56 protein-coding genes and 1 riboswitch (2 of these 57 only partly in view) are annotated in these 56,083 nt (G+C 62.7%); of the genes, 25 read left to right on the top strand and 31 right to left on the bottom strand.

Going from position 1 to position 56,083, the window contains the following annotated elements:
* Together ffh and ASE60_RS28275 are read right to left on the bottom strand one after the other, a co-directional pair.
* A protein-coding gene (ffh, locus tag ASE60_RS28280; protein WP_057255093.1) for a signal recognition particle protein crosses the window boundary here: on the bottom strand, positions 1-475 show its start. Its footprint begins 1,091 nt before the window's first position; the window shows 475 of its 1,566 coding nt (coding positions 1-475); its start codon is at positions 473-475; its stop codon lies beyond the left edge, outside the window.
* Between the two features lie 256 nt (positions 476-731).
* Positions 732-1,121 carry a MarR family transcriptional regulator gene (locus ASE60_RS28275; RefSeq protein ID WP_244495722.1) on the bottom strand — a complete coding sequence of 130 codons (390 nt, stop codon included), beginning with the start codon at positions 1,119-1,121 and terminating at the stop codon, positions 732-734.
* Positions 1,122-1,329: 208 nt separating this feature from the next.
* Here ASE60_RS28275 and ASE60_RS28270 point away from each other — a divergent pair, with 208 nt between their 5' ends.
* The 6 genes from ASE60_RS28270 to ASE60_RS28245 all read left to right on the top strand — a co-directional run bounded on the left by ASE60_RS28270 (position 1,330) and on the right by ASE60_RS28245 (position 7,740).
* Positions 1,330-2,346 carry an MBL fold metallo-hydrolase gene (locus ASE60_RS28270; RefSeq protein WP_057254919.1) on the top strand — a complete coding sequence of 339 codons (1,017 nt, stop codon included), beginning with the start codon at positions 1,330-1,332 and terminating at the stop codon, positions 2,344-2,346.
* Between the two features lie 92 nt (positions 2,347-2,438).
* On the top strand, positions 2,439-3,344 hold the full coding sequence (gene dapF / locus ASE60_RS28265; protein WP_057255092.1) for a diaminopimelate epimerase: 906 nt from the start codon (positions 2,439-2,441) through the stop codon (positions 3,342-3,344).
* A complete protein-coding gene (gene mtaB, locus ASE60_RS28260) occupies positions 3,341-4,615 on the top strand; it encodes a tRNA (N(6)-L-threonylcarbamoyladenosine(37)-C(2))-methylthiotransferase MtaB (protein ID WP_057254918.1) in 1,275 nt (424 codons plus the stop codon). Before dapF ends, mtaB begins: the two co-directional genes overlap by 4 nt.
* Positions 4,616-4,633: 18 nt before the next feature.
* Positions 4,634-6,409, top strand: a complete 1,776-nt coding sequence (gene ftsY, locus ASE60_RS28255; protein ID WP_057254917.1) for a signal recognition particle-docking protein FtsY — start codon at positions 4,634-4,636, stop codon at positions 6,407-6,409.
* 108 nt (positions 6,410-6,517) lie between these two features.
* Positions 6,518-7,150, top strand: coding sequence for a septation protein A (locus ASE60_RS28250; protein WP_093233170.1), 633 nt, complete (start codon positions 6,518-6,520; stop codon positions 7,148-7,150).
* Positions 7,147-7,740 carry a DUF2585 domain-containing protein gene (locus ASE60_RS28245; RefSeq protein WP_057254915.1) on the top strand — a complete coding sequence of 198 codons (594 nt, stop codon included), beginning with the start codon at positions 7,147-7,149 and terminating at the stop codon, positions 7,738-7,740. Before ASE60_RS28250 ends, ASE60_RS28245 begins: the two co-directional genes overlap by 4 nt.
* A gap of 358 nt (positions 7,741-8,098) precedes the next feature.
* Here the strand turns inward: ASE60_RS28245 and ASE60_RS28240 are convergent, their stop codons facing one another.
* The 5 genes from ASE60_RS28240 to ccmA all read right to left on the bottom strand — a co-directional run bounded on the left by ASE60_RS28240 (position 8,099) and on the right by ccmA (position 11,158).
* The gene (locus ASE60_RS28240) at positions 8,099-8,707 is read right to left on the bottom strand and encodes a DsbE family thiol:disulfide interchange protein (protein ID WP_057254914.1); all 609 of its coding nucleotides are present in this window, start codon (positions 8,705-8,707) and stop codon (positions 8,099-8,101) included.
* A complete protein-coding gene (gene ccmD / locus ASE60_RS34190) occupies positions 8,704-8,880 on the bottom strand; it encodes a heme exporter protein CcmD (protein WP_082616171.1) in 177 nt (58 codons plus the stop codon). The genes ASE60_RS28240 and ccmD overlap by 4 nt, the downstream gene beginning before the upstream one ends.
* The gene (locus ASE60_RS28235) at positions 8,877-9,647 is read right to left on the bottom strand and encodes a heme ABC transporter permease (RefSeq protein WP_057254913.1); all 771 of its coding nucleotides are present in this window, start codon (positions 9,645-9,647) and stop codon (positions 8,877-8,879) included. The genes ccmD and ASE60_RS28235 overlap by 4 nt, the downstream gene beginning before the upstream one ends.
* Before the next feature lie 164 nt (positions 9,648-9,811).
* Positions 9,812-10,471, bottom strand: a complete 660-nt coding sequence (ccmB, locus tag ASE60_RS28230; protein ID WP_034802831.1) for a heme exporter protein CcmB — start codon at positions 10,469-10,471, stop codon at positions 9,812-9,814.
* A gap of 36 nt (positions 10,472-10,507) precedes the next feature.
* Positions 10,508-11,158 (bottom strand): heme ABC exporter ATP-binding protein CcmA, encoded by a 651-nt coding sequence (ccmA, locus tag ASE60_RS28225; RefSeq protein ID WP_057254912.1) that lies wholly within the window; start codon positions 11,156-11,158, stop codon positions 10,508-10,510.
* Positions 11,159-11,426: 268 nt separating this feature from the next.
* Here ccmA and acnA point away from each other — a divergent pair, with 268 nt between their 5' ends.
* The 3 genes from acnA (at position 11,427) to ASE60_RS28210 (ending at position 15,815) form a co-directional block, all read left to right on the top strand.
* Positions 11,427-14,117 (top strand): aconitate hydratase AcnA, encoded by a 2,691-nt coding sequence (acnA, locus tag ASE60_RS28220; protein WP_057254911.1) that lies wholly within the window; start codon positions 11,427-11,429, stop codon positions 14,115-14,117.
* Positions 14,118-14,323: 206 nt separating this feature from the next.
* Positions 14,324-15,097 (top strand): thioredoxin family protein, encoded by a 774-nt coding sequence (locus ASE60_RS28215; protein WP_082616169.1) that lies wholly within the window; start codon positions 14,324-14,326, stop codon positions 15,095-15,097.
* Positions 15,098-15,410: 313 nt separating this feature from the next.
* On the top strand, positions 15,411-15,815 hold the full coding sequence (locus ASE60_RS28210; protein ID WP_057254910.1) for a DUF2794 domain-containing protein: 405 nt from the start codon (positions 15,411-15,413) through the stop codon (positions 15,813-15,815).
* Positions 15,816-16,039: 224 nt separating this feature from the next.
* Here ASE60_RS28210 and ASE60_RS28205 read toward each other — a convergent pair whose 3' ends face one another.
* The 4 genes from ASE60_RS28205 to ASE60_RS28190 form a co-directional block, all read right to left on the bottom strand.
* Positions 16,040-16,597 (bottom strand): GNAT family N-acetyltransferase, encoded by a 558-nt coding sequence (locus tag ASE60_RS28205; RefSeq protein ID WP_057255090.1) that lies wholly within the window; start codon positions 16,595-16,597, stop codon positions 16,040-16,042.
* A gap of 122 nt (positions 16,598-16,719) precedes the next feature.
* A complete protein-coding gene (locus ASE60_RS28200; RefSeq protein WP_057254909.1) occupies positions 16,720-17,457 on the bottom strand; it encodes a Bax inhibitor-1/YccA family protein in 738 nt (245 codons plus the stop codon).
* Positions 17,458-17,680: 223 nt separating this feature from the next.
* Entirely contained in the window at positions 17,681-20,233 is a 2,553-nt protein-coding gene (locus ASE60_RS28195) for an ABC transporter permease (RefSeq protein ID WP_057254908.1), read from the bottom strand.
* Entirely contained in the window at positions 20,230-20,955 is a 726-nt protein-coding gene (locus ASE60_RS28190) for an ABC transporter ATP-binding protein (RefSeq protein ID WP_057255089.1), read from the bottom strand. The genes ASE60_RS28195 and ASE60_RS28190 overlap by 4 nt, the downstream gene beginning before the upstream one ends.
* A gap of 65 nt (positions 20,956-21,020) precedes the next feature.
* On the opposite strand from ASE60_RS28190, the gene ASE60_RS28185 reads away from it, so the two are divergent.
* On the top strand, positions 21,021-21,662 hold the full coding sequence (locus ASE60_RS28185; RefSeq protein WP_057254907.1) for an arylesterase: 642 nt from the start codon (positions 21,021-21,023) through the stop codon (positions 21,660-21,662).
* 114 nt (positions 21,663-21,776) lie between these two features.
* On the top strand, positions 21,777-22,367 hold the full coding sequence (gene thpR, locus ASE60_RS28180) for an RNA 2',3'-cyclic phosphodiesterase (RefSeq protein ID WP_057254906.1): 591 nt from the start codon (positions 21,777-21,779) through the stop codon (positions 22,365-22,367).
* Here thpR and ASE60_RS28175 read toward each other — a convergent pair.
* Positions 22,304-22,780 (bottom strand): low molecular weight protein-tyrosine-phosphatase, encoded by a 477-nt coding sequence (locus ASE60_RS28175; RefSeq protein ID WP_057254905.1) that lies wholly within the window; start codon positions 22,778-22,780, stop codon positions 22,304-22,306. The genes thpR and ASE60_RS28175 overlap by 64 nt on opposite strands.
* A gap of 89 nt (positions 22,781-22,869) precedes the next feature.
* Between ASE60_RS28175 and ASE60_RS28170 the strand changes: the two genes are divergently transcribed.
* The 7 genes from ASE60_RS28170 (at position 22,870) to ASE60_RS28140 (ending at position 29,075) form a co-directional block, all read left to right on the top strand.
* Positions 22,870-23,187 (top strand): 4a-hydroxytetrahydrobiopterin dehydratase, encoded by a 318-nt coding sequence (locus tag ASE60_RS28170; protein WP_057254904.1) that lies wholly within the window; start codon positions 22,870-22,872, stop codon positions 23,185-23,187.
* A gap of 104 nt (positions 23,188-23,291) precedes the next feature.
* The gene (locus tag ASE60_RS28165; protein ID WP_057254903.1) at positions 23,292-23,669 is read left to right on the top strand and encodes a YkvA family protein; all 378 of its coding nucleotides are present in this window, start codon (positions 23,292-23,294) and stop codon (positions 23,667-23,669) included.
* 397 nt (positions 23,670-24,066) lie between these two features.
* Positions 24,067-24,570 (top strand): invasion associated locus B family protein, encoded by a 504-nt coding sequence (locus ASE60_RS28160; protein ID WP_057255088.1) that lies wholly within the window; start codon positions 24,067-24,069, stop codon positions 24,568-24,570.
* A gap of 283 nt (positions 24,571-24,853) precedes the next feature.
* Complete coding sequence (rlmN, locus tag ASE60_RS28155) at positions 24,854-26,089, top strand: 23S rRNA (adenine(2503)-C(2))-methyltransferase RlmN (protein ID WP_057254902.1); 1,236 nt, start codon at positions 24,854-24,856, stop codon at positions 26,087-26,089.
* A gap of 143 nt (positions 26,090-26,232) precedes the next feature.
* A complete protein-coding gene (locus ASE60_RS28150; RefSeq protein WP_057254901.1) occupies positions 26,233-27,186 on the top strand; it encodes an ABC transporter substrate-binding protein in 954 nt (317 codons plus the stop codon).
* Between the two features lie 219 nt (positions 27,187-27,405).
* Complete coding sequence (locus ASE60_RS28145; protein ID WP_057254900.1) at positions 27,406-28,284, top strand: ABC transporter permease; 879 nt, start codon at positions 27,406-27,408, stop codon at positions 28,282-28,284.
* Positions 28,281-29,075: an ABC transporter ATP-binding protein gene (locus ASE60_RS28140; protein ID WP_057254899.1), complete on the top strand. Its 795-nt coding sequence runs from the start codon at positions 28,281-28,283 to the stop codon at positions 29,073-29,075. Before ASE60_RS28145 ends, ASE60_RS28140 begins: the two co-directional genes overlap by 4 nt.
* Positions 29,076-29,294: 219 nt before the next feature.
* On the opposite strand, the gene ASE60_RS28135 is transcribed toward ASE60_RS28140, so the two are convergent.
* Positions 29,295-29,936 (bottom strand): LysE family translocator, encoded by a 642-nt coding sequence (locus ASE60_RS28135; RefSeq protein ID WP_057254898.1) that lies wholly within the window; start codon positions 29,934-29,936, stop codon positions 29,295-29,297.
* 171 nt (positions 29,937-30,107) lie between these two features.
* On the opposite strand from ASE60_RS28135, the gene ASE60_RS28130 reads away from it, so the two are divergent.
* Positions 30,108-31,325 (top strand): argininosuccinate synthase, encoded by a 1,218-nt coding sequence (locus tag ASE60_RS28130; protein ID WP_057254897.1) that lies wholly within the window; start codon positions 30,108-30,110, stop codon positions 31,323-31,325.
* A gap of 59 nt (positions 31,326-31,384) precedes the next feature.
* Here the strand turns inward: ASE60_RS28130 and ASE60_RS28125 are convergent, their stop codons facing one another.
* The 5 genes from ASE60_RS28125 to ASE60_RS28105 form a co-directional block, all read right to left on the bottom strand.
* The gene (locus ASE60_RS28125) at positions 31,385-32,623 is read right to left on the bottom strand and encodes a multidrug effflux MFS transporter (RefSeq protein ID WP_057254896.1); all 1,239 of its coding nucleotides are present in this window, start codon (positions 32,621-32,623) and stop codon (positions 31,385-31,387) included.
* Positions 32,620-33,123, bottom strand: a complete 504-nt coding sequence (locus ASE60_RS28120; RefSeq protein WP_057254895.1) for a MarR family transcriptional regulator — start codon at positions 33,121-33,123, stop codon at positions 32,620-32,622. Before ASE60_RS28120 ends, ASE60_RS28125 begins: the two co-directional genes overlap by 4 nt.
* Positions 33,124-33,200: 77 nt before the next feature.
* On the bottom strand, positions 33,201-35,027 hold the full coding sequence (locus ASE60_RS28115; protein WP_057254894.1) for an ABC-F family ATP-binding cassette domain-containing protein: 1,827 nt from the start codon (positions 35,025-35,027) through the stop codon (positions 33,201-33,203).
* Between the two features lie 3 nt (positions 35,028-35,030).
* Positions 35,031-35,681: a thiamine diphosphokinase gene (locus ASE60_RS28110; RefSeq protein WP_057255087.1), complete on the bottom strand. Its 651-nt coding sequence runs from the start codon at positions 35,679-35,681 to the stop codon at positions 35,031-35,033.
* A gap of 84 nt (positions 35,682-35,765) precedes the next feature.
* The gene (locus tag ASE60_RS28105) at positions 35,766-36,251 is read right to left on the bottom strand and encodes a GNAT family N-acetyltransferase (RefSeq protein WP_057254893.1); all 486 of its coding nucleotides are present in this window, start codon (positions 36,249-36,251) and stop codon (positions 35,766-35,768) included.
* Between the two features lie 145 nt (positions 36,252-36,396).
* A riboswitch (TPP riboswitch) is annotated at positions 36,397-36,515 on the top strand.
* 49 nt (positions 36,516-36,564) lie between these two features.
* Between ASE60_RS28105 and thiB the strand changes: the two genes are divergently transcribed.
* The 4 genes from thiB (at position 36,565) to ASE60_RS28085 (ending at position 41,760) form a co-directional block, all read left to right on the top strand.
* Positions 36,565-37,593 carry a thiamine ABC transporter substrate binding subunit gene (thiB, locus tag ASE60_RS28100; protein ID WP_057254892.1) on the top strand — a complete coding sequence of 343 codons (1,029 nt, stop codon included), beginning with the start codon at positions 36,565-36,567 and terminating at the stop codon, positions 37,591-37,593.
* A gap of 7 nt (positions 37,594-37,600) precedes the next feature.
* Positions 37,601-39,229, top strand: coding sequence for a thiamine/thiamine pyrophosphate ABC transporter permease ThiP (thiP, locus tag ASE60_RS28095; protein ID WP_256436665.1), 1,629 nt, complete (start codon positions 37,601-37,603; stop codon positions 39,227-39,229).
* Entirely contained in the window at positions 39,226-39,945 is a 720-nt protein-coding gene (thiQ, locus tag ASE60_RS28090) for a thiamine ABC transporter ATP-binding protein (RefSeq protein WP_057254891.1), read from the top strand. The genes thiP and thiQ overlap by 4 nt, the downstream gene beginning before the upstream one ends.
* Positions 39,946-40,248: 303 nt before the next feature.
* Entirely contained in the window at positions 40,249-41,760 is a 1,512-nt protein-coding gene (locus tag ASE60_RS28085) for a M48 family metalloprotease (protein ID WP_057254890.1), read from the top strand.
* Between the two features lie 429 nt (positions 41,761-42,189).
* Here ASE60_RS28085 and ASE60_RS28080 read toward each other — a convergent pair whose 3' ends face one another.
* From ASE60_RS28080 to ASE60_RS28045, 8 genes are all read right to left on the bottom strand, one after another.
* Entirely contained in the window at positions 42,190-43,056 is an 867-nt protein-coding gene (locus ASE60_RS28080; RefSeq protein ID WP_057254889.1) for an RNA polymerase factor sigma-32, read from the bottom strand.
* Positions 43,057-43,471: 415 nt separating this feature from the next.
* On the bottom strand, positions 43,472-44,041 hold the full coding sequence (locus ASE60_RS28075; protein ID WP_034802893.1) for a CarD family transcriptional regulator: 570 nt from the start codon (positions 44,039-44,041) through the stop codon (positions 43,472-43,474).
* Between the two features lie 411 nt (positions 44,042-44,452).
* The gene (gene fdxA, locus ASE60_RS28070; protein ID WP_057254888.1) at positions 44,453-44,791 is read right to left on the bottom strand and encodes a ferredoxin FdxA; all 339 of its coding nucleotides are present in this window, start codon (positions 44,789-44,791) and stop codon (positions 44,453-44,455) included.
* Between the two features lie 203 nt (positions 44,792-44,994).
* Positions 44,995-45,408 (bottom strand): RNA-binding S4 domain-containing protein, encoded by a 414-nt coding sequence (locus tag ASE60_RS28065; protein ID WP_057254887.1) that lies wholly within the window; start codon positions 45,406-45,408, stop codon positions 44,995-44,997.
* A gap of 8 nt (positions 45,409-45,416) precedes the next feature.
* Complete coding sequence (locus ASE60_RS28060) at positions 45,417-48,455, bottom strand: helicase-related protein (protein WP_057255085.1); 3,039 nt, start codon at positions 48,453-48,455, stop codon at positions 45,417-45,419.
* A 663-nt stretch (positions 48,456-49,118) separates the two neighbouring features.
* Positions 49,119-49,844 carry a beta-ketoacyl-ACP reductase gene (locus tag ASE60_RS28055; protein WP_057254886.1) on the bottom strand — a complete coding sequence of 242 codons (726 nt, stop codon included), beginning with the start codon at positions 49,842-49,844 and terminating at the stop codon, positions 49,119-49,121.
* A gap of 17 nt (positions 49,845-49,861) precedes the next feature.
* A complete protein-coding gene (locus ASE60_RS28050; RefSeq protein ID WP_057254885.1) occupies positions 49,862-50,221 on the bottom strand; it encodes a hypothetical protein in 360 nt (119 codons plus the stop codon).
* 13 nt (positions 50,222-50,234) lie between these two features.
* Entirely contained in the window at positions 50,235-51,416 is a 1,182-nt protein-coding gene (locus tag ASE60_RS28045; protein ID WP_057254884.1) for an acetyl-CoA C-acetyltransferase, read from the bottom strand.
* Positions 51,417-51,640: 224 nt separating this feature from the next.
* Here ASE60_RS28045 and phaR point away from each other — a divergent pair, with 224 nt between their 5' ends.
* The gene (gene phaR / locus ASE60_RS28040; RefSeq protein WP_057254883.1) at positions 51,641-52,219 is read left to right on the top strand and encodes a polyhydroxyalkanoate synthesis repressor PhaR; all 579 of its coding nucleotides are present in this window, start codon (positions 51,641-51,643) and stop codon (positions 52,217-52,219) included.
* Positions 52,220-52,422: 203 nt separating this feature from the next.
* Here phaR and ASE60_RS28035 read toward each other — a convergent pair whose 3' ends face one another.
* The 5 genes from ASE60_RS28035 to mtgA form a co-directional block, all read right to left on the bottom strand.
* Positions 52,423-52,824 (bottom strand): hypothetical protein, encoded by a 402-nt coding sequence (locus tag ASE60_RS28035; RefSeq protein ID WP_057254882.1) that lies wholly within the window; start codon positions 52,822-52,824, stop codon positions 52,423-52,425.
* 350 nt (positions 52,825-53,174) lie between these two features.
* Complete coding sequence (gene rpmF / locus ASE60_RS28030) at positions 53,175-53,360, bottom strand: 50S ribosomal protein L32 (protein ID WP_057254881.1); 186 nt, start codon at positions 53,358-53,360, stop codon at positions 53,175-53,177.
* A 157-nt stretch (positions 53,361-53,517) separates the two neighbouring features.
* Entirely contained in the window at positions 53,518-54,165 is a 648-nt protein-coding gene (locus ASE60_RS28025; RefSeq protein WP_057254880.1) for a glutathione S-transferase family protein, read from the bottom strand.
* A gap of 21 nt (positions 54,166-54,186) precedes the next feature.
* The gene (locus ASE60_RS28020) at positions 54,187-54,921 is read right to left on the bottom strand and encodes a DUF1868 domain-containing protein (RefSeq protein ID WP_057254879.1); all 735 of its coding nucleotides are present in this window, start codon (positions 54,919-54,921) and stop codon (positions 54,187-54,189) included.
* A 104-nt stretch (positions 54,922-55,025) separates the two neighbouring features.
* Positions 55,026-55,772: a monofunctional biosynthetic peptidoglycan transglycosylase gene (mtgA, locus tag ASE60_RS28015; RefSeq protein WP_192495172.1), complete on the bottom strand. Its 747-nt coding sequence runs from the start codon at positions 55,770-55,772 to the stop codon at positions 55,026-55,028.
* Between the two features lie 172 nt (positions 55,773-55,944).
* Here mtgA and ASE60_RS28010 point away from each other — a divergent pair, with 172 nt between their 5' ends.
* Positions 55,945-56,083 carry the start of a polyprenyl synthetase family protein gene (locus ASE60_RS28010; RefSeq protein ID WP_057254878.1) on the top strand. It continues 776 nt past the right edge of the window, so the window shows 139 of its 915 coding nt (coding positions 1-139); the start codon lies at positions 55,945-55,947; its stop codon lies off the right edge, out of view.

The raw sequence follows: 56,083 nt of genomic DNA, 5'->3' as shown, positions 1-56,083 counted from the left end.
TATCGACGCCGGTCTGCACGCCGAGCTGACGCAGCTGCTCCTGGGCAGCCGGGCGGCGCGTGTCGAGCGAAGCCATCAGGACCTTTTTCTTGTCCCTGGTCTTCATCCGGCTGGCGATCTTGCCGGTGGTGGTCGTCTTACCCGAGCCCTGCAGACCGACCATCATGATGACAACAGGCGCCGGAGCGTTGAGGTCGATGGTGACTCCCTCGGAGCCGAGCATCTCGATCAGCTGATCATGGACGATCTTGACGACCATCTGGCCAGGCTTGATCGATTTCAGGATCTCGGCGCCGACGGCCTTTTCGCGAACCTTTTCAGTGAAGGAGCGCACGACATCGAGCGCGACGTCGGCTTCGAGCAGCGCACGGCGAACCTCGCGAAGCGCAGCGGAAACATCGGCTTCCGACAATGCGCCGCGGCCGGTCAGTCCATTCAATATGGAACCAAGGCGGTCCTGGAGGCTCTCGAACATTCTCACTTCCTTCTGGTTTCCGGTGGCGATCAACTCGCCGGAAACGTGGGTTCCTTCGCGCAGAAAACAAGGCGCAAAGCCAAAAACCACCCGAGGGCGCAACGCGCTGTCGGATGTTGACCTCCGGGTTCTCTTTACACCTTTACGGGACCCGGTCGGCGGCTTCGAAGACTTGAGCTTGCGAAGGAATTGCGGCGGATAAACAGGAAAGCGCGGCAAAAGTCAAGGACGGCAGGGCAATGACGGCTTTTTTGGCTCAGAGCGCCTCGCCCTCGACGGCTGCATCCAGTTCGCCCGCCAGATGCTCAAAGGCCGTCGCCACCCGCGTCATCACCCGGAGCGTAGCCACCACTTCGGTCTGATTGATATCGCCGAGCAAGGCGTGCAGCATCTCGACTTCACGGCGATGGATTTCCTCGAACAGATCGCGTCCGGCGGCGGTCGGGACGCAAAGATAGGCGCGTCGGTGCTCTGGATTCGGCTGCCGTTCCAGCAATTGCTTGTCCATCAGCCCGGTGACGATGCGCAGCACGAACTGCCGTTTCATCGACAGGCGTCGCGCCGCTTCCGGCACAGTCAGCTGCACTTCGTAAAAAAGTTCGAGAACCGCGCGCTCCGCCACGGATATACCCGCGCCATCGAGCATATGCTCCGACGCTCGTTGCATATTGAGGTGGACGGAGCGGACCAGCCGAAGGGTCTTGTAGAGGCGTTCATGCGGGTCGAATCGAACGAGCATGAAAGCACGATAGCAATCCAGTTGCTGTTTTCAAGAATTTATTAAAGCCCGATCTTCCATCGGATGCGCCGGCGCACCATCTCATGCAATCACAAGACATGCCGAAAGGCTCGGGATGAAGAAATCGCAGAATCCATACTATCGAGGCCCCGTCTCCGACCATTTCGACGGGACGCGCTTCTTCAATCCCGGCGGCAGGCCGCCCAAGGGCATGGCTGATTTGCTGCGCTGGCAGCTCGGCGGCGGCAAGATCCGCTGGCCGGCGCACAATCCAAGCCCATTTGCACAGACCAAGCCTGAACTGGCCGTCGAAGGCGAACGCCTGCGCGTGACGATGATCGGCCACGCGACGCTGCTCATCCAGGTGCACGGCGTGAACATTCTCACCGACCCCGTCTGGGCGCGTCGCGCCAGCCCCTTCGCCTTTGCCGGACCGCAGCGCTACAACGCCCCCGGCATCGAGCTCGACGATCTGCCGCCGATCGACATCGTGCTCGTCACCCACAACCACTACGACCATCTCGATATCGAAACGCTGGCCGCACTGCACGAGGAGCACGCCCCCCGGATCATCACCCCGCTCGGCAACGACACGATCATCCGCCACGCCGTTCCCGATGCCGAGATAACGGTGGTCGACTGGAACGACCAGGTCGATTGCGGTGATGACATCGTGATCCACGCGGAGCCCTGCCATCACTGGTCGGCCCGCGGCTCGCGCGACCGCCGCATGGCGCTCTGGGCCGCCTTCGTTCTGGAGACTCCGGCAGGCAAGATCTACCATGTCGGCGACACGGGCTTTCACGACGGCATAAACTATCGGGCCGCCCGCGAAAAACACGGGCCGTTCCGCCTCGCCAACCTGCCGTTCGGTTCCTACGAACCGCGCTGGTTTATGCAGGACCAGCACCAGAATCCGGAAGAGGCAGTGCGCGGGATGATCGATTGCGCCGCCACCCATGTCGCCGGCCACCACTGGGGCACGTTCCGCCTGACCGACGAGGGCGTCGACGAGCCGCGGCTGGCGCTGGAACGGGCGCTTGATGCGGCCGGTATCGCCCGCGCCCGCTTCCGGCCGCTGCGCCCCGGCGAGGTCTTCGACGTGCCTGCCGCTGCATCCGCCGCGGAATGAAGGCGGCACTGGTAATTTCCGGGCTTTTCCGCCATATACAGCCCGAATGAAGGGTGCCCTGCTTGACGCGGGCCAGTTTGGACCATCGCTACATGACCGACAACGTGCAATTCGCCAGAATGAACGGGCTTGGAAACAAGATCCTTGTCGTCGACATGCGCGGTCGGAAAGATCGAGTGACGCCGGCGGCCGCGATCGCGCTCAATGCCGACCCGGCAACTGCCTTCGACCAGATCATGGCGATCCACGACCCGAAGGCCGCCGGCACCGATGCCTGGATCGACATCGTCAATTCCGATGGCTCCATGGCCCAGGCCTGTGGCAACGGCACCCGCTGCGTCGTCCAGGCGCTCGCCGCCGAAACCGGCAAGAAGGCCTTCCTATTCCATACGGTCGCCGGCCTGCTCGAAGCCAAGGAACACGACGACGGCACCATATCCGTCGACATGGGAACCCCGCGCTTTGCCTGGAACGAAATCCCGCTCTCCGAAGAGTTTCACGACACGCGCCGCATCGAGTTGCAGATCGGCCCGATCGACAATCCCGTGCTGCATTCGCCCTCGGTCGCCTCCATGGGCAATCCGCACGCGATCTTCTGGGTCGACAACGACGTCTGGTCCTACGATCTCGAGCGCTTCGGCCCGTTGCTCGAAAACCATCCGATCTTCCCCGAGCGCGCCAACATCTCGATTGCCCGCGTGCTTTCGCGCGGCGAACTGGATCTTCGGACCTGGGAGCGCGGCGCCGGGCTGACGCTCGCCTGCGGCTCGGCCGCCTGCGCCGCCGCCGTCAGTGCCGCCCGCACCGAGCGCACCGACCGCAATGTCATCGTCAACGTGCCCGGCGGGCCGCTGACGATCGAATGGCGCGAGCGCGATGATCACGTGATCATGACCGGCCCGGCCGAATGGGAATGGTCCGGCACACTGAACCCGACCACCGGCACCTGGCAGCGCGACGAGGCGGAGAGCGCGGGCAGCGGAGCGCGGGCGCTTTGAGCGGCGTCGAGGTCATAACCTTCGGCTGCCGTCTCAATACCTACGAATCCGAAGTGATGCGGGCCGAAGCCGAGAAAGCAGGGCTGAACAACGCCATCCTCGTCAACACCTGCGCCGTCACCGGCGAGGCGGTGCGCCAGGCGCGCCAGGCAATCCGTCGTGCCCGTCGCGACAATCCGCATGCGCGTATCATCGTCACCGGCTGCGCCGCGCAGACCGAAAAAGAGACCTTTGCCGAAATGGCCGAGGTCGACGCCGTGCTCGGCAACGAGGAAAAGCTGAAGAGCGCCTCCTATCGCTCGCTGCCCGATTTCGGCGTTTCGGCGGAAGAGAAGCTGCGCGTCAACGACATCATGAGCGTGCGTGCGACGGCGCCGCAGATGGTCAAGCACATCGACGGCCACGTGCGCGCCTTCATCCAGGTGCAGAACGGCTGCGATCATCGCTGCACCTTCTGCATCATTCCCTATGGCCGCGGCAATTCCCGCTCCGTGCCGATGGGTGCTGTCGTCGACCAGGCCCGCAAGCTCGTTGAAACAGGCTATTGCGAGATCGTGCTCACCGGCGTCGACGCCACCAGCTACGGCGCCGACCTACCGGGTGCCCCGACGCTCGGCCTGCTTGCCAAGACGCTTTTGAAGCAGGTGCCGGAGATCCGCCGCCTGCGCCTTTCCTCGATCGACGGCATCGAGGCCGACAAACACCTCTTCGACCTGATCGCCGATGAAGCGCGCTTCATGCCGCATCTGCACCTGTCGCTGCAGCACGGCGACGACCTGATCCTGAAGCGCATGAAACGCCGCCACTTGAGCGCCGACGCCCGCGCCTTCGCCGATGAAGTCCGGCGGCTGCGGCCCGAGATCAGTCTTGGCGCCGACATGATCGCCGGTTTCCCGACGGAGACCGAGGAGATGTTCGAGAATGCCGCGAAGCTCGCCGAGGATTGCGGCATCGCCCTTCTGCACGTCTTTCCCTATAGCCCGCGTCCCGGCACGCCGGCGGCGCGCATGCCGCAGCTCGACCGGGCGCTCGTCAAGGATCGCGCCGCGCGTCTGCGCGCGGTTGGCACGACGCTCTACGCCCGCCACCTCGAAGGCATGGTCGGCAGCGAGCAGACGATCCTGGTCGAGAACAACGGGCTCGCCCACACACAAAACTTCACGCTCGTCGATGCCGCCGGCCTGAAAGCCCGCGCGCTTGTCCCGGTCTTAATCACCGGCCACAATGGCAAGCATCTGACGATGCAGGTAAAACAGATGGCTGCGGCCTGATTTATGCGGAATTCCTGAATGGCAATGGGTTTCATCAAGAGGATCTTCACCTTCGGCAAGGGCGCGGTGGAGGAGACGAAGCCGCCGGAAGGTGTGCCCGAGGAGACGATTGTCTCTTCGCCCGAGGCGGAGCCAAGTGCCGAGGCGGTGGAACCGTCTGCGCCTGTCGCCGCGGCTGAAATTGCCGAAGAGACCCCGGACGCCGCCTTCGAGCCGCCTGTCGATATCGAGACGCTGCCGCTCTCCGAGGACGATCCGGTGCTCGAAGCCGAGATCGAGACTGCGGGCGGTCCGGCTTCCGACGATGCCGAAGAGCTGACGCGTGACGAGGCCGGAGCCACACCGTTTGAGGACAGCGTTGCGATACCCCCTTCTGTCCCTTCGGGACATCTGCCCCAAAAGGAGGGAGATCAGACGGAGACCAAGGCAGCCATCGACGATGCGTCTCTAACCACCGAGACCGCGGAAGCTGTTGCCGACGAGAAGCCAGCGGATTCCATTGAGATCATCGTAACCTCCCACGTGGCCGAGACCATCGAGGGCACCGCAGAAGCCTTGCCAACTGCGGACGATGCCGAAGCGGAACTACGCGACATCACGACAGCCGAAACGCCCGTAGCTGACGCCGTGGGCGAGCCCAGCGCAATCTCCCCCCCTGTGGGGGAGATGCCCGGCAAGGCAGAGAGGGGTGAAGCCGCAGCCCTCCCCAAAAGCTTCGAAACCACAGAGAGCGACGCGGCAGAAGCAGTGGCCGAAGTCGCGCCGACCGAGGCCGGCGAAGCAGAGGTAGCCGCCGCAGCCCCTGCCCTTCCCAAGGGCTTCGCGACCACCGACAACAAGCCCAAGGACGAGCCCTTCGCCGCGCCGAAGGAAAAGCTCACCTGGTACCAGCGCCTGCGCCGCGGCCTTGCCCGGACCTCGTCGCAGCTCACCGGCCAGATCGCCAGCCTCTTCACCAAGCGCAAGCTCGATGAAGCAACGCTGCAGGACCTTGAAGACCTGCTGATCCAGGCCGACCTCGGCGTCGAGACGGCAATGCGCATCACCGATACGCTCGCCTCCGAGCGCTATGGCAAGGATGTCTCGGGCGAGGACGTCTCGCGCATCATGGCCGGCGAGATCACCAAGGTGCTCGCTCCCGTCGCCAAGCCGCTGGAGCTCGACCTCAGCCACAAGCCGCATGTCATTCTGGTGGTCGGCGTCAACGGCACCGGCAAGACCACGACGATCGGCAAGCTCGCCGCCAAGCTTTCGGGCGCGGGCCTCAAGGTCATGCTTGCCGCCGGCGACACCTTCCGCGCCGCGGCGATCGAGCAGCTGAAGATCTGGGCGGAGCGCACCAAGTCCGACATCGTTTCCTCCAAGCTTGGCGCCGATGCCGCCGGTCTCGCCTATGAAGCGTTCCAGCAGGCGCGCGAGAAGAAGTCCGACGTGCTGATCATCGACACCGCCGGCCGCCTGCAGAACAAGGCGGAGCTGATGGCCGAACTTGAGAAGATCGTGCGCGTGCTCGGCAAGCTCGATCCGGATGCGCCGCACACGGTGCTGCAGACGCTTGATGCCACGACGGGACAGAACGCGTTGCAGCAGGTCGAGATCTTCCGCAATATCGCCGGCGTCAGCGGTCTGATCATGACCAAGCTCGACGGCACGGCGCGCGGCGGCATCCTCGTTGCCATCTCCGCCAAGCACAAGCTGCCAGTCTATTTTATCGGCGTCGGTGAAGGCATCGACGATCTGGAGCCTTTCGAGGCCAAGGATTTCGCCGAAGCGATCGCCGGCGTTGCCGCCTGACGAGGCCGTTCTGCGCCCGCGCATTTGCGCGGGGCCGTTGCCTTGATATGGTTTTGCCGCAAAGCTGGTGTTATGAGCAGCAGGCACATGCAGAAACAGGACCCGGAAATGTCGTCGATCGAGGCTACCAAGCCGCAGAAGGAAGTCAGCCCCTTGCTCAAGATGGTGCTGGAGCTTGGACCGCTGATGGTCTTCTTCTTCGCCAATTCGCGCGGCGAATGGCTGGCCGGGCATTTCCCGGCGCTCGCCGAGCTCGGCGGTCCGATCTTCATCGCCACCGGCCTGTTCATGGCCGCGACCGCGATCGCGCTCGCCGTCTCCTGGATGCTGACCCGCACCCTGCCGATGATGCCGCTGATCTCAGGCATCGTCGTCTTCGTCTTCGGTGCGCTGACGCTGTGGCTGCAGAACGACACCTTCATCAAGATGAAGCCGACGATCGTCAACACGCTGTTCGGCGCGATCCTGCTCGGCGGTCTTCTCTTCGGTAAGTCGCTGCTCGGCTACGTCTTTCACTCCGCCTTCAAGCTCGACGAGGACGGCTGGCGCAAGCTCACGCTGCGCTGGGGCCTGTTCTTCCTGTTCCTGGCCGTGCTCAACGAAGTGGTCTGGCGTTCGTTCTCGACCGATTTCTGGGTCGCCTTCAAGGTCTGGGGCACGATGCCGATCACCATCCTCTTCACGCTCGCCCAGATGCCCTTGATCATGAAACATTCGCTTGACCAGGAGAACGCCGAGTGAGCACCGCGCTTGAGGAGAATGACAGCCGCAACCGGCACGCACTCCTCTGGCTCGCCGCCTGTTTCGCGGTTCTGCTGATACAGATCGTCACCCAGCATCTGATGGGTCGCATCTGGATCTGCGACTGCGGCTACGTCAAACTCTTCGAACCCGTCGTCAAATCCAGCGGCAACTCGCAGCACATCGCCGACTGGTACACACCCTCCCACATCATCCACGGCTTCCTGTTCTACGGCCTCGGCCACCTGCTTTTGCGCCGCAAGCCGCTGACGGCAAAGCTCTTCCTGGCGATGGCGATCGAATCCGCCTGGGAAATCGCCGAAAACACCCCCATGGTGATCAACCGCTACCGATCGGCGACGATCTCGCTCGACTATTTCGGCGACAGCATCCTGAATTCGACCATGGACACCCTGGCGATGGTCGCGGGCTTTATGTTCGCGGCCCGCATGCCCGTCTGGCTGACGGTCACGATCGCCATCGTCTTCGAGCTTTTCACTGGTTGGCTGATCCGCGACAACCTCACTTTGAACGTGCTGATGCTGGTCTGGCCGCTCGATGCCGTCAGGGATTGGCAGGCGGGGATTTAGTCGGGCTCGGCGTATAGGCCAACCTTTCACATCCAGATATCTATCGGAAGCGAACCGTTCCCTCAGCCTCCCTCATCCCTGTGCTTGTCACAGGGATCCAGCAGCGCCGCGTCCGCGGCGCTGGGGAGCTCTGTTCCGACTGGAAAGTTCCGGCCGGAAGCGAACTTTTCAGAAATGTGCCGCTAGGCGAGCTGTGGCTGCTTCTGGTCGGGATGTCATTCACGGTGCAGACGCACCGTGGCTGGATCCCTGTGACAAGCACAGGGATGAGGTGGGTGAAGTAGCCCCCGGCGAAAAACTGCCCCGGTTCTCGGTCAGGTTTTACAGCCCCAACTGCTCTCGAAATGGCCCGAACCACTCACGAGCCGGCGGTAGCCTTCTCGATGGCCGGCAGCAGTCCATTCTTGACGCTGTTCTCGTCGAACGGGCCGACACGCTTGTAGAGGATCGTGCCATCGGCGCCGACCAGATAGGATTCCGGAATACCGTAGACACCCCAATCGATCGCCGCCTTGCCGCGGGGATCGACGCCGACGGCGGAAAATGGATTGCCGAGCTCGCCGAGGAAACGCAGCGCGTTTTCGTTCTGGTCCTTGTAATTGATGCCGACGACGGTGAGCCGCGGGTCCTTCGACAGTTCCAGAATGAAGGGATGCTCCTGACGGCAGGGCACGCACCAGGAGGCCCAGACGTTGACGAGCGTCAGCTTGCCTTTGATCGCCACGTCGGTCAGCGCCGGCATCGGCTGGCCATCGCGGGTCGCCCCTTCGAGTGCAGGAAGGTCGAGTTTCGGCGCCTTCGTGCCGATCAGTGCGGACGGGATCTCGCTCACGTCCTTGCCGGAATTGAGTTGGCTCCAGAAGATCGCCGCAAGCCCGGCGAAAATGATGAGCGGCAGTGCCGCGAGCACGAAACGCATCGGCCCCGGTTTGCGCTCGTCGCTGCCGGGCGCAGGAGTGCTGGTCATCGTGTCTCTCCCGACGCCGGTTCGGCCGAGCGCCTGCGGATGCCGGATGCTTCGAGCTCGGCAAGTTCGCGCCGGCGCGCGCGCCCATCCAGAACCACCCAGCCGATCAGGCCGAGGACGGTCAGCGTCGCTATTCCATAACTCGTGAAGACGTAAGCGGCGTGGCTCATCATTTCGTGCGCGCTCCCCGGCCAGCGCTGCGCGCCGCCAGACGGCGCAGCGCAGTGACCCGCCGGCGCAGGATTTCGTTGCGCATGGCGGCGATGTGCAGCGTGAAGAACAGAAGCGTGAAGGCAACCGCCATCACGATCAGCGGCCACAGGAACTCGGGATCGATCGTCGGCCCGTCGAGCCGCATGACGCTCGCCGGTTGATGCAGCGTGTTCCACCATTCGACCGAGAACTTGATGATCGGGATATTGACGAAACCGACCAGCACCAGCACTGCGGAAACCTTGGAAGACCGTGCGGGGTCGTCGATCGCGCGGTTGAGCGCCATCAGTCCCAGATACATGAGGAACAGCACAAAGACCGACGTCAGCCGCGCGTCCCAGACCCACCAGGTGCCCCACATCGGCTTGCCCCAAAGCGAGCCGGTGACGAGCGCCAGGAAAGTGAAACAGGCGCCGATCGGCGCGGCCGCGCGCGAAGAAACATCTGCCAGCGGATGGCGCCAAACGAGCGTGCCAAGCGCTGCCAGCGCCATCACCGAATAACACATCATCGACAGCCAGGCAGCGGGCACGTGCACATACATGATGCGCACCGTCTCGCCCTGCTGGTAGTCGCCTTCTGTGGCGAAGGACAGCCAGAGGCCGACGACGAAGAACACCGCGGTCAGGCCGGCTAGCCACGGCAGCAGACGGTCGGCCAGCGCCAGGAACCGTGTCGGGTTGGCGAGATCGCTGAATTTGCGGATGGCCAGGCTGTTTTCGCTCATGATCGCTCTTTAGCGCTTAAGTCCCCCTGCTGCAATTGATCCGCGTCAATCGACCGATCACGATCAGTTGGGGCCTTCAATCATAAACGTGATCGATCTGAAGGACTTAGCGACGGCTGCGACGGAAAACCGCAAACTGTTTCAGCCGTTCCGCTCCTATTGCGTCAATCGGACGCGTGCCGAAGTGCTGCGGCGGCGGCAACCGGCCCGATGACGGCAAAGAACAGGGTGATCGCCGCGAGGATCATCAGGGGCGGCAGGAACGGCGCCGGGTCCTCGATCGCCGCATAGACGGCGCTGACGCCGAAGATCAGCACCGGGATCGCAAGCGGCAGCACCAAGATCGACACCAGCAGCCCGCCGCGTGGCAGCGACACGGCGACGGCAGCGCCGACCGCACCGATGAAGGTGATCGCCGGCGTGCCGATCAGAAGCGTCAGCATGGTGGCGCCGATCGCGATCTCGCTCATGTTCATGAAGAGACCGAGCAAGGGCGAGGCGATCACCAGCGGCAGGCCGGTCGCTGCCCAATGGGCCGCGCATTTGACGAAGACGGTGAAAAGCAGCGGCGTCTCCTGCATCAGCATCAGGTCGAGCGAACCGTCGTCCCGCTCCGCCTGGAACAGGCGGTCGAGACCGAGTAGCGAGGCGAGCAGCGCGCCGATCCAGAGGATCGCCGGGCCGATGCGCGAAAGCAGGTTCAGATCCGGGCCGACGCCGAAGGGAATGACCGCGACCACGGTCATGAAGAAGAGCACGCCGATCATCGCGCCGCCGCCGGCGCGTATCGACAGCTTCAGATCGCGGAAGAAGAGCGCGATCATGCCGGCACTCTCCCGGCAGCGAGCACGGACGCGCTTTTACGCATCATGCCAGAGCCCTCCCGCGAAATGCTCGAAGCCCTTCATGTGCAATTCCCTCGTTTGATCGAGCCCCAGCGGTTGATGCGTCGCTGCGATCACGATGCCGCCCTTCCCGAGATGCGCCTTTACCAGGTCGGCAAACAGCCGATCGGCGCCGGCGTCGAGTGCCGCGGTCGGCTCGTCGAGAATCCAGATCGGGCGATGGGCGACGAGCAGCTTCGCCATCGCCATGCGGCGTTGCTGACCGGCCGAGAGATATCCGAAGGGCAGATGCGCGATATCAGGCAGGCCGACCGCTTCGACCGCCTCGGTAAGAGCGATTCCGACGCCGCCGGGCGAATCGCCCATGAAACGCTGCCAGAAGGAAAGATTTTCTGCGACGGTCAATTCGCGCTTCATCGCGTTGCGATGCCCGAGATAGTGGCTGAGCTCCGATGGGTGAGCTATTTCTGGGGGGGCGTTCTCAAGTTTCAAATGTCCGCTTTCGGGGCTCAGCAACCCGGCCAGAACCCGCAGCAAAGTCGACTTTCCCGAGCCGTTCGGACCCGTCACCACAAGGGCCTCACCGGTATCGAGCGCAAAGGAAATATCGTTAAAAATCAGATCCTCGCCGCGCTTCGCACTCAAACCTTCAGCCAGCAGGCGCATGAATATTAGACTTCCCTTCGCGTGTCTTCCGCAGAGCAAAAAAAGTTCCAATTGGACCTTCGTTGCTCTGGCACGTTTTGGAGAAATTATCTATAAGGCGGCCAACACGCCAGCGGTCGGCGTGAATTTCATCCTAGCGCCGAACATGGAATGAATTTCCACGTACGGACAGCGGAAATGGCCGCACCCGCATCCCAATTCGCGCTTCATTGCGCTCGGGCGTTCGTACGTCAGTTTTTGGCGATCAGACGGAACGGGGTATTATCCAGTGTCCAAATCCCTAGACAGCTTCAATTGTCGCTCCACGCTCACCGTCAACGGTGTGGACTACGTCTATTACAGCCTGCCGAAGGCGGAGGCGAACGGTCTCGCCGGCGTTTCCAAGCTGCCCTACTCGATGAAGGTTCTGCTCGAGAACCTGCTGCGCAATGAAGACGGCCGCTCCGTCACCAAGAAGGACATCGAGAACGTTGCCGCCTGGCTCGACGACAAGGGCACCGCTGAAAACGAAATCGCCTACCGCCCGGCCCGCGTGCTGATGCAGGACTTCACCGGCGTTCCCGCCGTAGTCGACCTCGCTGCAATGCGCGACGCCATGGTCTCGCTCGGCGGCGACCCGGAAAAGATCAACCCGCTCGTTCCCGTCGACCTCGTCATCGACCACTCCGTCATCGTCGACGAATTCGGCACGCCGAACGCCTTTGCCCGCAACGTCGAGCTGGAATACCAGCGCAACGGCGAGCGCTACCGCTTCCTGAAGTGGGGCCAGCAGGCGTTCAAGAACTTCCGCGTCGTGCCGCCCGGCACCGGCATCTGTCACCAGGTCAATCTGGAATATCTGGGCCAGACCGTCTGGACCCGTGAAGAAGACGGCGAAATCACCGCCTACCCGGATACCTGCGTCGGCACCGACAGCCACACCACCATGATCAACGGCCTTGGCGTTCTCGGCTGGGGCGTTGGCGGTATCGAAGCTGAAGCCGCGATGCTCGGCCAGCCGGTCTCCATGCTTCTGCCTGAGGTCATCGGCTTCAAGCTGACGGGCAAGCTGAAAGAGGGCGTCACCGCGACCGACCTCGTGCTCATGGTCGTTCAGATGCTGCGCAAGAAGGGCGTGGTTTCGAAGTTCGTCGAATTCTTCGGCCCGGGCCTCGACAACATGACGCTCGCCGACCGCGCCACCATCGGCAACATGGGTCCGGAATACGGCGCGACCTGCGGCTTCTTCCCGGTCGACAGCGAAACCATCAACTACCTCACCATGTCCGGCCGCGAAGAGCAGCGCATTTCGCTCGTCGAAGCCTATTCCAAGGCCCAGGGCATGTGGCGCGACGGTGACGGCTCGGAGCTTGTCTTTACCGACACGCTGGAACTCGACCTCGGCGACGTCGTACCTGCCATGGCCGGCCCGAAGCGTCCGGAAGGCCGCATCCCGCTCGAAAGCATCGCGTCGGGCTTCGCAACCGCACTCGAAGGCGACTACAAGAAGCCGGGCCAGCTTTCGAACCGCTACGCCGTAGAAGGCACCGATTTCGATCTCGGCCATGGCGACGTTGCCATCGCTGCGATCACGTCGTGCACCAACACCTCCAACCCGTCGGTTCTGATCGCCGCCGGCCTGCTCGCCCGCAACGCCGTTGCCAAGGGCCTGAAGTCCAAGCCCTGGGTCAAGACCTCGCTCGCACCGGGATCGCAGGTCGTCGGTGAGTACCTGGCCAAGTCCGGCCTGCAGAAGGACCTCGACGCGCTCGGCTTCAACCTCGTCGGCTTCGGCTGCACCACCTGCATCGGCAACTCCGGTCCGCTGCCGGCGCCGATCTCGAAGACGATCAACGACAAGGGCCTGATCGCCGCCGGCGTTCTCTCCGGCAACCGCAACTTCGAAGGCCGTATCTCGCCGGACGTCCAGGCAAACTACCTCGCCTCGCCGCCGCTCGTCGTCGCCTATGCACTCGCCGGTACGGTCCAGAAGGACCTGACCAACGAACCGCTCGGCGAAGACAAGGACGGCAACCCGGTCTTCCTCAAGGACATCTGGCCGACCTCCAAGGAAATCCAGGAGTTCATCTTCAAGTACGTCACCCGCGAACTCTACGCGACCAAGTACGCGGACGTCTTCAAGGGCGACGAAAACTGGCAGGCCGTTCAGGTTCCTCCGGGCCAGACCTACGCCTGGGACGATGGCTCGACCTACGTGCAGAACCCACCCTACTTCGTCGGCATGGGCAAGTCCGGCTCGGGCATCTCCGACATCAAGGGCGCGCGCGTCCTCGGCCTATTCGGAGACAAGATCACCACCGACCACATCTCGCCGGCCGGTTCGATCAAGGCTGCCTCGCCGGCTGGTGCCTACCTCATCGGTCATGGCGTCGGCGTTGCCGACTTCAACCAGTACGGTACGCGTCGCGGCAACCATGAGGTGATGATGCGCGGCACGTTTGCCAACATCCGCATCCGCAACCACATGCTCGGCCCGAACGGCAAGGAAGGTGGCTACACCATCCACTATCCGTCGAAGGAAGAGATGTCGATCTACGACGCCGCCATGCAATACAAGGAAGAGGGCGTTCCGCTCGTCATCTTCGCCGGCGTCGAATACGGCAACGGTTCGTCGCGCGACTGGGCTGCGAAGGGCACCAATCTGCTCGGCGTCAAGGCCGTCATCGCGCAGTCGTTCGAGCGTATCCACCGCTCGAACCTGGTCGGCATGGGCGTCATCCCCTTCGTCTTCGAAGAAGGCACGACCTGGGAATCGCTGGGCCTCAAGGGCGATGAAATCGTCACCATCGACAACCTCGCCAATGTCCAGCCTCGCGAAAAGCGCGTTGCCAAGGTCACCTATGGCGACGGCAGCGCGAAGGAAATTCCGCTGATCTGCCGGATCGATACGCTGGACGAAGTGACCTACGTCAACAACGGCGGCATCCTGCAGACGGTTCTGCGCGACCTCGCCGCCTGATCGCCAGACCATCGCGAAGCATTGGAGCCGGGACGCCGAGAGGCGACCCGGCTCTTTCTTTGGTTGTCAAATCCCAAAACGTCCCAACACAAGCCTGTGCTCACCCGCCACCTCACTCCAACGTGACTTCCCGTTGATGCGTGGCCGGCGTATGTAATGAACTCCCCCATAAGGAGTAGGCCGACGGCCCCCAACGAAGTGACGCCATGACATCCGCAGACCGTTCTTTCATTCGCCCTTTTGCACTGGCTTTCGGGCTGTTCGCAGCCGCTGGTGCACCGGCCGGGGCACAGGACGGACAGGTGATCAAAGGCGTCGTGGAACTGTTCACCAGCCAGGGCTGTTCCTCCTGCCCGCCGGCCGATGCGGCGCTGAAGGCGCTTGTCGATGGCGGTGATGTCGTGGCGCTCGCCTACCATGTCGACTACTGGAACTATCTCGGTTGGGCCGACACACTGGCCTCCAAGGAAAATACCGAACGGCAATATGCCTATGCCCGGATGCTCGGTCGCAATGGCGTCTATACGCCCCAGGCGATCCTGAACGGGCGCGACCATGTCAACGGCGGCAATCTTCAGGCGATCAAGACGCGGCTGGAGACGATGAAGGCCGAAGGCAAGGGGCTTGCCGTTCCCGTCGAGGCGAAGATTGAGGGCGAAGAAATCCAGATCAACGTCGGTAGCGGCATCGGCAAGGCGAACGTCGTCGTCGTCTATTTCGACCGCGCGAAAGTGGTGAAGATGGAGAAGGGGGAGAACAGCGGCAAGGAAATCCCCTACTGGCATGCCGTGCGCGACATTCAGACGATCGGCATGTGGGACGGAAAGCCGGCAACCTTCACCCTTCCCGCAACGGTTCTGACCGAGCGGCCCGGCAACAGCGGCTGTGCCGTTCTCTTGCAATCGATGAAGGACAAGGAAACGCCGGGCGCGATCATCGGCGCCACGGCCGTGCTCGCCGGCCCGCAAGGCAAATTGTAAGCGGGCGCGGCGCAAGGGGGTGGTTCGGCCCGGCAGCATCGAGGGGCTGGGGCTGAGGGTTCGAAGTTACCGGACCGAACCGGCCATGGCTGCGTTCGGTGAACTCCCGCAGCATGACGACCTGACCGGACATACGGTGGCAACGACTCTGTCCGTCAGCGCTCGCGAGTTTTGCGGTGAATTGGGGCGGCGATTTGACTGAAATGGGGCAGAGGTAAGAAATGCCCTCTTCGTCCAACGGCTTCCGGCTTGCTTTTCGGCTCACGTCAGGCACACTGTTATCGTTCTGTCACAACAGAAGGCCGGATTGCCGATGACCGATGAGCCGGATTTGCCGCAAGGCGAGGCGCGCCATCAGCGCGAGATCACTTCCGAAGTGGTCGTCCATCTTCACGAATACAAGAACGCCAAGAACCCTCCCCCCATCACTTTCCATCGCCGCGAGTTGGACCAAATCCTTTGGGTCTACGGTCGAATGGTCGGCGAAGGCGAATGGCGGGACTACGCCATCGACCACCTGAAGGACCGCGCGGTCTTCTCGGTGTTCAAGCGTTCGGGAGAAATGCCGCTCTACCGGATCGAGAAGAACCCGAAGCTGTCGACGAAACAGGGCGCCTATAGCGTGCTGAACATTCACGGCACGATCCTGAAACGCGGCCACGAGCTCGCCCAGGTGCTCAAGGTGTTCGACAAGGTCCTGAAGCTGGTGGAAACCTGAAGCATGCCGCGCAAAGGTGCGCAGCGGTTTTGCGATAACGACATGCGAAATATCAGAAGCTTGAAGCGCTGGGAGCGGACCTGCAAGATCGCGACGCGCCTTAAGACCTGATCCGCACCGGCGTCCCGGTGAGATGCGCGGCGACCTCTTCCGACGCAGGGCTTTGACCCGCCCCGGGACGGCCGACTGCAATCAGCGCATGTCGGGCGTCCGCGAGGCGACGATCAGTTCTGATAGAGCGTGTCTGGATAGATGTCTTCCGGCGGATCGCTCTTCTGGCCCTCGCCAAGCGCGAGCTGCATGATCGCCGTGTCGAGCCAACGGCCATGCTTGAAGCCAGTCGCTTTCATCGTGCCCTGATGCTCGAAGCCGAGCGAACTGTGTACGGCGATCGATGCCGGGTGGGCACCGCCGATCACCGCAACCATCTGCCGGAAGCCGAGCTCGGTGCAACGACGAATGAGTTCGACGAGCAGCGCCTTGCCAGCACCCTTGCCGCGCGCTTCCGGCGCCAGGTAGATCGAATCCTCGACCAGAAAGCGATAGGCCGTGCGCGTCCGGAAGGCGGACGCATAGGCATAGCCGACGATCGATCCGCTGCCATCGCATGCGACCACATAGGGGTAGCCGTTGCCGATGATCGTCTCGAAGCGGTTTCGCATCTCCGCTTCGGAAGGAGGTTCGATCTCATAGGTGGCGACGCCGTTCAGTACGGATTCGCGATAGATCGCTGCGATGGCAGGAAGGTCGGCCAAGGTGGCGTCACGCAGACTCAGGGACATGGCGGTAAACTGCATCTCGAGGTTTCGTCGTCCTTTACTCCCATGGGGGCCGGGACGCGATCAACTACTTCCGGCAACAAAAAAGGCGGCCGAGGCCGCCTTTTCCGCTATTCGTTTCAAGCTTAGTTGTTCCGGTTGCCCATGAACTGCAGCAGGAACATGAACAGGTTGATGAAGTCGAGGTAGAGCGTCAGCGCGCCCATGATCGCCTTGCGGCCGGCAACGGTGCTGTCATCGGCTTCGTAGTACATTTCCTTGATCTTCTGCGTGTCGTAGGCGGTGAGGCCAGCGAAGATCAGAACACCGATCACGGAGATCGCGAAGCCGAGGGCCGACGAAGCAAGGAAGATGTTGACGATCGACGCGATGATCAGGCCGAAGAGGCCCATGATCAGGAACGTGCCGAAGCCCGACAGGTCCTTCTTGGTCGTGTAGCCGTAGAGCGACAGAGCGCCGAACGAAGCGGCCGTGACGAAGAACGTCTGCACGATGCTCTGGCCGGTGAAAACCAGGAAGATCGACGACAGCGACAGGCCCATCAGGGCGGCGTAGATCCAGAACGTCGTCTGTGCTGCGGAGACGCTCATCGAATTAATGCGGAAGCTCATGAAGAAGACCATCGCCAGCGGCGCCAGCATCACGACCCACTTCAGGGGCGAAGCGTAGATGAGCTGGGCGAATGCCGGATTGGAGGCGGCAAGCGCATAGGTTCCGTAAGCTGCCACGCCGGTGATCGCCAGGCCCAGGGCCATCAGGTTGTAGACCTTCAGCATGTACGCGCGAAGGCCCTCATCGATCACGGCACCCGCCTGAGCGCCGGCGGGCGACATTCGGGTTTGGTAGTTTCTCAGATCAGCCATTGTTTCCTCATTTAAGCTCCGGTGGAAGTTACGGTGTCGGGCGGCGAACAGTCTCGCTTTGGAAGGCTGGCTTCCACGCCCAGGCGCCGCTGCGGAGCTCCAGCATGCCTGTGGATAAATATGATGCCGAAACCCGTTGCGTACAAGACCCGAAGCCGCTGGATTCGAACGCATCCGGCCGTTTCCGGCATTCACGACAGGGATTTACGGTTAACTTCACCGCTCAAAGCTCCCGCAGGACCGGCGCCGCCTTCTGCCCGAGAATACGCCAGGTACCGGCAAGACCGATGCCGACGGTCATCACCAGCGCCCCGACGACGGTCAGGATGGCGACATCCGGCAGGAAGTCTGACGGCAACTTCATGATGCGGCTGACGACGAACCAAGCGGCAACTCCGCCGGCAAACAGCGCGAAAACCGCAGTTGCGAGGCCGAGAATGGCATATTCGTAGCTGAACGCCCGGATGAGGGTCGCGCGCGTCGCACCCAGCGTTTTCAGCACCACGGCATCATGGACGCGCGCCCGGTTGCCAGCGGCGAGCGCACCGGCAAGCACCAGGACGGAGGCGACGAGCGCCACCGCGGCGGCTGCCCGGATGGCGGTTGCCAACTGTCCAAGCAGCCCGTTCACGATGTCGAGAGCATCCTTCACCCGCACGCTTGTGATCGTCGGATAGGCGTTGGTGACGGCCTTCAGCACCGCCGCCTCCTCTTCCGGCGTCGCTGCCGGATCGATGACCGTTGCCAACCACGCATGCGGCGCACCGGCAAAGGTGTTCGGCGAAAACACCATGACGAAGTTGATCGAAAGCGATTCCCACTCGACGTTGCGGAAATTGGCGATCTTGGCGGTGATGTTGCGACCAAGCACGTTGACGGTCACGGTGTCGCCGATCTTCAGGCCGAGTTCGCCGGCCTCTTCCGCCGAGAAGGAAACCAAGGGCTCGCTACTATAGTCGGCCGGCCACCACGTGCCCGCGGAAAGCGTCGCGTTCTCCGGCTTGTTCTTGGCATAGGTGATGCCGCGGTCGCCGCGCAGCACCCATTGGCCGCCGGGCGGCACGTTGCGGCTGTTCACGTCCTCACCGTTGAAGGCAATGATCCGGCCACGCAGCATCGGCACCTCGATGACCTTGCCCTTCGGGATCGTCCGGTTGAGCACCGAGCGGAAGCCTTCGATCTCGTTGCCCTGGATATCGACGAAGAAGAAGTTCGGCGCCCGCTCCGCCATGCTGCCGGTAAGCTCGCGGCGCAGATTGCCGTCGATCAGAGCCAACGTTACAAGCAGCGCCAGCCCAAGACCCAGCGACAACACGACCGAGGACGTGAGTGCGCCGGGGCGATGGATGTTGCCGATCGCCAGCCTGAGGGCCGGCGAGTTGACCCGCGGGCTGCGGCGCGCAAGCCAGGCGATCGCGAGCGCGACGACGCGCAGGACAATGAAGGCAAAGGCGATCGCGCCCAGGAACACCAGCGAAATATAGCGGTCGTAGGCCGTCCAGATCGCGAGCCCCGCGAGCGCGGCAAGACAAGCGACGGCGCCGAGCAAATAGGGCCATGCCGGAAAGCCGGAGGGGTCGAAGCCCTGCTGGCGGAAGAGCGCGGTTGCCGGAATGGCCCGTGCCCGCCCGAGCGGCAGGATGGCAAAAGTCAGCGCCGTCAGCACGCCGAAGAGCGCGGCAAGACCGAGCGCCCCCGGATAGAGATGAAACTCCGTCGAGATCGGCAATAAATCTGCCAGGAACTGCGCTGCGATGAAGGGGATCAGCATGCCGAGGGCGAGGCCGATCACGATGCCGATCAAGGCGATCATCAGGATCTGCGCGAGATAGATCATCGCCACCAGCGAGGCAGGAGCGCCCAGGCATTTGAAGGTGGCGATCACGCTGCGCTTCTGGTCGAGATAGGCGCGCACCGCGTTGGCGACGCCGACGCCGCCGACGATCAGCGCCGTCAGCCCGACAAGCGTCAGGAACTGCGAAAAGCGGGTGATGTTCGCCGTCAATGACGGCGCGGCGTTGGCGCTGGTGCGGATCGACCAGCCGGCCGCCGGAAAGCGCTTCTCGGCGTCGGTGCGAATGGCCGCGAGCTGCGCCGGGCCCGCGACCTTTACCTTGTAGCTGTGCTCGACAAGGCTTCCTGTCTGCACCAGGCCGCTCACGGCCAGCGCCTCGGCCGAGACCATCAGGCGGGGGGCAAAGCCGAAGCCGTCGGACAAGGCGTCCGGCTCGCGCACGATCGTGCCGGAGATCCGGATCCTGGCGTTGCCGAGAAGGATCTCATCTCCCACCTGCACGCCAAGACGGTCGAGCAGCAGCGGCGCCACGACGGCGCCAAAGGTCTCGCCATCGCGCGCCAAAAGCTCATGCAGCGGACGGCTCGGCTCGCTTTCCAGCGCGCCGTAGAGCGGGTAGGCGGCATCGATCGCCTTCAGTTCGACCAGCGCCTGGTTGGATCCGTCGGGCAACCGCGCCATCGACCGCAAGCCGGCGGAAACCGCGACGGTTCCGAGACTGTCGAGATAGGCGCGCTCGTCCGCGGTCGCCACGCGATTGTTGAGCTCGAAGCGGATGTCGCCGGCGAGCAGTTCCTGCCCCTGCGTCGCGATCGTCGCGGTGATCGATTGCGACAGCGAATTGACGCCGGCAATCGCCGCGGTCCCGAGCGCGATGCAGGCGAGGAAAATGTAGAAACCTCTAAGCCCGCCGCGCATTTCGCGCAGTGCCAGGCGAAGGGCAAGCAGCGGCCGCAGCCGAACCGATGACGCGCCGCTCATGCCGAGGCCGCCTCCTGGCGCGGCGTCACCGCAAGCGGCCCCGCCTCGCCGCCGGCGACAATCTCGCCGGAGCGGACGCGGACTTGCCGCACGCAACGTGCGGCAAGAGCCGCATCATGCGTCACGAGAACGAGTGTCATGCCGCGGTCACGCTGTTCGGCGAAAAGCAGATCGGCGATCTGGCGTCCGGTTTCGGCGTCGAGGTTGCCCGTCGGCTCGTCGGCGATTAGCAGTTTCGGCGAAGGCGCCAAGGCGCGAGCGATCGCCACGCGCTGCTGTTCGCCGCCGGAAAGCTGGCCGGGATAGTGGCTGAGCCGCTCGCCGAGACCGACGGCGACGAGTTCCTTGCGCGCGATCTCGAAGGCGCCGGCCACATTGGCGAGTTCGAGCGGCACCGCGACGTTTTCGAGCGCGGTCATGTTGGGGATGAGGTGGAAGGACTGGAAGACGATGCCGATGTTGCGCCCGCGGAAGTCCGCCACCCGGTCCTCGTCAAGCCGATGCAACGGCGTACCGTCGATGACGATCTCACCGCTATCCAGCCGCTCGAGCCCGGCAAGCACCATCAGCAACGTCGACTTCCCCGAACCCGACGGACCAACGATCCCGACGGACTCGCCGGCATCGATCGTGAGGCTCATGCCCTTCAGCACGTGCACCGAGGCCGCCGCCTCCCCGAGCGTCAGATCCGCGTTTTTGAGTTCGATGATGGTGCTGGCCAAGCGAAACAACCCTATATGAACGAAATGGGGAACAGAAACGGCATTCGGGATTTAGGAACAGGCCCATGGCATTAAAAGGATTTCAACGGGTTTTCTTGGCACTGACGATGACAATTGCGTTATCATCGGCAGCACGCGCCGAGACGATCAGCCTCGTGGGGTTCGGCGACAGCCTGATGGCGGGCTATCAGCTCCCGCCGCAGGACGCCTTCCCCGCTCGGCTCGAAAAGGCGCTGAAGGAAAAGGGCCTGGACGTGACGATCGCGAACGCCGGCGTTTCCGGCGACACCTCATCCGGCGGCCTTGCCCGCATCGACTGGTCCGTGCCCGATGGCACGAAGGGCGTGATCCTCGAACTTGGCGCCAACGATGCGCTGCGCGGTATCCCGCCGGAAGAGACTCGCAAGAACATCGAGGCGATGATTACACGTCTCAAGGACCGCGGCATCCCGGTGCTGCTCGCGGGCATGATGGCACCGCCGAACATGGGCGCCGACTATGCCGCCCGCTTCAACCCGATCTTTCCGGAGCTTGCCGAAAAATATGGGCTGGAACTCTACCCGTTCTTCCTCGACGGCGTAGTGACCGAGGCGAAGCTCAAGCTGGAAGACGGCATGCATCCCAATGGCGACGGCGTCGGCGTAATGGTCGAGAAGGCACTGCCTATCGTCGAACGCTTTCTGGCAACCTTGAATAAGACGGAGTGATGACATCGTCCACAGTTAAGGGAACGTTAATATTCGTAAGTGTCAAATACTAGTTGCGTGCAGACTCGATGCGTGATTCGCTGAGACATCTGCAAGAGATTCGGGGAGCTCGCCATGCCGAGACTATTCACCGCCCTCGAAATTCCGCGCAATGCAGCAATGAGTCTTTCGTTGCTGCGCGGAGGACTTCCCGGAGCTCGCTGGATAGATGTGGAGAACTACCACATCACCTTGCGCTTCATCGGTGACGTCGACTGGCGCACCGCCGACGAGATCATCGACAAGCTCGATCGGATCGAAAGACCGGAATTCCAACTGCAGCTGACCGGCACCGGCGCTTTCGGCTCGAAGAAGCCGCATTCCGTCTGGGCCGGCGTCAGCAACCACCCGGAAATGTACGCCCTTCAGGCCGAGATCGAGCGCATCTGCCAGCGGCTCGGGCTCGGGCCGGATCCGCGAAAATTCACGCCGCATGTGACGCTCGCCCGGCTGCGCTCAAGCCGCGTCGAGGATGTGGTCGAGTACCTCTCCGGACGCGGTAATTTCATGACTTCGCTCTTCACCGTCTCGCGCTTCGTGCTTCTGTCATCGCGCGACTCGGTCGGTGGCGGGCCATACCTCACGGAAGAGGTCTTCCCGCTTCACGAGGCGCGGTCACCGAACCTTTCGAGCAACGACGAGCACCCGGCTTCGAGCATCTGGTAGAGCGCCTCGAAGGCTTCTGGCCCTTCGTAATAGGGGTCCGGGACATCCTGATTGCGGGCGGACGCATAGTCGAGGAAGAGATGCACCTTCTCGGCCGCATCGGCGGGCGCCAAGCGCTTGAGCGTGCGGACATTGTTTTCGTCCATGCCGAGGATCAGGTCGAAATCCCGGAAATCGTCCGGCCGAACCTGGCGCCCGCGCAGCGCAGAGATGTCGATCCCGCGCCGCCGCGCCGCCTGGATCGAGCGGTTGTCGGGCGGATCGCCGATGTGCCAGGCACCGGTTCCGGCCGAATCCACCTGCAGCGCTGGTGCCAATCCCTTTTGCTCGGCCAATGCGCGCAGCACACCCTCGGCCAGCGGCGACCGGCAGATATTGCCGAGACAAACGAAAAGAACTCTGACCGGTTTCATGCTATTCAATTTCGACAGGACTGGAGATTGATGCGCATTTATACGCAGCAGCTCGGCCTTCGAACAGGTCGATGTGTGGGAGAGAGACGATGACTGCGGAAAAGCTCGACGAGGCAACGATTGCCGAAAACCTGCACAAGATGGAAGGCTGGGTGCGAGCCGAAGACGGCAACTCGATCTGGAAGGCGTTCCGCTTCAAGAACTTCGTCGAAGCCTTCGGTTTCATGACCGAGTGCGCGATCGTCGCCGAAAAATTCAACCATCATCCCGAATGGTTCAACGTCTACAATCGCGTCGACGTAACCCTGACCACCCATGATGCCGGTGGGCTGACGGAACTCGACTTCAAATTGGCGGCGCGCATGGACAAAGCGGCGGCCGGCCGGATGCCGGATCATTTGAAATAGCACGGCCGATCCCCATATTGAGAAACGCCAGAGCATCCCGCTTTCAAGCGGAAAGCGGATAAGATGCTCTGGAATCAAAATGCTAGAGCGCCGGAAGCGGGACGATGGACGACATCAAGATCGGTGAAATTCTCTTGCCAGGCGAAGAATCCGAGCAGGAGCGCCGGGAAAAGCGCGTGAAGCGACGCTTCTGGCCGACCTTTCGGCGCGCTGCCCGGCAGATCCCGTTCAGCCGCGATCTCGTCGCCGCCTATTACTGCGCGATTGACCCGAAGACGCCGACACGCACCCGCGGCATTCTGCTCGCAGCGCTCGCTTATTTCGTGCTGCCGCTCGACTTCCTGCCCGACGTGCTGGCAGTGGTCGGTTTCTCCGACGACGTGGCGGTGCTGACCGCGGCCTTCGCCGCCATCAGCGGACAGATCAAGGAAACGCACTATACCAAGGCCGACGAGACGCTGGCCGACACGCCCGAGGGCTGATGTTGAAAGCCGGCCGCCAGGTTGTGGCGCCCCATTCCTGCCCGAAAGTCAAACTCTTGCCCGAATCTTTGTGGCATAGACTTGCAAATGACGCTGGTCGCACGGTTAGGCGCGGCTGGCGCCATGTAATGGCTTGGGGCAGGAAACCTTCTGGAACAGCATTCCGAGGCGACGCGCATCCGGCATCGACCCTTGGTTCGCTCACCGCGAATCATCGGGTGAAAGACGCTGGGGCAGATGGGGCAAACCGCCCCATTTCGGGGCTAAACCCGCGGTTTTCAGCCTTCGTTGACGGTTTGGTAACCTGAATTAAGTCAAAACAAATCAAATCATGACTACGCGTCGCCCGTCTGACCTGTTTCGGGTGATCGAAAAGCAAGAAAAGCGGCAGGACCTCATGTTTGTAAGAAAGATCGCAACCGCAATCGCACTCGTTCTGGCAACCGCCAGCATGGCTGCCGCTCAGTCTCCGACGCGCATCCAGCAGTTCAACGCCTGGGGCGCCTATTCCTACAACGCCGGCGGCGGCAAGGTCTGCTACGTCCTCTCGGTTCCGAAGGAAAAGAGCCCGGCCGGCGTCGACCACGGCGACATCTTCTTCCTCGTATCCCAGCGCCCGGGCCAGAACATCAGCTATGAGCCGCAGGCGATGATGGGCTACCCCCTTCAGGAAAACTCCAAGGTCAACGTCGTCATCGACGGCCGCACTTTCGTGATGTTTACCAAGGGCAACTCCGCCTGGGTGGAAAACGCGGCGGAAGAACCGGCGCTCGTCGCCGCGATGAAGACCGGCAAGGCCATGTCGGTCAACGCCAAGTCGCGCAAGGGCACGGCCACCTCCTACTCCTATTCGCTCTCGGGCATCTCGGCTGCGCTGAAGCAGATCGAAGCCTGCAAGTAATCCAGGCATGTCACGCAGTGTGCAGCGGTCTTGCGGCACAACAGGCGTGAAAGCCATGGCGAAGAACCAGACATTGGGCCGGCTGCGAAGCCGGCCTTTTGCATTCAAAGGGTCTGCCTCGTGACTCCGGGCCAAAACAATGCTAAAGCCCGGCCCAACTTGAGAGCCTCCGCGCCCTGATTGGCCGCTTTCGATGGCTCGACCGATTTCAATTCGCGCATCAGGACGAATTCCGGACCCGCTCTCCGGACGGCCTCACGCTGTACGACAGGACATCAAGAGCATGGCAGCCACTGAAATTCTGAACCGGGTGGAGATCGCTAGGGCACCGCAGGTGCGCGCAGCGCCCGAAGCGGAGAAGCCGTCGCTGATCGGCCTCCTGCGCGAGGACATGGCGAAGGCCCTCGTCGAAAAGGGCGTGCCGGAGCGCCAGGTCAAGATGCGCGTCAGTCAGCTCTGGCACTGGCTCTACGTGCGCGGCGTCTCCGACTTCGACCACATGACGAACGTGTCGAAGGACATGCGCGAGATGCTGAAGCAGCATTTCACCATTGCCCGGCCCGAAATCGTCGAGGAGCAGATCTCCGGCGACGGCACCCGCAAGTGGCTGCTGCGCTTCCCGGCACGCGGTGCCGGCCGCCCGGTCGAGATCGAGACCGTTTACATCCCCGAAGAAGGCCGCGGCACGCTCTGCATTTCGAGCCAGGTCGGCTGCACGCTCACCTGTTCCTTCTGTCACACCGGCACGCAGAAGCTGGTGCGCAATCTGACGGCCGAGGAAATCCTCGCGCAGCTGCTGCTTGCCCGCGACCGGCTCGGCGATTTCCCGGAGCGCGACACGCCACAGGGCGCGATCGTGCCGGCCGAGGGCCGCAAGATCACCAACATCGTCATGATGGGCATGGGCGAGCCGCTCTACAATTTCGAACACGTCAAGACCGCACTGCTGATCGCGTCTGACGGCGAGGGCCTGTCGCTCTCCAAGCGCCGCATCACGCTCTCGACCTCCGGCATCGTGCCGGAAATCTACCGCACCGGCGAGGAGATCGGCGTCATGCTGGCGATCTCGCTGCACGCGGTGCGCGACGACCTGCGCGACATGCTGGTGCCGATCAACAAGAAGTACCCCCTGAAGGAACTGATGGACGCCTGCCGCGCCTATCCGGGTCTCTCGAACGCCCGCCGCATCACCTTCGAATATGTGATGCTGAAGGATGTCAACGACAGCCTCGAAGACGCCAAGCAACTGGTGAAGCTCCTGAAGGGGGTACCGGCGAAGATCAACCTCATCCCCTTCAACCCGTGGCCTGGCACCAACTACCAGTGCTCCGACTGGGAACACATCGAGAAGTTTGCTGACTTCATCAACCAGGCCGGCTATGCCTCTCCGATCCGCACCCCGCGCGGTCGCGACATTCTCGCCGCCTGCGGCCAGCTGAAGTCGGAATCCGAGCGCATGCGCAAGGTCGACCGCCTTGCCTTCGAGGCGATGATGATCGCCAATCACGGCGAGGACTGAGACGAACCGCCTGCCCCGCGGCGGTTTTCCGGTCCCGGCTCGCCGGGATCGATGAAGAACTTTGATGGGTGATGCAGTTCCTATCGATTGATTTCATGTCACCGGTTTCCTAAGAAAGCGGGAAATCAATTGGAGGACAACCCATGCGCTCACTTCTCATCGCCCTTGCCGCCACGGTGGCATTCACCCTGCCCGCCCGTGCCGATGAGGTGACCGTCGCCGTAACCGCGATCGTCGAGCATCCGGCGCTCGATGCCGCCCGCGACGGCGTGAAGGATGCGCTGGCCTCCGCCGGCTACAAGGAAGGCGAGAACCTCAAGTTCATCTACGAGTCGGCCCAGGGCAACCCGGCAACCGCTGCGCAGATCGCCCGCCAGTTCGCCGGCGAGGCACCGAACGTGATCGTGCCGATCTCGACGCCGTCCGCCCAGGCGGTCGTTTCCTCGACCCGCGACATCCCGGTCGTCTTCACCGCCGTTTCCGACCCGCTCGGCGCCCAGCTCGTCAAGGACATGGAAAAGCCCGGCGGCAACGTCACCGGCCTCTCGGACATGTCGCCGGTTGCCGAACACGTGGCGCTGATCAAGGAGATCCTGCCGAACGCCAAGTCGATCGGCTATCTCTACAATTCCGGTGAAGCCAACTCCGTTTCGCTGCTTGCAGTTCTCAAGACCGAAGCCGAAAAGGCCGGCCTGACCGTCGTCGAATCCGCCGCCACCAAGTCGGCCGAAGTCCAGGGTGCTGCCCGCGCCCTCGTCGGCCGCGCCGACGCGATCTACGTGCCCACCGACAACACGATCATCTCCGCGCTGGAAGGCGCCGTGGCTGTGGCTGAAGAAGCCAAGCTGCCGCTCTTCACCGCCGACACGGATTCGGTTGCCCGCGGCTCGCTCGCAGCCCTCGGCTTCAACTACTACGACGTCGGCAAGCAGACCGGCGACGTGGTCGTGCGCATCCTCAAGGGCGAAAACCCGGGTGACATCGCCGTGAAGGTCGCCGCCGGTTCCGACCTGGTGATCAACAAGAAGGCCGCCGAGAAAATGGGCGTCACCCTTCCGGAAAGTGTCGTAAAGCGCGCAACGCGCGTCGTTGAATAAGGCTTTCGGCCTTTTCAGGTTCAAGTTTGTTGCGTTTTGCCCGCCTCCGTTCCATACGGGGGCGGTTCGCTATGAGGGGCCTGCATCCTTGGGATTGAGGGGCCGCTCCGAAGTTCTAAGCCGCACATGCGCCCGGCCACAGATGGCCCCATGTGCCAGGCGGGAGCGTCGCGCCCATAAGGACAACCACGCGCGACACGTAGAAAAGAGGGTCTGGGGTTGAGTCTAATCGCTTTCTGGGGAGCCGTGGAACTGGGGCTGGTCTACGCCTTTGTTGCCGTCGGCGTCTTTCTTGCATTCCGGGTACTCGATTTCCCCGACCTGACCGTCGACGGATCGTTTCCGCTGGGCGCCGCCGTCACCGCCGTGCTGATCATTGCCGGCGTCAACCCGTGGCTTGCCGCGTGCGTGGCGATGGTCGCGGGGGCTGCCGCCGGCATCGTCACGGCGATGCTCAACGTGCGCTTCAAGATCCTCAACCTGCTCGCCTCGATCCTGACGATGATCGCGCTCTTCTCGGTCAACCTTCGCGTGATGGGCAAGCCGAACGTCGCGCTGATCAATGCCGACACGATGCTGTCGCCCTTCTACGGTCTCGGTCTTCGTGATTTCTACGTCCGGCCGCTGTTCATCGGCGTGCTCGTCGTCATCGCCGTCATTGTCGTCTGGCGCTTCCTTGAGAGCGATGCCGGTCTCGCGATGCGCGCCACCGGCGCCAATGCCCGCATGGCCCGCGCACAAGGGGTCGACACCAACCGCCAGATCTATCTCGGCATGGCGATCTCCAACGCACTCGTCGCCTTCGGCGGTGCGCTCTTTGCCCAGACCAACGGTTTCGCCGATGTCACCTCGGGCGTCGGCACCATCGTCGTCGGCCTTGCCGCCGTCATTATCGGCGAGACGCTGCTCGGCGCGCGCGGCATCCTGATCGCACTGATCGGCTGCGTGCTCGGCTCGATCCTCTACCGCATCGCCATCCAGCTGGCGCTGTCGACCGACATGCTCGGGCTGCAGGCCTCCGACCTTAACTTCGTCACCGCCGCGCTCGTCACCTTCGCCCTCGTCCTTCCCCGCCTGCGTCGTGGAGGTGCGGCATGATCAGCGTCAACAACATCCAGGTCATCTTCGGCAAGGGAACCCCGCTGCAGAAGCAGGCGCTGAACGGCGTCAGCCTGACGATCGAACAAGGCTCCTTCGTCACCGTCATCGGCTCCAACGGCGCCGGCAAGTCGACGTTGCTCGGCGTGCTCGCCGGCGACGTGCTGCCGAGCGAAGGCCAGGTGATGATCGGGAAGACCGATGTCAGCCGCAAGGGCACCGCCGCCCGCGCCGGCCTCGTCGCCCGTGTCTTTCAGGATCCGCTGACCGGCAGCTGCGGCGCTCTCTCCATCGAGGAAAACCTGGCGCTTGCCGCCAAGCGTGGCGAGGCGCGCGGTCTTGCCGCAGCACTCGGCCCCAAGCGCCGTGAGCATTTCCGCGAGCGCATCGCCGAGCTCAATCTCGGCCTCGAAAACCGCATGGGCGATCGCATGGATCTGCTCTCCGGCGGCCAGCGCCAGGCGGTTTCACTGGTCATGGCGACGCTCGCGGGTTCCGAAGTGCTGCTGCTCGATGAGCACACCGCAGCGCTCGACCCGGGCATGGCCGAATTCGTGATGAACCTCACCCAGAAGATCGTCTCGGAGCGCAAGCTGACGACGATGATGGTCACCCACTCGATGCGCCAGGCGCTCGATTACGGCCACCGCACCATCATGCTGCATGGCGGCGAGATCGTGCTCGACGTCGCCGGCGACAGCCGCAAGGAGTTGCAGGTCGAGGACCTCATCGCCATGTTCCGCCGCATCCGCGGCCAGACGCTCGACGATGACGCCCTGCTGATCGGCTGATCCGCTCAGCCTGCCCCTCATCTGCCTGCCGGCATCTTCTCCCCGTAAGGACGGGGAGAAGAACGCGTGCTGCACCGTGGGCAAACTACGCCAGCCTTTGCGAAGACATGTTATCTCTTACCTCGACGGGTGAGCGGGCCGAGCGATAACCGCCTGGTCTCTTCTCCCCGCATGCGGGGAGAAGATGCCGGCAGGCAGATGAGGGGCGAAACTGTCCGCTTACCGCGCCGTCGTCATGAAGATCTTCACCGCGAAGACCGAGAAGACGCCGGCGAAGCTGAAATCGAGCGCCCGCATCACGCCTTTGTTGCGCTGCAGCCAGGAGGCCAGCCAGTCGGCGGTGAAGACTACCAGCATGTTGACCGGCATGCCGATGGTGATGAAGAACAGCCCGAGGAACAAGAGTTTTCCGGTGACCGACGGGTCGTCAGCGCTGACGAATTGCGGCAGGAAGGTCATGAAGAAGATGATGACCTTGGGATTGAGCAGATTCACCCAGAAGCCGGCCGAAATGTTGGCAAGCGCGGTGCCCTCCGTGACCTCGACCTTCTGAACGGAAATGCTCGAACCAAAGCGGATCGCCTGCACCGCAAGCCACAGAAGATAGGCGGCACCACCGGTCTTGAGGATGGTGAAGGCGGTGGGCGAAGCGGTGATCAGCGCCGAAATGCCGAAGGCGACGAGAAGCGTATGCACGACGATGCCGAAGCTGGTGCCGAGCACCACGAAGAGTGCCGCCTTCTTGCCCTGAGCCAGAGCCCGGCTGATCGAAAGCGTCATGTCCGGGCCGGGCGTCGCCGCCAGAAGCAGCGTTGCGGCGGCGAAGGTGGCGAGGGTCGGCAGGCCAGGAATGAAGTCCATCGTCAGTCACCTCGGGGCAAGATCGCCCCCTCTAACGCCACGCCTTCGCTTTTGCCAGCGGATTCGCGCCATGGCGCGTTCTAGCGCTTGTATCGCCGCAGGTTCTGGCTAAAGTGCCGCAGATTTGCACGCGGCATCGCCGCCCTCCCCAAGACCAGACGGACGGAAACCATGGCATCGCATAAAGACGTGAAAAAGGTCGTTCTCGCCTATTCGGGCGGTCTCGACACCTCGATTATCCTGAAGTGGCTGCAGACCGAACTCGGCGCGGAAGTCGTCACCTTCACCGCTGACCTCGGCCAGGGCGAAGAGCTCGAGCCGGCGCGCAAGAAGGCCGAAATGCTCGGCATCAAGGAGATCTACATCGAGGACGTCCGCGAGGAATTCGTCAAGGATTTCGTCTTCCCGATGTTCCGCGCCAACGCCGTCTATGAAGGCGTCTACCTGCTCGGCACCTCGATCGCCCGCCCGCTGATTTCCAAGCACCTGATCGACATCGCCAAGAAGACAGGCGCCGATGCCATCGCCCATGGCGCCACCGGCAAGGGCAACGACCAGGTTCGCTTCGAGCTTTCGGCCTATGCTCTGAACCCCGACATCAAGATCATCGCTCCCTGGCGCGACTGGTCGTTCAAGAGCCGCACCGACCTGCTCGAATTCGCAGAGAAGCACCAGATCCCGGTTGCCAAGGACAAAAAGGGCGAGGCGCCGTTCTCCGTCGACGCCAACCTTTTGCACTCCTCGTCCGAGGGCAAGGTTCTCGAAGATCCGGCCCAGGAAGCTCCCGAGTACGTGCATATGCGCACGATCTCGCCGGAAGCGGCCCCGGACCAGGCGACCGTCATCAAGATCGGGTTCGAGCGTGGTGACGCCGTCTCGATCAACGGCGTGCGCCTGTCGCCCGCCTCTCTGCTTGCCAAGCTCAACGAGTACGGCCGCGACAACGGCATCGGCCGCCTCGACCTCGTCGAAAACCGCTTCGTCGGCATGAAGTCGCGCGGCGTCTATGAGACCCCCGGCGGCACGATCCTGCTTGCCGCTCACCGCGCGATCGAATCGATCACGCTCGACCGGGGTGCTGCCCACCTCAAGGACGAGCTGATGCCGCGTTATGCCGAGCTGATCTACTACGGCTTCTGGTTCTCGCCGGAGCGCGAGATGCTGCAGGCAGCGATCGACAAGAGCCAAGAGCATGTCGAAGGCGAAGTGACGCTGAAGCTCTACAAGGGCAACGTCATGACCATCGGCCGCGAAAGCGACAAGTCGCTCTATTCCGACAAACTCGTTACCTTCGAGGACGACCAGGGCGCCTACGACCAGAAGGATGCGGCCGGCTTCATCAAGCTCAACGCGCTGCGCCTGCGCACGTTGGCTGCGCGCAACCGCTAAGTCGGTAAGCGCCGAAAGACAAAACCTCCGCGATCCGTTCGCGGAGGCTTTTTTTTCCGTTACTCCGCCGCCTCCGGCAGCGGATCCTCGCGGTCAACGGCCGGGGCCAGCAGCTTCAACCGAACCGTCCGGCGATACCAGAGATAGCTGAGGATAGAGACGACGCCAAAGCTCGGAATGATCGTGCCAAGCGCAAGCACCGGGACACCGACGGCAGCGGCGATCGCCCCACCGAGCAGGCCTGAGCCCATCTGGACGAAGCCCATCATCGCGGATGCCGTGCCGGCGATATCGGGAAAGGGCGCCATCGCCGCCGTCATCATGTAGGGCATGACGAAGGCGATGCCGAAGGCATAGATGCCAATCGGCAGCATGACCGAGAGGAAACTCGGCGCAAGTGCATGCATGCTGTAAGCAAGGATCAGGCTGGCGAGACCGATGAAGACGAGGCCGGCCGGTACCAGCGCCTGCGGTGTGAAACGACGCATCAAGAGCCGCACAACCACCGTTCCCGAGAAGAACAGGCCTGACTGCATCAGCATGCCGACGCCGAACTCGGTGGGCGTCAGGCCGACTTCGTTGATCAGCACGAAAGGCAGCATCGTCGCCCAGGCATAGAGCGCGCCGACAGCTCCGCCGATGACGAGCGTCGAGGAGATGAAACGGCTGTCGCTCACCAGCCTGCGATAGGCCGCAAGGATCGGCCTTAGGTGGCCCTTGCTCGGATCGGGCGTCGCCGTCTCGGCCATGAAGAACTGCACGGTGATGCAAGCCATCGCGGCAAAGCCGACCATCAGCAAGAAGATCGACTGCCAGCCGAAAAGGCCGAGCGCCAGGCCGCCGAGGGTCGGCGACAAGGCTGGCCCCAGCGCTAGCATCATGCCGATCATGTTCATGATCCGCGCCGCTTCGGTGCCGGTGAACTGGTCGCGCACGATCGCGCGCGCCACCGTCATGCCGACGGAAGCACCGATACCCTGTACCAGGCGCCCGGCAAGCAGCACCGCAACGGAAGGCGCAAAGGCCGCCATCAGGCTGCCGACGAGATAGATCGCCATGAAGATCAGCGTCGCGCGGCGGCGCCCGATGACGTCGGACAGCGTGCCGGAAACGAGCTGGGCAAAGGCGAAGCCGGCGAAATAGAGCGACAGCGTCATCTTGATCGCCGCCTCGCTCGACGAAAACGCCCGCACCAGGTCCGGCATGGCCGGCGTATAGAGCGCCATGGATACAGGCCCGAGCGCCACCAGGAAGGCCCCGATGATACTCGTGCGCCGCTCGCTCATGCGACGCGTCATTGCGAGGCTCCGGACTCGCCCTCTGACTTCTCGCCAGCTTCCTTGCCGGCGAGACACGGATCAAGCTCACGCAAGTTGTCGCGCAGGATGCGCAAGTTGGCGCAGAGAACCTCGCGCGTCGCCTCGTCGAGCCCCGCGGTATAGGCGTTCATCATCTCCCTGAGCCCCGTCATCAGCTCGGTGAGCAGCGGACCTGCCTTCTCGGTGATGGCGACGTTTTTGGCGCGGCGATCCGCCGGATCCGGCACGCGGGCAACAAGGCCCATCGCCTCCAGCCGGTCGAGATAGGCCGAAAGCGTCATCGGCTCGATGCCCATGCGGGTGGCGATCTCGGCCTGCTTGATGCCCTCTTTCAGCACCACCTGGATCAGCGTGCGCGCCTCGCCGGGCGTGATGCCCAGATCCATGGCATTGACCTTGCGGTCGAAAGCCCCGCGCAAAAGGCGCGAGACGTCCGTGAGCAGCATTCCGATGGTTTCGGATTCAAGTTTGAAGGGCATCAGGATCGTTCACAAATGATATAATAAGTTTTTCTTATCATATCCCCTGACGCCGTTCAACACGCCCCTGGTTGCGGCTAGCCTTCTAGCTCCTCGCGCAGCATTTCGAGCTCCAGCCATTCCTCCTCCATGCGGGCGAGATCCGCACGAAGCTTCTCCAGTTCCTGCGCGAGCTTCGCAAAGGCGTTTGGATCTTTTGTGAAAAGCTTGGGATCAGCCATCTTTTCTTCGCGCTTGGCGGCATCGGCCTCTGCCTTGGCGATCTCCTTCGGCAGGTTTTCGAGCGCGAATTTCTGCTTGTAGGAAAGCTTGCCCTTGGCGGCCTTCGGCGCATCGGCGGCGGGTGCAGCGGCGTCGGCTTTGGCCTTTTCCGCCTTCTCTGCCTTGCGCTTCTCTTCAATCGCGCCCTTGCGCTGCGCCATCATGTCGGAATAGCCGCCGGCATACTCGATCCAGCGGCCATCCGGCTCCTCCGGGTTTGCCGGCGCGATCGTCGAGGTGACCGTACGATCGAGAAAGTCGCGGTCGTGGCTGACGAGGATGACCGTTCCGGCAAAGCCGGCGACGATCTCCTGCAAGAGGTCCAGCGTCTCGATGTCGAGGTCGTTGGTCGGCTCGTCGAGGATCAGAAGATTGGTCGCCCGCGAAAGGATGCGCGCCAGCATCAGCCGAGCGCGCTCGCCACCCGAGAGCTCGCGGATCGGCGTGCGCGCCTGTTCCGGCTGGAACAGGAAATCCTTCATGTAGCCGGTAACGTGGCGCTGCTCACCGTTGACAAGCAGGTTGTCGCCGCGCCCGTCGGTCAGGTAATGGGCCAGCGTGTCGTCCAGGTTGAGGTCTTCGCGCTTCTGGTCGAGCGTCGCCATTTCGAGGTTGGTGCCGAGCTTGACCGTGCCAGCGTCCGGCTCGATCTGACCGGTCAACATCTTGAGGAGCGTCGTCTTGCCGGCACCGTTCGGACCGACGAGACCGATGCGGTCACCGCGATGGACGCGGATCGAGAAGGGCGCGACGATGGTGCGGTCACCATAGGCCTTGCTGACCTTTTCGGCCTCGATCACCAGCTTGCCGGACTCCTTGGCGTCAGCTGCCGTTGCCTGCACGGTGCCTTGAGGCCCCTTGTGGCCGCGATAGACCGCGCGCATGGTCTGCAACTCGCCGAGGCGCCGCATGTTGCGCTTGCGCCGCGCCGTCACGCCGTAGCGCAGCCAGTGCTCCTCGCGCTCGATCGCCTTGCCGAGCTTGTGCTGCTCCAGTTCCTCGGCCTCCAGCACCTCGTCGCGCCAGGCTTCGAAATGGCCAAAGCCGCGATCGAGCCGGCGCGACTGGCCACGGTCGAGCCAAACGGTCGCCGTCGAGACCTTCTCCAGGAAGCGCCGGTCGTGCGAGATCAACACCAGCGCCGAACGGCTGCGGGTAAGCTCCTCTTCCAGCCATTCGATCGTCGGCAGGTCGAGATGGTTGGTCGGTTCGTCAAGCAGCAAGATGTCAGGTTCCGGCGCCATGACGCGCGCCAGTGCGGCACGGCGCGCCTCACCGCCCGAAAGGCGCGTCGGGTCTTCTTCGCCGGTCAGGCCCAGATGCTGCAGCAGGTAGGCGACGCGATAGGGATCGTCGCTCGGTCCGAGGCCGGCTTCGGCATAGGCCTGCACCGTGTCGTAGCCGTCGAAATCCGGCGCCTGGTGGAGATAGCGGATGGTCGCTGAGGGATGGCGGAACACCTCGCCCGACTGTGCCTCTGAAAGGCCCGCGGCGATCTTCATCAAGGTCGACTTGCCCGAGCCATTGCGCCCGACAAGGCAGATGCGATCGCCCGGTTCCACTTGCAGATTGGCACCGGCAAGCAGCGGCGCGCCGCCGAAGGTCAAGAAGATATCGTCGAGTTTCAGAATTGGGGGCGCCAAGGCTCAGGCTCCGGAAAGATCATAGGGGCGGGCAAGCACGATGGCGCGTCCGCTCTTGAGGCTGAAGCGAAGGGGACCCTCCGCGACGTTGGATACGGTTCGGGACGATCCGAACGGCAGGGTGAAATCGTCAAGCGGATAGCGCGCATTGACGATCGAAAGGCCGGTCAGCTCGGTCAATCCCAGCACGGAAAAGAGACAACCTTTCGGCAGGTCGAGATCGAGCGTGCCTGCCAGCAGCGGGTAGGCTTCTTCCTCGCCCGAGGTCATCAGCACCGAAAGCCCGCGCTCGGCAAGCGCTGCGGCCTGCAGCAGGTGCAGGAAGGCATGGTCGCTGCGGCTGCCGCCAAGCGCGCCGGCAAAGATCAGCCGATCAGCGCCGCGGGACAACGCAGCCTCGACCGCGATCTCGCCATCCGTCGCAGCCTTTGCCGCCGGGTAGGGCTCGCGTGGAACGGAGGCGAACTCGGACAGCAGGGCGTCTTCGGTCGAATCGAAATCGCCGACCCAGACATCCGGCACGACGCCGAGCAAGCGGGCATGGCGCATGCCGCCGTCAGCGGCAACGAAGCGGCTGCCGCTGAGCTGCTCTGTCAGCCGGCTGGTCACCGAGAGGGCGCCGCCAAGCAATATGGTGAAGGTCGATCGAGCCATGGCAATGCCCATAGCGCAAAGGATCGCGGAAGGAAAACGAAGAAAACCGCAAACCGCTGCGATCGCAGCAATTTGCCGAAGCCGTCAGTGTCCTTCCGGCACCGGTTCCGGGAATAGCATGCCGGCATAGATCCCGGGTGTTGAATCGGGAATTTCGATCGCGCCGGCCACGCGCTCGTAGAACTTCGCCGGACCGACGCCACCGATGACCGCATAGCCGTAGCCCGCCTCGCGCATCGCCGTCAGGCTTGCAAGCAGCAGCGCCTCGCCGATGCCCTGCCCACGCATACCTTCATCGACGCCGGTTGGGCCGAAGAAGCCGAGCGCTGTCACGTCGTGGCAGGCAAAGCCGACGATCTTTTCGTCGTGCACCGCGACGTGCATGCGTGTCGGGGTCGAGGAGAAGGCAGCTTCCGCTTCGCCTGCCCAGCCGGCGCCAAACGTCTTTTCGATCCAGGAGACCACCAGACGGCGTTCCGGCGCCATGGCGCGACGGATGCTGATGCCTGAACCAAGCCGCGACTGGGGCTCTGCCGGAAGGGCATAAAGTCGAACTAGCATATCTGGCATGGGATTTCCTCCTTGCGGCCAAGCGTGATGGTGTCATAGCGCAGTTGCCGGTTGGCGAAAACGCCCGACAGAAAATGGGCTCGCCCCATGCGTCGCCCATTCCAAACACCGCTTGCCATGGAGCCGCCGCAGCGGTAAATCTCTTGCCGCTCTAACGGGGTGCCTCCCGACCACATGGCGGCCGGAGGCTGAGAGGCGTCAAAACGCCAACCCGCGGAACCTGATCCGGCTCATACCGGCGGAGGGATTAGACGCGATCGCACCGATACGCCCTTTTCCCGTGCAACAACGAACTTTGGGAGAGGTGCTTCGCATGTTCAATTCATCACAGCTCAAAATACTTAGCCGGCTAGCGCTGGCCGCAAGCGCAAGCCTTGTTTTCACCGGTTATGCCGCCGCTGCCGACAAGACGCTGACCGTCTACACCTATGAAAGCTTCATCACCGAATGGGGGCCGGGCGCCAAGGTGGCGGAAGCCTTCGAAAAGACCTGCGAATGTAAGGTCAACTATGTCGGTGTTGCCGATGGCGTCGAACTCTTGACGCGCCTAAAGCTCGAGGGTGCTGCCTCGAAGGCCGACATCGTGCTCGGTCTCGACACCAACCTCGTGGCGGAAGCAAAGGCAACGGGCTTCTTCGCACCGCATGGCATCGAAGCGAAGGACCTGAAGGTGCCCGGCAACTTCTCCGACGACACCTTCCTGCCCTATGACTACGGCCATTTCGCCGTCGTCTACGACACCGAGACCCTGAAGACACCGCCGAAGAGCCTCAAGGAACTGGTCGAAGGCGACGCGTCGCAGAAGATCGTCATCGAGGACCCGCGCACCTCGACGCCGGGCCTCGGATTGCTGCTTTGGGTCAAGGCGGTCTATGGCGACGAGGCGGGTGCTGCCTGGGCGAAGCTCAAGGACCGTGTTCTGACCGTCACCCCCGGCTGGTCGGAAGCCTATGGCCTCTTCACCAAGGGCGAAGCGCCGATGGTGCTCTCCTACACCACCTCGCCCGCCTACCACATGGTCGCTGAGAACACCGAGCGCTACCAGGCGGCCACCTTCTCGGAAGGTCACTACATCCAGATCGAAGTCGCCGGCATGACCAAGAGTGCCAAGGAGCCGGAACTGGCAAAGCAGTTCCTCGCGTTCATGACCGGTCCGGAATTCCAGTCGATCATTCCGACAACCAACTGGATGATGCCGGTCGCAGCAACCAAGGAGCCGCTGCCGGACGCCTTCAACAAGCTGGTCAACCCGGAGAAGACCTTCCTGCTGCCATCGGAAGAGGTCGCGAAGAACCGCAAGGCCTGGATCGACGAGTGGCTTGCTGCCATGAGCAAGAACTGAGGCCGGATTGTTCGCACTTCGCGAAAACCGCATGACTGTTGTCGCCGGGGCGATTTGCCTCGGCGCCTTCCTGCTCTTCGTCGGCCTGGCGATCGCCGCCTTGCTCGCCCAAACCGGCGGCACGGACGAAGGCACTCTGTTCGACGCCTATATCTGGCGCGTCACCCGCTTCACGCTGCTGCAGGCAAGCCTTTCCACTCTGCTATCCGTGCTCTTCGCGATACCGGTGGCGCGGGCGCTGGCGCGGCGGCCGCGTTTCTTCGGCCGGATCTGGCTGTTGCGGCTGATGGCGCTGCCGCTCGGCCTGCCCGTTCTCGTCGGCGCACTCGGGCTGATCGAGATCTGGGGACGCCAGGGCTTCCTCAATTCCGGCCTGCGCTGGCTCGGCCTCGAGCAACCGATCAGCATCTATGGCCTGTTCGGCATCCTGCTTGCCCATGTCTTCTTCAACATGCCGCTTGCGGCGCGCCTGTTCCTGGCCGGCCTCGAGCGCATTCCCGCCGAATACTGGCGCAGCGCTGCCAATCTCGGCATGCCCTCCCGAGCGCTCTTCCGCTTCATCGAATGGCCCGTCCTGCGCGGCCTGTTGCCAGGCGCGGCCGGCCTCGTCTTCATGCTCTGCGCCACCAGCTTCACGCTCGTGCTGACGCTTGGCGGCGGGCCCGCTGCCAGCACCATCGAGGTCGCGATCTATCAGGCGCTGCGCTTCGATTTCGATCCGCCACGCGCCATCGCGCTGTCCGGCCTGCAGATCGCCATGACCGGCGTCCTGCTTCTCATCCTCAGACGTCTGGCAACGGATCCGGAAGAGGGCATGACCGGCGGCCGAACCGTTCGACGCTTCGATGGCACAACGACAGCGGCGCTGTTCAACGATGGCGCCTGGATCATCCTGGCATTGCTCTTCCTCATCGCCCCGTTGATTGCGGTGGTCGTCTCCGGCCTGCAGGCCGATCTTCTGAAGCTCGCGCGCGATCCGAGCGTGCACCGGGCACTGATGACGAGTGCGGCGATCGCGCTCGCCTCGGCACTCGCCTCCGTCGCCATGGCGGCCGTGATGATCCGCGCCGCGGCGACGGTCACCGCGCCACGCCATGCGGGCGCGCCGGCACACGGCCTTGCCGGTGCGATCGGCGCCAGTACCTCGCTGATCCTGCTGGTGCCGCCTGTCGTGCTCGGCGCCGGCTGGTTTCTGCTCCTTCGCCCCTTCGGCGATGTCGCGCGCTTTGCGCCTGCCATCGTCGTGGCAATCAACGCCCTGATGGCGCTTCCTTTCGTCCACCGCATCCTGGCGCCGGCCATGGCGACGCACGCGGCGCGTTCCGAGCGGCTGACAGCGAGCCTCGGCATCCGCGGTTTTCATCGCCTGCGATGGATCGACCTTCCGGCGCTCCGAAGGCCACTGCTGATGGCGCTCTCCTTCGCCATGGCGCTATCGCTCGGCGATCTCGGCGCCGTCGCCCTGTTCGGCTCGCAGGACATGGTGACGCTTCCCTGGCTGCTCTATAGCCGCATGGGCAGCTACCGCACCGCCGATGCGGCCGGCCTCGCCCTCTTCCTCGGGCTTCTCTGCCTGATCTTCACCATCCTCGGCACAACGGAAGACGTCCGCCGGCGGGAAGGACGCAAAGCATGACCGAGCCCAACGCTGCCATAGAACTGCGCAATGTCGAGATTCGTTTCGAAACGACCACGCTGCACTTCGATTGCACTATCGCTGCCGGCGGCATCGTCGCCGTTGCCGGCGCCTCCGGTTCCGGCAAGTCGACGCTCTTTCACCTCATCGCAGGCTTTGAAGATGCCGACCACGGCGAGATCCGTGTCCTCGGCCAGAACGCTGCCAACCAGGCACCTTCGGAGCGTCCGGTCTCGATGATCTTCCAGGACAACAATCTCTTCGCCCATCTCGATGTCGCGACCAATGTCGGCCTCGGTATCGACCCGGCACTTCGCCTGACGGACGAAGATCGGAAGAGGATCGAGGACGCGCTTCGCCGCGTTGGGCTTGAAGGCTTCGGACGAAGGCTGCCGCCTACGCTTTCCGGCGGCGAACGCCAGCGGGTCGCGCTCGCCCGCGCACTTGTGCGGCACCGCCCCCTCCTGTTGCTGGATGAACCATTTGCGGCCCTCGACCCCGGGATGCGCACCGGCATGCGCACGCTTCTTGGCGAACTGCACGCGGAAGAAGGCAACACCATTCTGATGATCACGCACCATCCCGAAGACGTGAAGGCGTTGGCCGATAGCGTGCTTTTTCTCGACCAGGGGCGTATCATTGCACACGATACGCTCGACCGCTTCCTGGAGCGGCGCGACAATGCGGCAATCGACCGCTTTCTTGGCAACGCGTGACGGTGGGGCCGGTTTCTCCTCGCCCTCAGCCGATCGCCACAATTTGACCGCGGCGCCGTGCGACGCGCGAAATATCCGGCCGGGAGCGCGAATATTCGCGCATCCGTTGCCGTGATACCACGGGGCAACTATTTCTACCGAGACAAACTAGGCAGGTGGCGCTGAAATCAGATACAGCAAGACCAGGGCTGAACAGTCGCGGCGGAGCAACGCTGCCGGACTGAAAAAGTAGGACTTTCAACGCTGTCGTTCCATTGCCCCGCTGCATGCGGGTGGAGCGACAGACGGGAAACGGGCTGAGGCATGGAGAGGCATACAGTCACACACGACCGGTTCCCGCCGAAACGCGGACGGCTGCGTGCACGCGCCGTGGTTGCACTGATCGCGACCGCGCTTCTCTCCGCATGCCAGTCGGTGATCGAGCAATCCTACGAGCCGACAGTTTCGCCCTCGTCCAATCCGCAGATTGTCGACGAGGTCCAGAAGAACGATCCGCGCGCGAAGATGGGCGCACGCGAACATCCGCGCATCGTCGCAAGCTATGGCGGCGAATACAAGGACGCGAAGACCGAACGGCTGGTCGCCCGCATCGCCGGAGCGCTGACCGCCGTCTCGGAGAACCCGCAGCAGTCCTACCGCATCACCATCCTCAATTCGCCGGCGATCAACGCCTTTGCACTGCCGGGCGGCTATCTCTATGTCACCCGCGGCCTGCTGGCCCTTGCCAATGATGCCTCCGAAGTCGCCGCCGTACTCTCGCACGAGATGGCGCACGTCACCGCCAACCACGGCATCGAACGTCAGCAACGCGAGGAAGCGGAAGTCATCGCCAGCCGCGTGGTCTCCGAGGTGCTGTCGTCCGATCTCGCCGGCAAGCAGGCGCTCGCCCGCGGCAAGCTGCGGCTTGCGGCCTTCTCGCGCAACCAGGAGCTCCAGGCCGACGTCATCGGTGTGCGCATGCTCGGCGAAGCCGGCTACGATCCTTACGCCGCCGCACGCTTCCTGGACTCGATGGCAGCCTATAGCCGCTTTACCGCCGTCGATCCGGAATCCGACCAGAGCCTCGACTTCCTGTCGAGCCACCCGAATGCACCGCAGCGTGTGGACCTTGCGCGCCGGCATGCCCGCGCCTTCGGGCCGGAGGGCACCAGCGGCGATCGCGGCCGCGACTATTACCTCGCCGGTATCGACGGCCTGCTCTACGGCGACAGCCCCCAGGAAGGCTATGTCCGCGGCCAGACCTTCCTGCACGGCCAGCTCGGAATCCGTTTCGACGTGCCGACCGGCTTCCAGATCGACAACAAGGCAGAAGCGGTCCTTGCGACCGGGCCCGGTGACATCGCTGTGCGCTTCGACGGCGTGGCGGATACGGGCGGTCGCAGCCTGACCGACTATATCGCCAGCGGCTGGGTCACCGGCCTGCAGCCCGACACGATCAGGCCGATCAACATCAACGGTCTGGAAGCCGCGACCGCGCGTGCCTCGGCCGATCGCTGGGATTTCGATGTCACGGTCATCCGCATCGACACCCGCATCTACCGCTTCCTGACCGCCGTTCCCAAGGGTTCGAACGCGCTCGAGCCGACAGCGAACCAGCTGCGCAGCTCGTTCCGCCGCATGACGCAGGGCGAGGCCCAATCGCTGAAGCCTCTGCGCATCCGCGTCGTAACGGTAAGGCCCGGCGAGACGATCGCAACGCTTTCCGCCCGCATGATGGGGACGGATCGCAAGCTGGACCTGTTCCGGGTGATCAATGCGATGCAGGTCACCTCGACAGTGAAGCCGGGCGACAAGGTCAAGATCGTTTCCGAGTAAGCACGGCACCAAGGCGCATATGCTGCTGAAGGCTCCGGCCTTCGCTGCTGCGCCAGACCTCGATGTTCGAACACAGGGCAGTGCCTCGGATTGAGGTCCAAGCCCGTACGACTATGCCCCTGAGGCCTACAGCGCCGCGCGTCCTGTCAGACACGCAAAGGCACTTTGAAGTGCTGCATGGTTTTGTCCTTTGACCGGCTACGGCCAAAGAAAACATGCACGGCTAGAGCATTTCACTGTTTCATTAAAACAGCGAATTGCTCCAACTGTTTGAAATTGCGCAATTCCGGACGGAAAACCGTTTCGCACTTTTCCTGGAATTGCTCTAAAGCGCGTCGCGATCTTTCAGATTCACTCCTTGCGCTTTAAGCGCTCGACATTTCGCAGGTCGTTATCACAAAACCGCTGCGCACCTTTGCGCGACAAGCTTTAGTGAATGCCCGCAGTCAGGGCCGGCGCTTTGGTCGCGAGCGCCACTCTGAGCTTTTCGAGCGCCCGAGTTTCGATCTGTCGCACCCGTTCCTTGGAAATGCCGAGATCGAGGCCGAGCTCTTCCAGCGTCGCACCGTCCTCCGACAGTCGTCGTGCACGGATGATCCGCATCTCCCTTTCGGTCAAGGCACCCAGCGCATCGCGGAGCCACACACGGGCCCGCTCGCCGTCGATCATGTCGCTGACCTGTTCGTCCGGAAGCGGCGCATCGCTGGCCAGGAAATCCAGCCGCTCGCCGCCATCGGAATCGGCGCCGCCAACGGGGGCCTGCAAGGAAGTGTCGCTGCCGGAAAGCCGCGCATCCATGGTCTGCACATCGGCGATGCTGACGCCGAGCGCCGCGGCAATTTCCTCATGCATAGCCTGCGATGTAAGTTGCCTGTCGCCTTGCGCCAGACGTGCACGCAACCGCCGCAGATTGAAGAACAGCGCCTTCTGAGCCGAACTCGTGCCGCCCCTGACGATCGACCAATTGCGCAGGACATAGTCCTGCATCGATGCCCGGATCCACCAGGTCGCATAGGTCGAAAACCTGACCTCACGGCTGGGTTCGAAGCGGGCCGCCGCTTCCAGGAGGCCGATATGGCCTTCCTGCACCAAGTCGCCCATGGGCAGGCCGAAGTTGCGGAACTTCGCTGCCATCGAGATCACGAGCCGCATATGCGACATGGCGATCTTGTTGCGGGCTTCCTGATCATGGTCGTTCCGCCAGGCCTGTGCCAGCGCGTGCTCCTCGTCGCGCTCGAGATAGGGCGCCTCCATTGCGATCTTGATCATCCGCCGGTCTGCAGTGAGAGTCTTCATCGATCACTCCGTGACTGGCGCCCGGGCGCCATTGCGTGTGAAGTCTAAAAGGCCGGACAGATGGCGCGTCCGGCAGCAGGGGCGTCTAGATCACGATGATTTGGATCGGATCGATCCAAATCATCGTGATCGGTTCCTTTAAGTCAGAGCGGGATGGGCGCGGAAAACCGCATGATCTTTTCCTTCCCCGCTCAAGAGCCCCGGCGCCGAACTTGAAGAAACGACGCGGCGCCCTAACTTCAAAATCACGAACCTGAACGGTGACGGATCACAGAACCAAGATCGCCCGGCGCGAAAGCGGCGCGTTCCTGCCGGCTAATGTAAATGCGCGTGGCGGGCAAAAGTTCCATCAGATCAAAGAAAAAGCCCGGCGCGATGGCCGGGCTTTTTTGCAGTCTCACTGCGGGTTGGAAGCTTATGCTGCTTCGTCCTGGGCGTCGTCTTCGTCGATCGCCTTGCCGCGCTTCGGGCCCTTGCTGAGGTTTGCCTCGACGAGGCGCACAGCTTCGGTCTCCGACATTTTGTTCACGGCAGCGATTTCGCGCGCCATGCGGTCGAGGGCAGCTTCATAGAGCTGGCGTTCGGAATAGGACTGTTCCGGCTGGTTTTCGGCGCGATAGAGATCGCGAACGACTTCCGCGATGGAAATCAGGTCGCCGGAGTTGATCTTGGCATCGTATTCCTGGGCGCGGCGCGACCACATGGTGCGCTTCACGCGAGCCTTGCCCTGCACAACCTTCAACGCACGATCGACGAAATCGGTTTCAGACAGCTTGCGCATGCCGATGCTGACAGCCTTGGCCACCGGCACCTTCAACCGCATCTTGTCCTTCTCGAAATCGATGACAAAAAGCTCAAGCTTCATGCCCGCGACTTCCTGCTCTTCGATCGCCACGATCTGGCCAACGCCGTGGGCCGGATAGACGATCGATTCACCGGTCTTGAAGCCCTGGCGTGTCGAAGATTTTTTCTGCTGGGTCGTCATTCGTTTCAAAAACTCCCTGTTTCGCGCCGGCCATTCTGGCCGGGGCCGGGTCAGTGAGGCCCGGGATAGACGGGGATACCGCCGGGTGGGTACATCCTGGTCCGTCCACGGAACGCAAACAGCCTCATGAAATGCGGTCGCAACAGAGCAAAGCCATGTTGCGTAATAGGGAGAAACCGCCTTTTGGAGATCGTTTGCTTTCGTGATGGTTTTCGGGCGCGCAAAAACACCCTCTGTGGATCAGTAGAAGGAACCTATCACAAAAAAGTGCCGAAATCAATAATTTGCTGCATGGCAGCCATCAAGCCACCATTCTCGCACCTGCGAGCGCAGTGCGTGTTTTTCCCCAGGTTTGGCGCGCTGGGTCGCGCTCGCTGCGTCAGCCTCGACGAACGATAGAGATCGTCCGTCTCAGTCGCCCTGTCCCGGCTCGGCGGAGAAGAACTTCTCGTACTTGCCTTCGACGCCGTCCATCTCCTTGGCTTCCGGCATCGGGTCGCGCTTGACCGTGACGTTCGGCCACTTCGTGGCAAAATCAGCGTTCACTTTCAACCACATATCAAGGCCCGGCTCGGTGTCCGGCTTGATCGCCTCGGCAGGACATTCCGGCTCGCAAACGCCGCAATCGATGCACTCGTCGGGATGGATGACGAGGAAATTCTCGCCCTCATAGAAGCAGTCCACGGGGCAGACTTCGACACAGTCCATATACTTGCAGCGAATGCAATTGTCGGTCACGACATACGTCATGAGGTACTCCAGCCAATGCTCACGTTTGATGGCAGACGGCAATCAATGGTGATGCTCATCGTCCGCGCATGCTAGGAATGTCCGGCGCGCATAGCTGCCGAAGCAAGACCGATGCACCCAACGTGGGTCTGTCAGGTAAAGGCTTTATGGACCCTTTGCAAGAATATTCAATGCGCGAAACGCCGCGGCAAAGGCAGAGTTTTCTAATCCTCGCGCGGATCGAAATCGGGTTTTAGCCGATCGGTATCCCGCCGCTCTTTCTTGGTCGGGCGTCCCGCCCCACGGTCGCGTGTGGCGAGATCAAATGCCGAGAGTTTCTCCTTAGGCAATTCCGGCGTGAGATCATCATAAAGAAGCCGCGCTTCCTCGTAGGGGCCACGTCGTTCCCCTGGAGCAAGCACGCGCACGGTCACGCTGCGGCGGTCGAGGACGAGCTCAAGCAGGTCCCCCGTCTTGACCTGAAACGACGACTGCGTCACGCGCTGCTCGTTGACGGCCACGCGGCCGTCCTCGATCGCTTTTTGCGCAAGCGAGCGCGATTTGATCAGCCGCGTGAAAAACAGCCACTTGTCGAGACGCTGGCGCGATGCCGGGTTGGACGTGGGCTGTTTTTCCATGACCTGCCTTACTTCTTCATCTGCTCCTTGAGCGCCGCGAGCTTGGCGAAGGGCGAATCCGGATCCACCGGCTTCTCGCGACGCGGCGGGCGCGCCTCGAACTTGCCCTGGCCGGGCTTGCCGCCGCGGTCGTGACGATCATGACGATCACCACGGTCCTGGCGCGGACCGCCTTCCGACTTGCCGCCGTCATGGCGCTTGCCGCGCACCGGCTGGCCGCCCTTGCGTCCGCCCTCACGTCCCTCGCTCTGCCCTTGGCCTTGGCCATGGCGCTGGCCGCCGCGACGCTGGTCGCCCTGGTGGCGACCGCCGCCCTGGCGCTGGTTATCCTGGCGGGTGCCGGGACGCCACAGCAGCACGGGCTTGGCTTCGACCGGTTCTCCGGTCTCGGCGACTTGAGCTTCGGCTGGTTGCACGTCGCTGGTGGCGACTTTGCCCTCAGCGTTCTCGGCCTCGGCGGCAGGTGCCTCAATGGCTGCGGTCTCGGCATCCGTCGCGCTGTCAGCAGCGTCCGCGTCATCGACGGCGGCAACCGGCTCGGAGGCGGCGGCAGCAGAGGCGGGCGCACCGTCCTGGCTGGCGAGGAAGGCCGCAGCCTCCTCGGCCTTGACGCTGTCGGCCCGATAGCCAAGGCCCTTCAGGATCTCTTCCATATCATCAGGCGTTGCGCCGAGGATCGAAAGCATCGAGGTGGTGGCGGTGAAACGACGGCCGTCATAGGCGCCTTCAGGACGCGGCTGTGCACCGGGCTTCCACTGCAGCAGCGGCCGGATGAGATCGGCCAGGCGCTCGAGGATGTCGATGCGCACGGCGCGCTTTCCGAGGAAGCGGAAGCCGGCAAGCTTGTAGAAGGTGCGCTCGAAGGATGGATCGGTGACGACCGACGTACGGCCGGCAGCGAGCATCGGGATGAGGTCACCATAGCCGGGCTTGTCGAGACCGTCGTTCTTCAGCGCCCAGAGCAGCGTGATCAGCTCGGCCGGAGCCGGCTTCAAGAGTGCCGGAAGGAAGATGTGATACGCGCCGAAGCGCACGCCGTATTTGCGGATCGAAGCGCGACCGTCCTGGTCCAGCGACTTCACGTCGTCGGCGACATCGCGGCGGAAGAGCACGCCGAGGTTCTCGACGAGCTGGAAGGCAAGGCCCTTGGCGAGGCCTTCGAGGTCTTCAGCGCGCGAGATATCGTCGAGCGGCTTCAGCACCGTACCGATGTGATGGTTCACGAAACGCTCGATGCGCGCCACGACATGCTCGCGGGCGTTCGCCTGCAGCTGATCGTCGGCAAGCAGGATGACGCGCGGACGCATGACATGGTCGCTCGCTGCCAGACGGGCGACGGGATCGCCGAGCCAGCGCACGAGACCATCCGACGAAAGCGCCAGGTCGTTGTTGCCCGAGGCGTGCAGACGTGCGGCCCGCGCCTCGAACTCGAGCGCCAGCGCCTTCTGGGCAGCGCCCTGCACGGCCTTGGCATCCGGGCCGTCGCCGCCGGTCGCCAGCGTAAACCGGAAACCGGTTAGTTGTCCTACGTGGTGTCCTTCGACGAAGACATCACCATTCACACTGATTTCAGCTTCCAGCATAGCATTCTCTCTCAGGCGCTTCATGAGCACAGATGTCCTGCGATCAACAAAGCGTTTCGTCAACCGTTCATGTAGTGCGTCGGATAATCGATCTTCAATTTCCCGCGTCTTTTCTTGCCAGTGTGTCGGATCGGCCAGCCATCCCGGCCGGTTCGACACATAGGTCCAGGTTCTGATCTGCGCGATTCGCGCCGAAAGTGTGTCGATCTCACCGTCGGTGTGATCGGCACGCCTGACCTGTTCGGCCATGAAGTCCTCGTTCACCGTACCCCGGCGAACGAGATCCGCGTAGATCGTCGAGATCAGATCGGCGTGCTGGGCGGGCGTGATGCGCCGATAGTCCGGCAGCGCGCAGGCTTCCCATAATTTTTCGACGCGCTCGGCATTGGTCGTAATGTCGACGACCTCCGGGTAGCGGGCCAGATGCTCGAACGCCTGCTGGTCTACCGCAGGTAGCGCCCGGGCAAGGCCGGGAACTTTCGGCGCGGCATCGAGGCTCTTCTTCAAGGCGGTAAGCGAGGAATAGTCGAACGCCTTCGAGCGCCATTGCAGCACCTTGACCGCATCGAACTCGTGCGACTCGATGCGATGAACGAGCTCGTTGTCGAAAGGATCGACGCGACCCGTGACGCCGAACGTTCCGTCACGCAGATGTCGCCCGGCGCGCCCGGCGACCTGCGCCAGTTCCGCCGGGTTCAGGTTGCGAAACTGGTAGCCGTCGAACTTGCGGTCCTGCGCGAAGGCGACGTGATCGACGTCGAGGTTGAGACCCATGCCGATCGCGTCGGTCGCCACCATGTATTCGACGTCGCCTTCCTGATAGAGCGCCACCTGCGCATTGCGCGTGCGCGGCGAAAGCGCGCCGAGCACGACGGCGGCGCCGCCGCGCTGGCGACGGATCAGTTCGGCGATCGCATAGACTTCGTCGGCCGAGAAGGCGACGATCGCCGAGCGATGCGGCAGGCGGGTGATTTTCTTCGAACCGGCATAGAGCAGTTGCGACATGCGCGGCCGCTCGACGACGGTAATGCCGGGCAGGAGGTGCTCCAGGATCGGCCGCATCGTTGCAGCCCCCAGAAGCAGCGTCTCGCCACGCCCCCTCAGATGCAGGATCCGGTCGGTGAAGATGTGACCGCGCTCGAGATCGCCTGCAAGCTGCACTTCGTCGATCGCCACGAAGGACGCGGTCGTCTCCCTCGGCATCGCTTCGACGGTGCAGACCGAATAGCGGGCGCGATGCGGAGTAATCTTCTCCTCGCCAGTGATCAGCGCGACATTGTGATGGCCGACCCTTTCGACCAGGCGCGTATAGACCTCGCGCGCCAGGAGGCGCAGCGGCAGGCCTATGACGCCGCTGTCATGCGCGATCATGCGCTCGATCGCGTAGTGCGTCTTGCCGGTATTGGTTGGCCCGAGCACCGCGGTTACGCCGCGGCCGCTCAGGATCATGGGGTGAACGGACACGTCATCGATCCCGGGCATTCAGAAATTACGACAGCGTCTTTTCACGCTGGCGGCAAACACATGCCCACGCACCGAGCCAAACGCAAGGGGCGCCGACAACTAAAACCATCGTTCGGCGTCTCTCAGCCCATTGCACCACCTGTTGTGGTTGGCGCAATCGAGAACGGGAACAGCCATGGAACGAATCGGCGACGAATCGAAGACTCATCGCGATTCACTGTATGTTCACGACTACATATAGATTTCAACACCAAACGTTGCACCACATGCTGAATCTGACGCCGCGCGCGTGTGTTAGAGCCCACGACTCGCCTCAATCCTGGCTGTCCCATTGCCAGACAGGTCAAAGGATTCCGAATCCAAGACTCTGGAAAGCCTAGAAAATTTTTAACGAAATTCATCGGAGATTCGCTGGGCAGAGAGAATGAGAATCGCACCGAGCACCCTCGACCAATACGGGAGGATCCGATGGCGACTCGTGGTACGGGCATCATTCCGCTTTTGTTCTCCACAAGATATAGTGTCTGCGCCGCGCGCCGGCAGCAGATTCACGTGCGCGATTTCGGGATTCAAATGCCGGGGCAACAGGCGTCTCTTCTCTCCGCCCTACACAAAGACGGCGCCCCGAAGGGCGCCGTTCAAAGCAATGATGAGATCAAAAGGTCAGACGAAGAACTGTCCGCCATTCGCCGAAATCGTCGAGCCGGTGATGAAGCCGGCGTCGTCGGAGGCCAGGAACACAACGCAGCGGGCGATTTCTTCCGGCTCGCCGAGGCGGCCAACCGGGATCTGCGGGATGATCCGCTCGTTCAGCACTTTCTCCGGCACCGCCCGCACCATTTCCGTGCCGATATAACCCGGGCAGATGGCGTTGACCGTGATCCCCTTCGCCGCACCTTCCTGGGCAAGCGCCTTGGTGAAGCCGAGATCACCGGCTTTGGCCGCCGAATAGTTGGCCTGGCCCATCTGGCCCTTCTGGCCGTTGATCGACGAGATGTTGATGACGCGGCCGAAACCGCGGTCGCGCATGGCGGACCAGATCGGATGCGTCATGTTGAAGAGACCGGTGAGGTTGGTGCCGACCACCTCGCCCCATTGCTCGGGCGTCATCTTGTGGAACATCGCGTCGCGGGTGATGCCCGCATTGTTGACCAGCACTTCGACCGGGCCGAGATCGGCCTCGACCTTGGCGATGCCTTCGGCGCAGGACTGATAGCTGGAAACATCCCACTTGTAGACGGGGATGCCGGTTTCCTGCTTGAAGGCCTCAGCCTTTTCGTCATTGCCGGCATAGTTTGCGGCCACCTTGTAGCCGGCATTCTTGAGTGCGACGGAGATTGCCGCGCCGATGCCGCGCGACCCACCTGTGACCAATGCTACCCTGCTCATGCACGCCTCCCACTTGATCAGTTCAGTTTCTCAAAGGCCTTCTTCATCAGCTTTTCGCCGACCTGTCGTCCGTAGAGCTCGGCGGCAGCCTGGAACTGAGGCGTCGCGAGCATAGACATACCCACCTCGCACTTGGTGAGCGCGAGGTTCATCATCAGACTGGAGAGCTGAACGAGCGACGCTTTCAAAGCGCCACTGTCATCGTTCGGGGCCGCAACCATCATGTCCTTGAAAACGGCCTCGTCGTCCGAGGTCGTATGTTCCAGCATGCACTGAACCAACCGCGCCTCGTCGAGAGGCGCGGGATTGGCATGTGCGGAAACGATCGGCGAACCGGCCAGAAGAAGGGAAAACGGAACCCACCTGGCGCTGTTCATGCCGCCAAACCGATTAGAGCCGTTCGACGCACATGGCGACGCCCATGCCGCCGCCGATGCAGAGCGTTGCAAGCCCCTTGGAAACGCCGCGGCGCTTCATTTCGAAGAGCAGCGTGTTGAGCACGCGGGCGCCGGAAGCGCCGATCGGATGGCCGATGGCGATCGCGCCGCCATTGACGTTGACGATCGACGGATCCCAGCCGAGGTCCTTGTTGACCGCGCAGGCCTGTGCCGCGAAAGCCTCGTTGGCCTCGACCAGTTCGACGTCGCCGATCGCCCAGCCGGCTTTCGCCAACGCCTTGCGCGAAGCCGGGATCGGGCCGGTGCCCATGACCTGCGGATCGACGCCGGCCGTTGCCCAGGAAACGATACGGGCGAGCGGCTGGATGCCGCGCTTGGAAGCCTGCGCTTCGGTCATCAGCAGAGTGGCCGCGGCGCCGTCATTGAGGCCGGAGGCGTTGCCGGCGGTGACCGTGCCTTCCTTGTCGAAGGCCGGACGCAGCTTCGTCATCTGGTCGAGCGTTGCGCCATGGCGGATATATTCGTCCTGGTCGACGGTGACGTCGCCCTTGCGGCCTTTGACGATGAAGGGAATGATCTCGTCGGCGAACCGCCCGGCCTTCTGGGCCGCTTCGGCCTTGTTCTGCGAGGCGAGCGCGAAAGTATCCTGCTCTTCACGGCTGAGCTGCCACTGGCGGGCGACGTTTTCGGCAGTGATGCCCATGTGATAGCCGTAGAAGGCGTCGGTCAGACCGTCCTTGATCATCGTGTCGATCATCTTGAAATCGCCCATCTTCACGCCGCCGCGAAGATGCGAGCAATGCGGCGCCATCGACATGGACTCCATGCCGCCGGCGACGATGATATCCGCATCACCGGTTGCAATCTGCTGCATGCCGAGCGCCACGGCACGAAGACCGGAACCGCAGAGCTGGTTCATGCCCCAGGCGGTTTTCTCCTGCGGAAGACCCGCCTTCATCGCCGCCTGACGCGCCGGGTTCTGGCCCTCGCCGGCCTGCAGGACCTGGCCGAGGATCACCTCGTCGACCTCGCCTGCCTCGACGCCTGCGCGCTCGAGCACGCCCTTGATGACGGCGGCGCCGAGTTCGTGCGCCGGTGTGTTGGCGAATGCACCGTTGAAGGATCCGACCGCGGTACGGGCGGCGCTGGCGATCACGATGGAGGGATTGCTCATGGGACGTTTCCTCAGATCTTTCTTGCCTAATGGAAGCAGACTGGCAAAGCGCGCGGCGCAAGTCAAACGCCTTGATGCGGTGCCACAAAACCGTCACTCAAGACGCAACCGCAAGATTTCGCACTTGCGTCGCCGCAACGCACAAAGACATTGTCAGCGGCGCTCTTTTGCGGATACTCTGAAAAACGCAATAAAGACGGGATGATGGGTGAGAGGAGACCCTGATGGCGAAGCACGAAGGCCAGATCGTTATAAAAAAATATGCGAACCGGCGGCTCTACAACACCGGGACCAGCACCTATGTCACGCTCGACGACCTGGCTGTCATGGTGAAGAAGGGCGACGATTTCATCGTCCAGGACGCAAAGTCCGGAGAGGACATCACCCATTCCGTGCTGACGCAGATCATCTTCGAGCAGGAGTCCAAGACCGGCAACACGCTGCTGCCGATCTCCTTCCTGCGCCAGCTGATCTCGTTCTACGGCGACCAGATGCAGATGGTGGTGCCGAGCTATCTCGAGCATTCGATGCAGGCTTTCACCGAGCAGCAGTCGCAGATGCGCGAGCAGATCAACAAGGCCTTCGGTGACACGCCGCTCGGCAAGAACCTGCAGGTTCCGCTGCAACTTGTCGAAGAGCAGGTCCGCCGCAATACCGAGATGTTCCATCAGGCGATGCAGATGTTCTCGCCGTTCATCACCGCCCCGCCGGTGAAGGAAACCAAGAAGGCCGAAGCCAAGGATATCGACGAGCTCAAGGAACAGCTTCGCGCGCTCCAGACCAAGCTCGACAATCTCGGCTGAGCGCATTCTCCTTGCAAAGGCGGGTGTGAGTCACCCGCCCAATTCCCGTCCAGCAAACCATGTTTTGAATTGGGCCAACGCCCCGGGATCGATCGTGACCTAAAGCGCGTCGCGATCTTTCAGATTCGCGCCTTGCGCTTTAAGTTCTTGATATTTCGCATGTCGTTGTCGCAAAACCGCTGCGCACTTTTGCGCTACAGGCTTTAAAGGCCGATCGACACGTCCCGTCCGGCCGAGCGCATCGAGACGGCGAAGCCGGCGATGACGTCGATGAAGCTGATCGTCATCAGGATGAAGAAGAGCTGGGTTGCCGCCGGCGCCAGCAGCAGGAATTCGATCAGGAAGGCGATGAACAGAATCATCGACAACAGGTGATCCATCAGCGCACGCGTGCTCGTGCGGGTCGCCTTCAGCAATTCGACGAAGAGCAACAGCAGTGCGACGACGATCAGGAGGTCGCCGAAGCGCATCGTCCAGGTCGCGCCCGACAGCATGGACAGCGACAGCATCTCGGCGTTCAAGCCGGCAATACCGCCGAACATTCCGATCATCGCGAGATTGTAGACAACGAACGGCAGGATCAGCAGCGGAACGGCAGCGAGCATCGGGCACGAACTCCTTTGCCGCGTCTTGCGGCGTCTTCAGGCCTACTGCATGTTTCCTTTAATCGTAGCCGGTTAAAGGACAAAAACATGCAGCAATTCAAAGTGCTACAGCGACCTTTGCGCGTCTGATAAGACGCGCGGCGCTGTAGAGCGCTGTGCGTTCGCATGAACGCACCAAGGACGCTCCAGCACTTAGGGTCTAGAGCATCTCTCCGCTTCCAGTGACTTCACCTTGGCGCGTGATGCTCTAGCTCCTGCGGATAACACAGGGTCCAAGCGAGAAAATGTCAGACGCAAAACAAAAGGGCCGGCAGAGCCAGCCCTTTGAACCATTCCACGAACGGAAACGCTTATGCGTTTTCCTTCGGGGTCAGAACCTGACGGCCACGGTACATGCCGGTCTTCAGGTCGATGTGGTGCGGGCGACGCAGTTCGCCGGAGTTCTTGTCTTCGACGTAGGTCGGCGTCTTGAGAGCGTCAGCGGAACGGCGCATGCCACGCTTGGACGGGCTCGTTTTTCTTTTAGGTACAGCCATTTCATTCTCCACTTATCGGGCAAACACTGTTCAGCAGCCGAAATGGCCGTGTTAAACAGATGTCAATCACGGAAATTTGGCGCGCTTATACATGGGCAACTGCTGTTTGACCAGTCCCCAGCCGCAATTTTTCGACTCAAGATCTGGCGGCGCCGATTCAGACCTCGTCATCGGGAACGACCCACGGCTCGGCGCGGGCAGCCTCTTCCCACTTCCGGAAAGCGAAATGTGCCTTCACCCGTTGCATGTAGCCGAGCGTTTCTTGATCCGCAACGAGATCGTAGACGTCGAAGCGGTTGACCACAGGCGCGTACATTGCATCGGCCGCGCTGAAGGATCCGAAGAGGAACGGCCCGCCGGAGTGGGCAAGCGCCTCCTTCCAGATCTGCTCGATGCGCACGACATCAGCGCGAACGTCGGCATCCACCTGAAGCGCCCGCCTCTCCCGGCGGATGTTCATCGGGCAGGCACCGCGCAGCGCCCTGAAACCGGAGAGCATCTCCATGGAATAGCTGCGGGCCCGGGCGCGGGCCTGGCGATCGGACGGCCAAAGCCCGGCGTCGGGAAAGAGCTCGGCGACATATTCGATGATCGCCAGCGATTCCCAGACGAGCAGATCGCCGTGGCGCAGCAGCGGCACCTTTCCGGTCGGCGAGATCGCGCGGATATCAGGATTGCCGGCCGCGAAATCGAAGGGAATGACCACGTCCTCGAAGGCGATGCCCGCGGCGGTCATCGCCATCCAGGGCCGCATCGACCAGGACGAATAGTTCTTGTTGCCGACGTAAAGGGTAAGTCCGGTCATCTACATTCCTTGATGCTGGCCTTAATTGCTGGCCGTGATTGCTGATCTGTCCGAGAAAACGATCAGTTCCTCGAAATGGTTCATGTCCTCGAACGAGCAGAAGGCCGGCGGATCGAGCTCGATCACCGGCGCCCGCTCCCTGAGGCAGGCGAGTTGTTCGCTCAACATTTCCTGCCAGCGCGGCAGTGCCGCGTCATCGAGCCAGTCGATGACATAGGCGAAGGTGATGTGAAACGCATAGTCGTCATGATCAGGATGGCGATAGCCGAAGACTTCGGCGAAAGCATCGCGCCAGGCCTTGAGGCAAGCCCGATCGGCGACGCTGTCGCCTTCAAGCGCGAGACCGGTTGGCGTGATCTCGGTCACGCGGGCACGGAAGGGCTGCAACGGCGCAAAGTGCCTCAGCCGCGCACAGTAGTGTTCGGTCATCACATCGATCGGTGTATCGAGCGCCATATCGACGGGCCAATAGGGTAGCCTGCGACGATATTCGATGATGCCCTGGAAGATCGTCATGTGCAGGCTGGACGGATGCGTGAAGGCGAACTGCCCCGCCTCGGGCATCGCCATCAGACGCTCGCGCACGGCAAGCACGGCCGTCTCGGACGGCGATCCGGCGGTGACGTGGGAGACGACCGTGTTGCCCGGCTCACGCAGGAAGCGGCCGTCCGTGGCGTAGCGGGTTCCGATATGCTTCGGCGGAATGGTGTCCGCGTTGCGGCCAAAGGCGAGAAGCGAAGGGGAAATCGAGGTCATGGGAGCGATCGGGCCTTTTGAATGGAGAGAGGGCCCAGATGGCAGAACTCTACGAAGCCAGGATGACATCCCCCGGCAACCGCATCCAATGAAAAGGTCTGATCTCAATCATAAAGGCAGGTGATGTAGCCGCCGGAGCGGCTGGCGCGACGCTCGATCAAATTCGCCAGACGCTTGAGCCCACGGCCGGGTTTGCCGGCATTGCGCTCTTTCGGGTTGGGCAGCGAAACCGCAAGCAGTGCGGCCTGCCGGCGCGAGAGCTTCGCCGCGGAAACGCCGAAATGGTGGCGGGCCGCCGCCTCGATACCGTAGATCCCATCACCCCATTCGGCGACGTTCAAATAGATCTCCATCATCCGCCGCTTGCTCCAGACGAAATCGGCAGCGACCGCCAGCGGCAGCTCCATGCCCTTGCGCAGGAAGGAGCGGCCGTTCCAGAGGTAGAGGTTCTTGACCGTCTGCATCGGGATGGTGCTGGCGCCACGGGTCGATTCCCCTTCAAGCGCATCCTCGACCACGCCGCGCATCTGGCCCCAGTCGACGCCGTCATGGGCGCAGAACTGACCGTCCTCCGACATCATCACCGATTGGACGAGCACCGGCGAGATGTTCTCGAAATCGACCCATTGGCGGTCGTAGCCGCGAAGCAGAACGAGATCGCGCAGCATCAAGGTGGAGACCGGGTGGACGAACTCGACGAGATAGAGAACGATCAGCACATAGGGCAGGGCAACGAAACCCAGGACAGCCAGGATGATCTGGCGGCGTTTCTTGCGCAACGTCCGGCGAAGCGAAGACCAGCGACTGGAAGGCACTTCGCCCTCCTCGCGCGCTTCCGGAACGACGTTCACGGCCTGACTGTTCACCTCGCTGTCCATCCGCTTCTCTTAGTGTATGGTCCGGCAAAGTTGAACGGGCTTTCTGGTAAAAGGCAAGGCGCCCAGGCGGCTGTCCCAGGGAAAGCGCGCCGCTGCGACACGAATCCCCGTTGAAAGCCCTCTTCGCCCGTGCCAAAGAGCGCGCATGAGCCAGGACACATCGCCCTTCACCCGCCGCCTCACCGGCAATGCCCGCGCCGTCGAAGCTCTGCTCGAGCGCCTGCTCGGCTCGGCGACGGCGGTCGACGAGATTGCGCGACCAGCAAACCTGCTCGCGGCCATGC

It is taken from the genome of Ensifer sp. Root278 (assembly GCF_001429285.1).
Classification (GTDB): Bacteria; Pseudomonadota; Alphaproteobacteria; order Rhizobiales; family Rhizobiaceae; genus Ensifer.
The sequence above is the reverse complement of the archived record's forward strand: the minus strand, read 5'-3'. Positions and strand labels throughout refer to the sequence as shown.

Coding starts and splice junctions, on each gene's coding strand:
- ASE60_RS28275 (WP_244495722.1), bottom strand. CDS start 1,121: ATGCTCGATGGCGCGGGTATATCCGTGGCGGAGCGCGCGGTTCTCGAA.
- ASE60_RS28270 (WP_057254919.1), top strand. CDS start 1,330: ATGAAGAAATCGCAGAATCCATACTATCGAGGCCCCGTCTCCGACCAT.
- dapF (WP_057255092.1), top strand. CDS start 2,439: ATGACCGACAACGTGCAATTCGCCAGAATGAACGGGCTTGGAAACAAG.
- ftsY (WP_057254917.1), top strand. CDS start 4,634: ATGGCAATGGGTTTCATCAAGAGGATCTTCACCTTCGGCAAGGGCGCG.
- ASE60_RS28250 (WP_093233170.1), top strand. CDS start 6,518: ATGTCGTCGATCGAGGCTACCAAGCCGCAGAAGGAAGTCAGCCCCTTG.
- ASE60_RS28240 (WP_057254914.1), bottom strand. CDS start 8,707: ATGACCAGCACTCCTGCGCCCGGCAGCGACGAGCGCAAACCGGGGCCG.
- ccmD (WP_082616171.1), bottom strand. CDS start 8,880: ATGATGAGCCACGCCGCTTACGTCTTCACGAGTTATGGAATAGCGACG.
- ASE60_RS28235 (WP_057254913.1), bottom strand. CDS start 9,647: ATGAGCGAAAACAGCCTGGCCATCCGCAAATTCAGCGATCTCGCCAAC.
- ccmB (WP_034802831.1), bottom strand. CDS start 10,471: ATGATCGCGCTCTTCTTCCGCGATCTGAAGCTGTCGATACGCGCCGGC.
- ccmA (WP_057254912.1), bottom strand. CDS start 11,158: ATGCGCCTGCTGGCTGAAGGTTTGAGTGCGAAGCGCGGCGAGGATCTG.
- ASE60_RS28215 (WP_082616169.1), top strand. CDS start 14,324: ATGACATCCGCAGACCGTTCTTTCATTCGCCCTTTTGCACTGGCTTTC.
- ASE60_RS28210 (WP_057254910.1), top strand. CDS start 15,411: ATGACCGATGAGCCGGATTTGCCGCAAGGCGAGGCGCGCCATCAGCGC.
- ASE60_RS28205 (WP_057255090.1), bottom strand. CDS start 16,597: ATGTCCCTGAGTCTGCGTGACGCCACCTTGGCCGACCTTCCTGCCATC.
- ASE60_RS28200 (WP_057254909.1), bottom strand. CDS start 17,457: ATGGCTGATCTGAGAAACTACCAAACCCGAATGTCGCCCGCCGGCGCT.
- ASE60_RS28195 (WP_057254908.1), bottom strand. CDS start 20,233: ATGAGCGGCGCGTCATCGGTTCGGCTGCGGCCGCTGCTTGCCCTTCGC.
- ASE60_RS28185 (WP_057254907.1), top strand. CDS start 21,021: ATGGCATTAAAAGGATTTCAACGGGTTTTCTTGGCACTGACGATGACA.
- thpR (WP_057254906.1), top strand. CDS start 21,777: ATGCCGAGACTATTCACCGCCCTCGAAATTCCGCGCAATGCAGCAATG.
- ASE60_RS28175 (WP_057254905.1), bottom strand. CDS start 22,780: ATGAAACCGGTCAGAGTTCTTTTCGTTTGTCTCGGCAATATCTGCCGG.
- ASE60_RS28170 (WP_057254904.1), top strand. CDS start 22,870: ATGACTGCGGAAAAGCTCGACGAGGCAACGATTGCCGAAAACCTGCAC.
- ASE60_RS28165 (WP_057254903.1), top strand. CDS start 23,292: ATGGACGACATCAAGATCGGTGAAATTCTCTTGCCAGGCGAAGAATCC.
- ASE60_RS28160 (WP_057255088.1), top strand. CDS start 24,067: ATGTTTGTAAGAAAGATCGCAACCGCAATCGCACTCGTTCTGGCAACC.
- rlmN (WP_057254902.1), top strand. CDS start 24,854: ATGGCAGCCACTGAAATTCTGAACCGGGTGGAGATCGCTAGGGCACCG.
- ASE60_RS28150 (WP_057254901.1), top strand. CDS start 26,233: ATGCGCTCACTTCTCATCGCCCTTGCCGCCACGGTGGCATTCACCCTG.
- ASE60_RS28140 (WP_057254899.1), top strand. CDS start 28,281: ATGATCAGCGTCAACAACATCCAGGTCATCTTCGGCAAGGGAACCCCG.
- ASE60_RS28135 (WP_057254898.1), bottom strand. CDS start 29,936: ATGGACTTCATTCCTGGCCTGCCGACCCTCGCCACCTTCGCCGCCGCA.
- ASE60_RS28130 (WP_057254897.1), top strand. CDS start 30,108: ATGGCATCGCATAAAGACGTGAAAAAGGTCGTTCTCGCCTATTCGGGC.
- ASE60_RS28125 (WP_057254896.1), bottom strand. CDS start 32,623: ATGACGCGTCGCATGAGCGAGCGGCGCACGAGTATCATCGGGGCCTTC.
- ASE60_RS28120 (WP_057254895.1), bottom strand. CDS start 33,123: ATGCCCTTCAAACTTGAATCCGAAACCATCGGAATGCTGCTCACGGAC.
- ASE60_RS28110 (WP_057255087.1), bottom strand. CDS start 35,681: ATGGCTCGATCGACCTTCACCATATTGCTTGGCGGCGCCCTCTCGGTG.
- ASE60_RS28105 (WP_057254893.1), bottom strand. CDS start 36,251: ATGCCAGATATGCTAGTTCGACTTTATGCCCTTCCGGCAGAGCCCCAG.
- thiB (WP_057254892.1), top strand. CDS start 36,565: ATGTTCAATTCATCACAGCTCAAAATACTTAGCCGGCTAGCGCTGGCC.
- thiQ (WP_057254891.1), top strand. CDS start 39,226: ATGACCGAGCCCAACGCTGCCATAGAACTGCGCAATGTCGAGATTCGT.
- ASE60_RS28085 (WP_057254890.1), top strand. CDS start 40,249: ATGGAGAGGCATACAGTCACACACGACCGGTTCCCGCCGAAACGCGGA.
- ASE60_RS28080 (WP_057254889.1), bottom strand. CDS start 43,056: ATGAAGACTCTCACTGCAGACCGGCGGATGATCAAGATCGCAATGGAG.
- ASE60_RS28075 (WP_034802893.1), bottom strand. CDS start 44,041: ATGACGACCCAGCAGAAAAAATCTTCGACACGCCAGGGCTTCAAGACC.
- fdxA (WP_057254888.1), bottom strand. CDS start 44,791: ATGACGTATGTCGTGACCGACAATTGCATTCGCTGCAAGTATATGGAC.
- ASE60_RS28065 (WP_057254887.1), bottom strand. CDS start 45,408: ATGGAAAAACAGCCCACGTCCAACCCGGCATCGCGCCAGCGTCTCGAC.
- ASE60_RS28055 (WP_057254886.1), bottom strand. CDS start 49,844: ATGAGCAGGGTAGCATTGGTCACAGGTGGGTCGCGCGGCATCGGCGCG.
- ASE60_RS28050 (WP_057254885.1), bottom strand. CDS start 50,221: ATGAACAGCGCCAGGTGGGTTCCGTTTTCCCTTCTTCTGGCCGGTTCG.
- ASE60_RS28045 (WP_057254884.1), bottom strand. CDS start 51,416: ATGAGCAATCCCTCCATCGTGATCGCCAGCGCCGCCCGTACCGCGGTC.
- phaR (WP_057254883.1), top strand. CDS start 51,641: ATGGCGAAGCACGAAGGCCAGATCGTTATAAAAAAATATGCGAACCGG.
- ASE60_RS28035 (WP_057254882.1), bottom strand. CDS start 52,824: ATGCTCGCTGCCGTTCCGCTGCTGATCCTGCCGTTCGTTGTCTACAAT.
- rpmF (WP_057254881.1), bottom strand. CDS start 53,360: ATGGCTGTACCTAAAAGAAAAACGAGCCCGTCCAAGCGTGGCATGCGC.
- ASE60_RS28025 (WP_057254880.1), bottom strand. CDS start 54,165: ATGACCGGACTTACCCTTTACGTCGGCAACAAGAACTATTCGTCCTGG.
- ASE60_RS28020 (WP_057254879.1), bottom strand. CDS start 54,921: ATGACCTCGATTTCCCCTTCGCTTCTCGCCTTTGGCCGCAACGCGGAC.